This is a genomic window from Marinobacter orientalis, assembly GCF_004792665.1.
GTDB classification, from domain to species: Bacteria; Pseudomonadota; Gammaproteobacteria; order Pseudomonadales; family Oleiphilaceae; genus Marinobacter; species Marinobacter orientalis.
The window spans coordinates 280,737-338,407 of sequence record NZ_SRZX01000001.1; the positions used below are offsets into that span (position 1 = coordinate 280,737).

47 protein-coding genes (2 of these 47 cut by a window edge) are annotated in these 57,671 nt (G+C 57.8%); 20 read left to right on the plus strand and 27 right to left on the minus strand.

The window, feature by feature from the left end; translation table 11 throughout:
* Together DIT72_RS01430 and DIT72_RS01435 are read left to right on the plus strand one after the other, a co-directional pair.
* Nucleotides 1-306, plus strand: partial view of a TVP38/TMEM64 family protein gene (locus tag DIT72_RS01430; protein WP_135953420.1) — the final stretch only. It extends 447 nt beyond the left edge of the window; the window shows 306 of its 753 coding nt (coding positions 448-753); the start codon falls outside the window, past its left edge; the stop codon is at nucleotides 304-306.
* The gene (locus tag DIT72_RS01435) at nucleotides 303-2,534 is read left to right on the plus strand and encodes a hypothetical protein (protein WP_135953421.1); all 2,232 of its coding nucleotides are present in this window, start codon (nucleotides 303-305) and stop codon (nucleotides 2,532-2,534) included. The genes DIT72_RS01430 and DIT72_RS01435 overlap by 4 nt, the downstream gene beginning before the upstream one ends.
* A 178-nt stretch (nucleotides 2,535-2,712) precedes the next feature.
* On the opposite strand, the gene fba is transcribed toward DIT72_RS01435, so the two are convergent.
* The 4 genes from fba to tkt all read right to left on the minus strand — a co-directional run bounded on the left by fba (nucleotide 2,713) and on the right by tkt (nucleotide 8,295).
* A complete protein-coding gene (fba, locus tag DIT72_RS01440) occupies nucleotides 2,713-3,777 on the minus strand; it encodes a class II fructose-bisphosphate aldolase (protein ID WP_135953422.1) in 1,065 nt (354 codons plus the stop codon).
* Between the two features lie 183 nt (nucleotides 3,778-3,960).
* Nucleotides 3,961-5,121, minus strand: a complete 1,161-nt coding sequence (locus DIT72_RS01445) for a phosphoglycerate kinase (protein WP_135953423.1) — start codon at nucleotides 5,119-5,121, stop codon at nucleotides 3,961-3,963.
* A 139-nt stretch (nucleotides 5,122-5,260) separates the two neighbouring features.
* A complete protein-coding gene (gene gap / locus DIT72_RS01450; RefSeq protein ID WP_135953424.1) occupies nucleotides 5,261-6,295 on the minus strand; it encodes a type I glyceraldehyde-3-phosphate dehydrogenase in 1,035 nt (344 codons plus the stop codon).
* Nucleotides 6,295-8,295: a transketolase gene (gene tkt / locus DIT72_RS01455; protein ID WP_135953425.1), complete on the minus strand. Its 2,001-nt coding sequence runs from the start codon at nucleotides 8,293-8,295 to the stop codon at nucleotides 6,295-6,297. Before tkt ends, gap begins: the two co-directional genes overlap by 1 nt.
* A 235-nt stretch (nucleotides 8,296-8,530) precedes the next feature.
* Between tkt and DIT72_RS01460 the strand changes: the two genes are divergently transcribed.
* The 11 genes from DIT72_RS01460 (at nucleotide 8,531) to DIT72_RS01510 (ending at nucleotide 20,776) form a co-directional block, all read left to right on the plus strand.
* Nucleotides 8,531-9,532 carry an ArsR/SmtB family transcription factor gene (locus DIT72_RS01460; protein WP_135953426.1) on the plus strand — a complete coding sequence of 334 codons (1,002 nt, stop codon included), beginning with the start codon at nucleotides 8,531-8,533 and terminating at the stop codon, nucleotides 9,530-9,532.
* 149 nt (nucleotides 9,533-9,681) lie between these two features.
* A complete protein-coding gene (gene metK / locus DIT72_RS01465; RefSeq protein WP_135953427.1) occupies nucleotides 9,682-10,872 on the plus strand; it encodes a methionine adenosyltransferase in 1,191 nt (396 codons plus the stop codon).
* Between the two features lie 59 nt (nucleotides 10,873-10,931).
* Nucleotides 10,932-12,326 carry an adenosylhomocysteinase gene (ahcY, locus tag DIT72_RS01470; RefSeq protein ID WP_135953428.1) on the plus strand — a complete coding sequence of 465 codons (1,395 nt, stop codon included), beginning with the start codon at nucleotides 10,932-10,934 and terminating at the stop codon, nucleotides 12,324-12,326.
* Nucleotides 12,327-12,338: 12 nt separating this feature from the next.
* Nucleotides 12,339-13,208 carry a methylenetetrahydrofolate reductase [NAD(P)H] gene (metF, locus tag DIT72_RS01475; RefSeq protein WP_135953429.1) on the plus strand — a complete coding sequence of 290 codons (870 nt, stop codon included), beginning with the start codon at nucleotides 12,339-12,341 and terminating at the stop codon, nucleotides 13,206-13,208.
* Between the two features lie 413 nt (nucleotides 13,209-13,621).
* On the plus strand, nucleotides 13,622-14,380 hold the full coding sequence (locus tag DIT72_RS01480) for a transporter substrate-binding domain-containing protein (protein ID WP_135953430.1): 759 nt from the start codon (nucleotides 13,622-13,624) through the stop codon (nucleotides 14,378-14,380).
* Nucleotides 14,381-14,449: 69 nt separating this feature from the next.
* The gene (locus DIT72_RS01485; protein WP_135953431.1) at nucleotides 14,450-15,121 is read left to right on the plus strand and encodes an amino acid ABC transporter permease; all 672 of its coding nucleotides are present in this window, start codon (nucleotides 14,450-14,452) and stop codon (nucleotides 15,119-15,121) included.
* Nucleotides 15,122-15,134: 13 nt separating this feature from the next.
* Entirely contained in the window at nucleotides 15,135-15,881 is a 747-nt protein-coding gene (locus tag DIT72_RS01490; protein ID WP_135953432.1) for an amino acid ABC transporter ATP-binding protein, read from the plus strand.
* A 146-nt stretch (nucleotides 15,882-16,027) separates the two neighbouring features.
* Entirely contained in the window at nucleotides 16,028-17,380 is a 1,353-nt protein-coding gene (locus DIT72_RS01495) for an adenosylmethionine--8-amino-7-oxononanoate transaminase (protein WP_135953433.1), read from the plus strand.
* A 10-nt stretch (nucleotides 17,381-17,390) separates the two neighbouring features.
* Nucleotides 17,391-18,125 (plus strand): 16S rRNA (uracil(1498)-N(3))-methyltransferase, encoded by a 735-nt coding sequence (locus DIT72_RS01500; protein ID WP_135953434.1) that lies wholly within the window; start codon nucleotides 17,391-17,393, stop codon nucleotides 18,123-18,125.
* A gap of 256 nt (nucleotides 18,126-18,381) precedes the next feature.
* Nucleotides 18,382-19,611 carry a DUF445 domain-containing protein gene (locus DIT72_RS01505; RefSeq protein WP_135953435.1) on the plus strand — a complete coding sequence of 410 codons (1,230 nt, stop codon included), beginning with the start codon at nucleotides 18,382-18,384 and terminating at the stop codon, nucleotides 19,609-19,611.
* A gap of 124 nt (nucleotides 19,612-19,735) precedes the next feature.
* A complete protein-coding gene (locus DIT72_RS01510; RefSeq protein WP_135953436.1) occupies nucleotides 19,736-20,776 on the plus strand; it encodes an HDOD domain-containing protein in 1,041 nt (346 codons plus the stop codon).
* Here the strand turns inward: DIT72_RS01510 and DIT72_RS01515 are convergent.
* Both DIT72_RS01515 and DIT72_RS01520 read right to left on the minus strand, forming a co-directional pair.
* Nucleotides 20,773-22,095, minus strand: coding sequence for a YihY/virulence factor BrkB family protein (locus DIT72_RS01515; RefSeq protein ID WP_135953437.1), 1,323 nt, complete (start codon nucleotides 22,093-22,095; stop codon nucleotides 20,773-20,775). The two genes, DIT72_RS01510 and DIT72_RS01515, sit on opposite strands and share 4 nt — an antisense overlap.
* 60 nt (nucleotides 22,096-22,155) lie before the next feature.
* Complete coding sequence (locus DIT72_RS01520; RefSeq protein ID WP_135953438.1) at nucleotides 22,156-23,088, minus strand: D-2-hydroxyacid dehydrogenase; 933 nt, start codon at nucleotides 23,086-23,088, stop codon at nucleotides 22,156-22,158.
* 98 nt (nucleotides 23,089-23,186) lie between these two features.
* Here DIT72_RS01520 and tmpT point away from each other — a divergent pair, with 98 nt between their 5' ends.
* The 5 genes from tmpT (at nucleotide 23,187) to DIT72_RS01545 (ending at nucleotide 30,790) form a co-directional block, all read left to right on the plus strand.
* Nucleotides 23,187-23,840 carry a thiopurine S-methyltransferase gene (gene tmpT, locus DIT72_RS01525; protein WP_135953439.1) on the plus strand — a complete coding sequence of 218 codons (654 nt, stop codon included), beginning with the start codon at nucleotides 23,187-23,189 and terminating at the stop codon, nucleotides 23,838-23,840.
* 233 nt (nucleotides 23,841-24,073) lie between these two features.
* A complete protein-coding gene (locus tag DIT72_RS01530; protein ID WP_135953440.1) occupies nucleotides 24,074-25,996 on the plus strand; it encodes a PrkA family serine protein kinase in 1,923 nt (640 codons plus the stop codon).
* A gap of 39 nt (nucleotides 25,997-26,035) precedes the next feature.
* Nucleotides 26,036-27,325, plus strand: a complete 1,290-nt coding sequence (locus DIT72_RS01535; protein ID WP_206081061.1) for a YeaH/YhbH family protein — start codon at nucleotides 26,036-26,038, stop codon at nucleotides 27,323-27,325.
* Nucleotides 27,322-28,866, plus strand: a complete 1,545-nt coding sequence (locus DIT72_RS01540; protein WP_135953442.1) for a SpoVR family protein — start codon at nucleotides 27,322-27,324, stop codon at nucleotides 28,864-28,866. The genes DIT72_RS01535 and DIT72_RS01540 overlap by 4 nt, the downstream gene beginning before the upstream one ends.
* Nucleotides 28,808-30,790: an alkaline phosphatase D family protein gene (locus tag DIT72_RS01545; protein WP_228260706.1), complete on the plus strand. Its 1,983-nt coding sequence runs from the start codon at nucleotides 28,808-28,810 to the stop codon at nucleotides 30,788-30,790. Before DIT72_RS01540 ends, DIT72_RS01545 begins: the two co-directional genes overlap by 59 nt.
* Here the strand turns inward: DIT72_RS01545 and DIT72_RS01550 are convergent, their stop codons facing one another.
* From DIT72_RS01550 to DIT72_RS01570, 5 genes are all read right to left on the minus strand, one after another.
* Entirely contained in the window at nucleotides 30,791-32,149 is a 1,359-nt protein-coding gene (locus DIT72_RS01550) for a TrpB-like pyridoxal phosphate-dependent enzyme (protein WP_135953443.1), read from the minus strand.
* Between the two features lie 38 nt (nucleotides 32,150-32,187).
* Nucleotides 32,188-34,227: a TonB-dependent receptor family protein gene (locus DIT72_RS01555; RefSeq protein WP_135953444.1), complete on the minus strand. Its 2,040-nt coding sequence runs from the start codon at nucleotides 34,225-34,227 to the stop codon at nucleotides 32,188-32,190.
* 71 nt (nucleotides 34,228-34,298) lie between these two features.
* Nucleotides 34,299-35,024 carry an LrgB family protein gene (locus DIT72_RS01560; RefSeq protein ID WP_135953445.1) on the minus strand — a complete coding sequence of 242 codons (726 nt, stop codon included), beginning with the start codon at nucleotides 35,022-35,024 and terminating at the stop codon, nucleotides 34,299-34,301.
* On the minus strand, nucleotides 35,017-35,397 hold the full coding sequence (locus DIT72_RS01565) for a CidA/LrgA family protein (RefSeq protein ID WP_135953446.1): 381 nt from the start codon (nucleotides 35,395-35,397) through the stop codon (nucleotides 35,017-35,019). Before DIT72_RS01565 ends, DIT72_RS01560 begins: the two co-directional genes overlap by 8 nt.
* Nucleotides 35,394-36,281, minus strand: a complete 888-nt coding sequence (locus tag DIT72_RS01570; RefSeq protein WP_135953447.1) for a bile acid:sodium symporter family protein — start codon at nucleotides 36,279-36,281, stop codon at nucleotides 35,394-35,396. The genes DIT72_RS01565 and DIT72_RS01570 overlap by 4 nt, the downstream gene beginning before the upstream one ends.
* A gap of 199 nt (nucleotides 36,282-36,480) precedes the next feature.
* On the opposite strand from DIT72_RS01570, the gene DIT72_RS01575 reads away from it, so the two are divergent.
* Entirely contained in the window at nucleotides 36,481-37,965 is a 1,485-nt protein-coding gene (locus DIT72_RS01575; protein ID WP_135953448.1) for a WS/DGAT/MGAT family O-acyltransferase, read from the plus strand.
* Nucleotides 37,966-37,995: 30 nt separating this feature from the next.
* Here the strand turns inward: DIT72_RS01575 and DIT72_RS01580 are convergent, their stop codons facing one another.
* Genes DIT72_RS01580 through DIT72_RS01590 form a run of 3 tightly spaced genes read right to left on the minus strand, consistent with a single transcriptional unit; the run spans nucleotide 37,996 to nucleotide 39,099 of the window.
* Nucleotides 37,996-38,433 carry an RrF2 family transcriptional regulator gene (locus DIT72_RS01580; RefSeq protein ID WP_135953449.1) on the minus strand — a complete coding sequence of 146 codons (438 nt, stop codon included), beginning with the start codon at nucleotides 38,431-38,433 and terminating at the stop codon, nucleotides 37,996-37,998.
* Nucleotides 38,434-38,462: 29 nt separating this feature from the next.
* Complete coding sequence (locus DIT72_RS01585; RefSeq protein ID WP_135953450.1) at nucleotides 38,463-38,831, minus strand: YbaN family protein; 369 nt, start codon at nucleotides 38,829-38,831, stop codon at nucleotides 38,463-38,465.
* 52 nt (nucleotides 38,832-38,883) lie between these two features.
* On the minus strand, nucleotides 38,884-39,099 hold the full coding sequence (locus DIT72_RS01590) for a hypothetical protein (RefSeq protein WP_135953451.1): 216 nt from the start codon (nucleotides 39,097-39,099) through the stop codon (nucleotides 38,884-38,886).
* A 366-nt stretch (nucleotides 39,100-39,465) separates the two neighbouring features.
* Here DIT72_RS01590 and moaA point away from each other — a divergent pair, with 366 nt between their 5' ends.
* Nucleotides 39,466-40,458: a GTP 3',8-cyclase MoaA gene (gene moaA / locus DIT72_RS01595; protein WP_135953452.1), complete on the plus strand. Its 993-nt coding sequence runs from the start codon at nucleotides 39,466-39,468 to the stop codon at nucleotides 40,456-40,458.
* A 161-nt stretch (nucleotides 40,459-40,619) separates the two neighbouring features.
* Here the strand turns inward: moaA and DIT72_RS01600 are convergent, their stop codons facing one another.
* From DIT72_RS01600 to DIT72_RS01660, 13 genes are all read right to left on the minus strand, one after another.
* Complete coding sequence (locus DIT72_RS01600) at nucleotides 40,620-41,189, minus strand: nitrous oxide reductase accessory protein NosL (protein ID WP_135953453.1); 570 nt, start codon at nucleotides 41,187-41,189, stop codon at nucleotides 40,620-40,622.
* 13 nt (nucleotides 41,190-41,202) lie between these two features.
* Nucleotides 41,203-42,033, minus strand: coding sequence for an ABC transporter permease (locus DIT72_RS01605; protein ID WP_135953454.1), 831 nt, complete (start codon nucleotides 42,031-42,033; stop codon nucleotides 41,203-41,205).
* On the minus strand, nucleotides 42,030-42,962 hold the full coding sequence (locus DIT72_RS01610) for an ABC transporter ATP-binding protein (protein WP_135953455.1): 933 nt from the start codon (nucleotides 42,960-42,962) through the stop codon (nucleotides 42,030-42,032). The genes DIT72_RS01605 and DIT72_RS01610 overlap by 4 nt, the downstream gene beginning before the upstream one ends.
* On the minus strand, nucleotides 42,962-44,227 hold the full coding sequence (locus DIT72_RS01615; RefSeq protein ID WP_135953456.1) for a nitrous oxide reductase family maturation protein NosD: 1,266 nt from the start codon (nucleotides 44,225-44,227) through the stop codon (nucleotides 42,962-42,964). Before DIT72_RS01615 ends, DIT72_RS01610 begins: the two co-directional genes overlap by 1 nt.
* Nucleotides 44,228-44,459: 232 nt before the next feature.
* On the minus strand, nucleotides 44,460-46,349 hold the full coding sequence (nosZ, locus tag DIT72_RS01620; RefSeq protein WP_135953457.1) for a TAT-dependent nitrous-oxide reductase: 1,890 nt from the start codon (nucleotides 46,347-46,349) through the stop codon (nucleotides 44,460-44,462).
* 56 nt (nucleotides 46,350-46,405) lie between these two features.
* Nucleotides 46,406-48,511: a transcriptional regulator NosR gene (nosR, locus tag DIT72_RS01625; RefSeq protein ID WP_407657962.1), complete on the minus strand. Its 2,106-nt coding sequence runs from the start codon at nucleotides 48,509-48,511 to the stop codon at nucleotides 46,406-46,408.
* 212 nt (nucleotides 48,512-48,723) lie between these two features.
* On the minus strand, nucleotides 48,724-49,125 hold the full coding sequence (locus DIT72_RS01630; RefSeq protein ID WP_135953459.1) for a ribonucleotide reductase subunit alpha: 402 nt from the start codon (nucleotides 49,123-49,125) through the stop codon (nucleotides 48,724-48,726).
* Between the two features lie 22 nt (nucleotides 49,126-49,147).
* On the minus strand, nucleotides 49,148-49,897 hold the full coding sequence (locus tag DIT72_RS01635; RefSeq protein ID WP_135953460.1) for a Crp/Fnr family transcriptional regulator: 750 nt from the start codon (nucleotides 49,895-49,897) through the stop codon (nucleotides 49,148-49,150).
* A gap of 299 nt (nucleotides 49,898-50,196) precedes the next feature.
* Nucleotides 50,197-51,003, minus strand: coding sequence for a peptidylprolyl isomerase (locus DIT72_RS01640; protein WP_135953461.1), 807 nt, complete (start codon nucleotides 51,001-51,003; stop codon nucleotides 50,197-50,199).
* 189 nt (nucleotides 51,004-51,192) lie between these two features.
* Nucleotides 51,193-51,870 (minus strand): respiratory nitrate reductase subunit gamma, encoded by a 678-nt coding sequence (narI, locus tag DIT72_RS01645; protein WP_135954695.1) that lies wholly within the window; start codon nucleotides 51,868-51,870, stop codon nucleotides 51,193-51,195.
* A 23-nt stretch (nucleotides 51,871-51,893) separates the two neighbouring features.
* Entirely contained in the window at nucleotides 51,894-52,634 is a 741-nt protein-coding gene (gene narJ / locus DIT72_RS01650) for a nitrate reductase molybdenum cofactor assembly chaperone (protein ID WP_135953462.1), read from the minus strand.
* Nucleotides 52,635-52,644: 10 nt separating this feature from the next.
* The gene (narH, locus tag DIT72_RS01655) at nucleotides 52,645-54,213 is read right to left on the minus strand and encodes a nitrate reductase subunit beta (protein WP_135953463.1); all 1,569 of its coding nucleotides are present in this window, start codon (nucleotides 54,211-54,213) and stop codon (nucleotides 52,645-52,647) included.
* Nucleotides 54,210-57,671: the 3' portion of a nitrate reductase subunit alpha gene (locus DIT72_RS01660; protein WP_135953464.1), read on the minus strand. The gene runs 282 nt beyond the window's last position; only the last 3,462 of its 3,744 coding nucleotides appear in the window; the start codon falls outside the window, past its right edge; its stop codon occupies nucleotides 54,210-54,212. Before DIT72_RS01660 ends, narH begins: the two co-directional genes overlap by 4 nt.

The following is a 57,671-nucleotide window of genomic DNA, read 5'->3' on the forward strand; positions in this document are numbered from 1 at the left end:
CCGTTTTTTCCGGGCAAGCTTTCAAACTATTTCTTCGGCCTGACCCGGTTTTCGTTTCGTGGTTTTGTCGGGGGCTCCGTCATTGGTTTCATACCTTTCTCTCTCCACAACGTTTATCTGGGGTCTATCGCAGCCGACCTGACCGTTCTGGGTGTGCGCGAGACCGGCCGCTCCCCTCTGGAGTGGGCCATATACGGCGCCGGGTTTGCGGGTACCCTGGCCGCTGTCATTTACCTGAACATTCTCTCGCGCCGTGCCCTGGCCAAATACACAGACGAAGAACATACCCTGGAGATCAAACAGTGACCTGGATGAAATGGCTACCCTGGCGCTTTGTGATAAAAAGCGTCGCCCGTAAACACGGCTTTCTTGATCCTATTGCCCTGCTCTCCAAAGTCCATGGTTTCGCTCAGCCCTCGGAGGTTGGCGAGCCCATCGAGCTGCTGCGCGCCGGTGTGGTTTTCCATGCCCGGGGCCTGATCAACAGCCGGGTCATCCAGCACAACCTGGACTGGGTCTGGCCCTACTGGATCGAGCGGCAGTTTGACCCAAAGGATCCTTCGTTCATCCCCCGGGCCTTTTCCATTACCCACATCAACCTAAGCAACCGGAACTGGACCGCTGTGGGGCACCCTGACTGCGACGAACTGCCGATCGTGGACCCGAGGGGTCTGCTGACACCGTTTTTTGACAGTTGGTCACTGGACGGATGGCTGCTGGCGGAAGACGGCCGCTGCCTGCTGCCCTCGCGGATGAAAGATTCCCGCCAGTGGCAGGAACTCGGGGATGTGATCAGCGTGGATACGGAGTCATCCATGGAGGGCCTGGAGCTGAGCAGCCGCTCCTGGGTGGAGCTCGAAGATGGCATTCCGGTCTGCAAATTCCGGGTGCGCGCAAAGTCGGAAGTGGCAGGCTCATTGGTGCTTGCCCTGCGGCCCGCCAATCCGGAGGGGGTCAGCTTCATTAACAGCGTCAGCCTCTCCGACAAACGGGATGGCTGGACTGTAGACGGCAACCGTTCAGTGACCTTCAGTGCCCCTGCCGAGCGGCATCATATTTCGGATTACCGGAATGGCGATGTGCACATTCACCTGACTGATCGCGAGGATCAGAAAGAGGGTGTCTGTGACGTAGGCATGGTAACGGCGGCAGCGCTGTTTTCTGTCGAGGCCGGCAAGACCCGCGAGATCACCGCCAGCATTCCACTCAGCCAGAACCCAGCAGATCTGCCGGAGGCCGATGCCTGGCAGACGGAGCAGGAGGGCCATGCCCGGCTGGTGTGCCCGGAACCCCGGTACCAGTTTCTCTATGATGCGGCGGTGGCATCCCTGATTCTTCATTCGCCGGATGATGTCTATCCCGGCCCGTTCACCTACAAGCGTTTCTGGTTCCGCGACGCCGCCTTCATCATCAACGCATTGCTGAGCATCGGGCTGACAGCCCGGGCTGGAAGGGCGCTGTCGCGCTTTCCCCAGCGCCAGACCAAAGGCGGTTATTTCCGCTCACAGGAGGGTGAGTGGGACGCCAATGGTGAAGTGCTGTGGATACTCAAGCGCTTTTTCGACCTGACCGGCCGCCGCCCGGAAAAACACTGGCATGAGCCCATACGCCGTGGCGCCAGGTGGATCACTAACAAACGCCTGCGCAAGGAAACGGAAGCACCCCACGCCGGCCTGCTGCCGGCAGGTTTCAGCGCTGAACATCTGGGTCCCAATGACTACTATTACTGGGATGACTTCTGGGGAATCTCTGGGCTTCACTCTGCCGCGGACATGCTGGCGGTCGACAGCCCTGACGATAGCCGGACTTTCCGGAACGATGCCGTCGATTTCGCGAAAGCCGTCGATCGCAGCCTTGAGGGCTGCCAGCAGCGCCTGAAACGGCCAGGCATGCCAGCCTCCCCCTACCGTCGCCTGGATGCAGGCGCCATCGGTTCCCTGGCCGTGGGCTACCCGACCCAGCTCTGCGCTCCCGATGACCCGCGCCTGCTGGACTGCGTTGAATTTCTGCTGGAGCGGTGTTTTGTCGACGGAGCCTTTTACCAGGACATGATCCACTCCGGGTTGAACGCCTACCTGACCCTGCACGTGGCCCAGATACTTCTGCGGGCCGGTGACCCCCGCTACCTGCAGCTGATGGACTCCGTGGCCGAGCTGGCCTCCCCTACCGGCCAGTGGCCCGAAGCAATCCATCCCGGCACCGGAGGCGGTTGCATGGGAGACGGACACCACGTCTGGGCATCGGCCGAATGGGTGCTGATGGTCCGCAACTGCTTTGTGCGGGAGGAGGGCGAACGCCTGGTGCTCTGCGGTGGCATACCGGAACGCTGGCTGGAACAGGGCGAGACCATCAGCTTCGGGCCGGCACCAACCGCCTTTGGCACTGTCTTCGTGAGTGTAACGCCCGACTCGGAAGGTTCTCCAACAGTGGCGTGGACCGCCGACTGGCACACAGAAGAGCCACCCATTGATGTGAAGCTGCCAGGGTATGAGCCGGTAGTGGCGAACCCGGGAACAAACTCCACCAAACTGTAAAAACACAGGCGTTATCGAGAAGCTGAGACAAGCAGTGGCGGGGCTGCCTTCCGGGAACGTCAAAAACATGGATGTTTTTGTCGAGCGTACAGGGCCGTATTCACAGCGTGTCCCGGAAGGCAGCCCCGCCACTGCGAAGCCCCCATAACCAACAGGCTACAGAGGCAAACTCCGAAGCTTACTTAACCTTGGGATCCAGCTCCCCGGAAGCATAACGCTCAAACATGCGTTCAAGGTTAACCGGCTTGATCTTGCTGGCGTTGCCGGCAGTGCCGAAAGCCTCGTAGCGCGCCACGCAGACTTCCGTCATCGCCTTCATGGTTTCCTTGAGGAATTTGCGCGGGTCGAACTCGGCCGGATTCTGGGCCAGGAAGCGACGGACCGCGCCAGTACTGGCCAGGCGCAGATCGGTGTCGATGTTGACCTTGCGAACACCGTGCCTGATGCCTTCCACGATTTCCTCGACCGGCACGCCATAGGTTTCCGGAATCTCGCCACCGTATTCATTGATGATCTTCAGCCACTCCTGGGGTACGGAGCTGGAGCCGTGCATAACCAGGTGAGTGTCCGGAATGCGGGCGTGGATGGCCTTGATCTGGTCGATGGCCAGGATGTCACCGGTCGGTGGACGGGTAAACTTGTAGGCCCCGTGGCTGGTACCAATGGCAATGGCCAGGGCATCCACGTGTGTTCTCTGGACAAAGTCCGCCGCTTCTTCCGGGTCGGTCAGCATCTGGCTGTGATCCAGGGTGCCCTCAGCGCCGATACCATCTTCTTCACCGGCCTGGCCCGTTTCCAGAGAACCCAGACAGCCCAGCTCGCCTTCCACCGACACGCCACAGGCATGGGCCATTTCCACGGTGCGGCGGGTGACGTTGACGTTGTAGTCGAAGTCGGTGGGAGTTTTACCATCTTCACCCAGGGAACCATCCATCATCACCGAGCTGAAGCCCAGCTGGATGGAACGCTGGCACACAGCCGGGCTGGTGCCATGGTCCTGGTGCATCACCACCGGAATATGGGGAAACTCCTCAATGGCTGCCAGAATCAGATGGCGCAGGAAAGGCGCACCCGCGTATTTGCGGGCTCCGGCAGAAGCCTGAACGATCACCGGGGAGTCGGTCTTGTCAGCCGCTTCCATGATGGCACGCATCTGCTCCAGATTGTTCACGTTGTAAGCCGGCACTCCGTAACCATGCTCGGCGGCGTGGTCCAGCAGTTGCCGCATCGAAATCAGGGCCATTGGGTTTGTCTCCTTGGTTTATTAAATATCTTTGACAGACTTCCGGGTTTGGAGCCTGCTTCGGATGGCCGAGAAGCTCTTCCGGGACACGCCGTAAATACGTCCATGTAGGCTCGTAAAAACATCCCTGTTTTTTACGGTCCCGGAAGAGCTTCTCGGCCCTCCTCGCGATTTTACAATGTGCTATGCGCCGCGCTCTTCGAGTACGGCAACTGCCGGCAGCGTCTTTCCTTCCATGAACTCCAGGAATGCACCGCCGCCGGTGGAAATGTACGAGATTTTGTCGTTCACACCATACTTGTCGATGGCGGCGACAGTATCACCACCACCGGCCAGTGAGAAAGCATCGCTTGCGGCAATGGCTTTCGCCAGGGACTCGGTGCCTTTGCCGAACTGGTCATACTCGAATACGCCCACCGGGCCATTCCACAGAATAGTCCTGGAGGACTTCAGCAGGTCTTCAAATTTTGAGGCGGTTTCGGGGCCGACATCGAGGATCATGTCGTCGTCGGTTACGTCGTCGATTTTCTTGACCGTGGCTTCCGCCGTTTCCGACAGCTCGCTGGCAACCACAACATCCACCGGCAGCGGGATTTCAACGCGGGAGGCGATGTCCCGGGCGCTGTCGATCAGGTCATGCTCGCACAGGGACTTGCCTACGGGGTGGCCCGCGGCCGCCAGGAAGGTGTTGGCAATGCCTCCGCCAACGATAATCGAGTCACAGACCTTTTCCAGGGCGTTGAGCACGTCCAGCTTGGTCGAGACCTTGGAGCCGCCAACGATGGCTACTACCGGTTTGACGGGATTATCCAGGGCCTTGCCGAGTGCTTCCAGTTCCTTCGCCAGCAGCGGCCCGGCACACACCTCGGGGGCGAAGCGCGCAACACCATGGGTGGAGGCCTGGGCGCGGTGAGCAGTGCCGAAGGCGTCCATGACGTAAACGTCGCACAGGGCTGCATACTTTTTGGAGAGCACTTCGTCGTCTTTCTTTTCACCCTTGTTGAAGCGCACGTTTTCGAGCAACACGACTTCGCCTTCGTCTACTTCAACGCCGTCCAGGTAATCCGTGATCAGGCGAACTTCCTGGTCCAGCAGGTTCCCGAGATGCCGGGCCACCGGCTTCATCGAGGATGCCTCGTCGTAAACGCCCTCTTCCGGGCGGCCGAGATGGGACATCAGCATTACCCTGGCGCCGGCGTCCCGGGCAGCCTTGATGGTGGCCAGTGAGGCGCGGATGCGGGCGTCGCTGGATACTGCGCCATTCTTTACCGGTACGTTGAGATCTTCACGGATCAGCACCCGCTTGCCTGCCAGGTCCAGATCGCTCATTCTCTTGATAGCCATAACATTTCTCCCTAAATTTTCGTGAACATGGCATGGGCTTGGGGTCTGACCCCGTCCTAGATCGGGTATGGGTGTCGAATTACGGCTTCACCTAATCCGACCTACGGTAGGTCGGTTAGAGCGCAGCGAAAACCGACAATCAACCACTGGTTTTTTCCAACCAGCAATGGCTGACATCCAGCATCCGGTTTGCGAATCCCCACTCATTATCAAACCAGCACAACACCTTTACCATAGTGCCACTGGTTACACGAGTCTGTCCTCCGTCCACGATCCCGGAGTGGGCGTCGTGGTTGAAATCGGAACTGGCGAGAAGCTCGTCGGTGTAGCCCAGAATGCGTTTCAGCGGCCCGTGCGCGGCATTTTTTAACAGGGTATTTACCGCCGCAACCGACGTCTTCTCCCGAACGTTGACCACCATATCGATCGCCGACACATTCATCGTGGGCACGCGCATGGCCACTGAGCTGAACCTGCCCTCCATGTGGGGAAGCAGGCGCTCGATACCCCTGGCCAGCCCGGTGTTCACGGGAACAATGTTATGCAGGGCGCTGCGGGTACGGCGCAGGTCCTGGTGGTGGTAGGCATCGATCACCGGCTGGTCGTTCATGGCAGCGTGGATGGTAGTGGTGCTGCCTTGCTCGACACCGAAGGCGCCGTCCAGTATCTGGATGACGGGCACCAGGCAGTTGGTGGTACAGGAGGCTGCCGCCACGATGCGGTCGGCAGCAGTCAGCTCTTGATGATTCACCCCGTAAACCACCGTGCGGTCGACGTCCGACTCCGCCGGCTGCGAGAAAAGCAGGCGCTCGGCCCCGGCCTTCAGGTGCTGCTCCGCAGTGGCCCTGTCAGTGAAGGCACCGGAGCATTCAAGCACCAGCTCCACCCCCAGGTCGCTCCAGGGCAGCTCCGAGGCATCCGCATGGCGCACCACGCGGATCCGGTCACCGTTTACCAGCAATGAATCCCCCTCAACCGTTACTTCGCCCTGGAACCGCCCATGGGTGGAATCGTAACGGGTCAGGTGGGCAATGGTGTCGATATCCGCCAACTCGTTAATCGCCACTACCTGCAGGTAGTCGCGAAACCGATTTTCATAGAGCGCCCGCAGGACGCACTGGCCGATACGGCCGTATCCATTGATGGCGATGCGATACGGTGCAGAGGTGCTCATCAGGCTTCCAGCAACTCCCCGGCTACGGCGATGACGTTATCCACGGTAAAGCCGAACTCTTTGAACAGCTCACCCGCGGGTGCGGACTCACCGAAGGTGCTCATGCCCACCACGCGTCCATCCAGGCCAACGTACTTGTACCAGTAGTCTTCGATGCCGGCTTCGATGGCAACGCGATTGGTCACTTCCAGCGGCAGCACTTCCTGCCTGTAGGCAGCGCTCTGGGCATCGAAGGTATCCGTCGACGGCATGGACACCACGCGAACCCTGGAGCCTTTATCACGCAGTGCCGCGGCTGCATCCTGGGCCAGCCCCAGCTCGCCGCCGGTGGCAATCAGGATCAGATCCGGTGTGCCTTCGCTGTCAGACAGAATGTAGCCACCTTTGGCCACGTTCTGCAGTTGCGTTGCATCACGCTCCTGGTGTGGCAAAGCCTGACGGGAAAAGACCAGGGCGGTCGGGCCATCAGTGCGCTCCAGCGCCGCTTTCCAGGCAACCGCGGATTCCACCGTGTCGGCCGGGCGCCAGGTGCTCATGTTCGGTGTAGTGCGCAGGCTGGCCATCTGCTCCACCGGCTGATGGGTAGGGCCGTCTTCGCCCAGGCCGATGGAATCATGGGTGAACACATAGATCGTGCGCTGCTTCATCAGAGCCGCCATGCGCACGGCGTTACGGCAGTATTCCATGAAGATCAGGAAGGTGGCGCCGTAGGGCACAAAGCCACCGTGCAGGGCCACGCCGTTCATGATAGCGGCCATGCCGAATTCACGAACGCCGTAGTAAACGTAGTTACCGCCGGCATCCTCCCTGGTCAGCGGCTTGCTGCCATTCCAGATAGTGAGGTTGGAACCGGCCAGGTCGGCAGAGCCGCCCAGCAGTTCCGGCAGCAGCGGGCCATAGGCGTTCAGGGTGTTCTGGGAGGCCTTGCGGCTGGCGATGGTTTCGCCCCTGCTCTGGCACTCCTGGATATAGGCCTCGGCCTTTTCGGAGAAGTCTTGCGGCAGCTCGCCAGCCATGCGGCGCCTGAACTCTGCAGCCAGTTCCGGCTCGGCCTTCTCGTAGGCGGCAAAAGCCTGTTCCCACTCGGATTGCGCGGCTGCGCCCCTGTCGCGGGCATCCCAGCCGCTGTAGATTTCCGACGGGATCTCGAACGCGCCGTGGTTCCAGCCCAGTTTTTCCCGGGTCAGGGCGACTTCATCCTCACCCAGTGCAGCGCCGTGGCAGGCTTCGGTACCCTGCTTGTTGGGGGAACCGAAACCGATAATGGTCTTGCAGCAGATCAGCGTGGGCTGGGAGGTATTCGCCCGGGCTGATTCGATGGCACTGCGGATCGCTTCGGGATCATGCCCGTCGACCGCGGGAACAACCTGCCAGCCGTAGGCTTCGAAACGCTTCGGTGTATCGTCGGTGAACCAGCCTTCCACATCGCCGTCGATGGAAATGCCATTGTCATCATAGAACATGACCAGCTTGCCAAGCCCCAGTGTGCCGGCCAGCGAAGCCACTTCGTGGGAGATGCCTTCCATCAGGCAGCCATCGCCAAGAAATGCATAGGTGTGGTGATCCACGATGTTGTGGCCGGGGCGGTTGAACTGCTCCGCCAGGGTTTTCTCCGCCAGCGCGAAACCGACCGCATTGGCAACGCCCTGCCCCAGCGGGCCGGTCGTTGTCTCAACCCCTGGTGTATAACCGTATTCCGGATGCCCCGGCGTTTTGGAATGCAGTTGACGGAAGTTCTTGATGTCGTCGATGGAGACGTCATAGCCACTCAGGTGCAGCAGGGAGTACTGCAGCATGGAGCCATGGCCGTTGGACAGCACAAAACGGTCCCGGTTGGCCCACTGGGGGTTGGCCGGGTTGTGGCTGAGGAAATCATTCCAGAGTACCTCGGCGATGTCCGCCATACCCATGGGCGCGCCCGGGTGGCCGGATTTGGCTTTCTGAACCGCATCCATGCTCAGCGCGCGAATGGCGTTGGCGAGATCTGTGCGAGATGGCATTGACGTTTTCTCCAGTTTTGGTCGGCAAAAAGGTGAACTGATAAAAAGAAGGCGCGTATTTTCGCCGATTAGTGACCACCGGGGCAAATCGGCGTCACTCTTTTCCTGCCGCGATCCAACGATGGATTTTGTGCACTCGAACTTTGGCTGATATTTCAAACAGATCCATCTCTATATCAATTTATTTTGATATAGATATTGATTGACCAGCCAGAGACCCTTAAACTTCTTTCCCATGACTCCTCCAACGACACACGCAGATGAACAGTCTTCAGTCGACGCTCTGGCTCCGATCTTCAAAGCGAGCGGCGATCCGTTGCGCCTGGAAATTCTGCGAGTGTTGCGCCGGGATACCTTCGGCGTACTGGAGCTGAGCCAGCTGTTCGATATGCGCCAGTCCGGCATGAGCCACCACCTGAAAGTGATGCACAAGGCAGGGTTGCTGGAACCCCAGCGCGAGGGCAATGCCATTTTCTACCGGCGCCCCCTGAACCTGGAAAACGCCAGACTCACGGACCAGACCATTCGCCAGGTGTTTGAAACCGTGGACCGTATCCCTCTGCCCGGGCCTCTCCAGGTAAAAATAGAGGCCATCCGTAACCAGCGTGCTGACCAGTCCCAGGCCTTCTTCGCCCGTTACGCAGAAAAATTCCGCGAACAGCAGGAACTGATTGCTGCATTCGACCTGTACGCAGCACCGGTGGCAGACCTGATCCGCAACCGCTCCACCCGGCACGACTGGAACACCGCACTGGAAATCGGCCCCGGCGAAGGCGCATTCCTGCCGGTGCTGTCGAAACTCTGCGAGCACGTCGTGGCACTGGACAACTCCCGCGACATGCTGGCCAAGGCCAGCCGCACCTGCATTGACGAGCACCTGAACAACGTTGAGCTGATTGAAGGGGTGACTGACAACCTGCTGGCCCGGGGCGACGATTTCGACCTGGTGGTAGCCAACATGGTGCTGCACCATGTTCCCAGCCCCGCGGACATTTTTCTGGACGCTTCGGCACTGATGAAAACCGGCGGCTGCCTGGTGGTCAGCGACCTGTGCAGCCACGACCAGGACTGGGTCAAGGATAACTGTGGTGACCTCTGGCTGGGCTTTGAACCGGAAGAGCTCACCAGCTGGGCTGTCGATGCCGGCCTGGTCCCCGGCGAGTCTCTGTTTATAGGCCTGCGCAACGGATTTCAGGTGCAGGTGAGAGAATTCTGGAAAAATCCGGAGGCTGCCTGAGCTCAGAAACCAAACCTGTATCAATCTTTTTTGATATAGAATTATGCAGACTCTGAAAACTGATTTACGATACCGACATCAATACTATCGGCCGCAGCTCAAGATCCACCGCCGGCCAGAATATGCAACGTTCACAGTGGAGCAACCCTATGTCTGATTACAGCGTCTTTACCTCCGAATCGGTCTCTGAAGGCCATCCCGATAAACTGGCAGACCAGATTTCCGATGCCGTACTCGACGCCATCCTCGTGGACGACCCCCACGCCCGGGTAGCCTGTGAAACCATGGTAAAAACCGGCGTTGCCATTATCGGCGGGGAAATCACCACCAGTTCCTGGGTAGACCTCGAGGACCTGGTTCGGGAAGTTATCAAGGACATCGGCTACACCTCCTCCACCGTGGGCTTCGACGGCGACACCTGCGGCATCATTAACATCATCGGCAAGCAGTCTGTGGACATCGCCCAGGGTGTTGACCGCAAGAAACCGGAAGACCAGGGCGCCGGCGATCAGGGCCTGATGTTCGGCTACGCCAGCAACGAAACCGACGTTTTGATGCCTGCACCTATCACCTTCTCGCACCGCCTGGTACAGCGCCAGGCCGAAGCCCGCAAGAGTGGCCTGCTGCCATGGCTGCGTCCTGATGCAAAAAGCCAGGTCACCTGCCGCTACGAAAACGGCAGGGTAACCGGCATCGACGCTGTGGTGCTGTCAACCCAGCACGACGAAGACGTTTCCCAGGCGGATCTGAAAGAAGCCGTCATGGAGCTGATCGTCAAAAACGCGCTGCCAGCAGAACTGCTGCACAAAGACACACAGTTCCACATCAATCCCACCGGCAAGTTCGTGATCGGCGGCCCGGTAGGCGACTGTGGCCTGACCGGCCGCAAGATCATCGTAGACACGTACGGAGGCATGTCCCGCCATGGCGGCGGCGCCTTCTCCGGCAAGGACCCGTCCAAGGTTGACCGTTCCGCCGCTTACGCCGGCCGTTACGTCGCCAAGAACATCGTTGCTGCAGGCCTGGCGGAGAAGTGTGAGATCCAGGTGTCCTACGCCATCGGCGTGGCGCAGCCGACATCGATTTCCCTGAACACCTTCGACACCGGCAAGATCAGCGACGACAAGATCATTGAACTGATCCGCCAGAACTTCGACCTGCGTCCCTATGCGATCACCAACATGCTGGATCTGCTGCACCCGATGTACCGTGCAACAGCGGCCTACGGCCACTTCGGCCGCGAGCCTGTCGAGATGACGGTTGGTGGCAAGACGTTTACCTCCTTCCCATGGGAAAAGACCGATCGCGCGGACCTATTGAAGGACGCCGCTGGTATCTGATTTCAGAACTGGTCGTACAAAGACAGCGATCACCAGAATTTTAATGACAGGAGAACACCATGAGCACTCCAGCAGAGAAACTGAAGCAATTCGACGACTACAAAGTTCGCGATATTTCACTCGCGGCCTGGGGCCGTAAGGAAATCAACATCGCTGAAGGCGAAATGCCCGCGCTGATCAAGCTCCGTGAAAAGTACAAGGGCGAGCAGCCGCTGAAAGGCGCCAACGTCATGGGCTGTATCCACATGACCATCCAGACCGCCGTACTGATCGAAACACTGATCGAACTGGGCGCCAACGTACGCTGGTCATCGTGCAACATCTTCTCCACCCAGGACCAGGCTGCCGCCGCCATCGCCGCCGAGGGTATTCCGGTGTTTGCCTGGAAAGGCGAAACCGACGAAGAATATGAATGGTGTCTTGAGCGCACGGTCGGTGTCGATGTTGAAGGCTGGGAGCCGAACATGGTCCTGGACGACGGCGGCGACCTGACAGCGCTGCTGCACGAGAAGTATCCGGAGGTTCTGGCCAAGTGCCACGGTGTGACCGAGGAAACCACAACCGGTGTACACCGCCTGCAGGAAATGCTGCGCAACGGCACACTGAAGGTACCGGCCATCAACGTCAACGACTCGGTAACCAAGGCCAAAAACGACAACAAGTACGGCTGTCGCCACAGCCTCAACGACGCCATCAAACGCGCCACCGACCACCTGATGGCTGGCAAGAAGGCGCTGGTGATCGGTTACGGCGACGTGGGCAAGGGCTCTGCTGCTTCCCTGCGCCAGGAAGGCATGATTGTGAAAATCACCGAAGCCGACCCGATCTGTGCCATGCAGGCCTGCATGGACGGTTTTGAAGTGGTGTCTCCTTACCTTGACGGCGTTAACACCGGCACCGAGTCGGGGGTGGACAAGGCGCTGTTGCAGAACACCGACCTGCTGGTCACGTCCACCGGCAACATGAACGTGTGTGATGCCAACATGCTCAAGGCGCTGAAGACCGGCGCCGTGGTGTGCAACATCGGCCACTTTGACAACGAAATTGACACTGGCTACATGCGCAAGAACTGGGAGTGGGACGAGGTCAAACCGCAGGTGCATGTGGTGTATCGAGACAAGGCTACCAACGACCACCTGATCCTTCTGTCCGAAGGCCGCCTGGTGAATCTGGGCAACGCCACCGGCCACCCGTCGCGGATCATGGACGGCTCGTTCGCCAACCAGGTGCTGGCACAGATGTACCTGTTCGAGCGCAAGTTTGCCGATCTTCCGGAAGATGCCCGCGAAAAGGGTATCTATGTGCAGGTTCTGCCCAAACAGCTCGACGAGGAAGTGGCCCGTGCCATGGTGGAAGGCTTTGGTGGCGTGATCACCAGGATGACACCGGAGCAGGCGAATTACATTGGTGTACCGGTCGAGGGCCCGTACAAGCCGGAAAGTTACAGATACTGATCAGGTAGCAGCATGGAAACCCAGAAACAGTTCAGACGCCGTTTCAGCTTCGAGTTTTTCCCGCCCAAGACCGACAGGGGCTGGGAAAAGCTGCAGGGCGTGCGCAATACCCTGGCCGGGGTTGATCCGGATTTCTTCTCGGTCACCTTTGGCGCCGGCGGGTCCACCCGGGACCGCACTGTGCAGACAGTGCTGGATCTGCACAAGCGGGGCGTGTCCACTGCGCCGCACCTGTCCTGCGTGGGCGCCAGCCGGGGCAGCATTGCGGAACTGCTGGATGTCTACCGTGACAACGGTATCAACCGCATCGTCGCCCTGCGGGGCGACATGCCTTCGGGCATGGGCGCTGCCGGTGAACTGCGCCATGCCAATGAGCTGGTTAGTTTCATTCGCGAGCACAGCGGCGATACCTTCAACATCGAAGTGGCGGCCTACCCTGAGTTTCATCCCCAGGCCCGCACCGCGGAAGACGACCTGAAGAACTTCGCCCGCAAGGTTGAAGCCGGCGCCAACAGCGCCATTACCCAGTACTTCTTCAACGCGGACAGCTACTTCTACTTTATTGACCGGCTGGAAAGGATGGGCGTTACCATTCCGGTGGTTCCGGGCATCATGCCTATCGTCAACTTCTCCAACCTGACCCGCTTCTCCGACATGTGCGGCGCGGAAATCCCCCGCTGGATCCGCAAGCAGCTGGAAGCTTACGGCGACGACAGCGACAGCATCCGCCAATTCGGTGAGGAAATGGTTACCGGCATGTGCGAAAAACTGCTCGCCGCCGGGGCCCCGGGGTTGCACTTTTATACCCTGAACCAGGCTGAGCCGAGTCTTAGCATCTGGAAGAATCTGGGACTTGGGGAGCGGCAGAAAATTGCTTTTTGAGGAGCCGGCTTTGTCGGATTACGGCTTCGCCTGATCCGACCTACGCAAACCAGGGTTGTGGATTTTATTTTGGTGTCGGATTACGGCTTCGCCTAATCCGACCTACGCAAACCGGGGTGTGGATTCGATTCTGGTGTCGGATTACAGCTTCGCCTGATCCGACCTGCATTGATACGCCCATGGCGGCTACGGTAGGTCGGATTAGGCCCAACGGGCCGTAATCCGACAACTCCCTCTGAACTCTCTCCCCACACCCAACCACTTGATTTTCTGTACTTCTCCGCCCAATGGTCTAAAGTATAAAAGTTGCAGTTCCATTAACCGCCCCCGGAGAGAAACCAGGCTTGATCAGCCTTTATTTCCGGCGCATCCGACCAGGTGCGAGGGCGAACACAGAAGAAAAAGGAGATTGTATGAGCACAAAATGGCTTAAAACGGTTGGCGCAACCCTGGCATTCACCGTAGCAGCAGGAACCGCCAGCGCAGAGACCCTGCGTGTTGTTACCGACCCCAGCTTCGTGCCTTTCGAAATGATGGACCAGGAAACCGGTGAGATGATCGGGTTCGACATGGAGATCATCCGCGAAGTGGCAGACCGTGCCGGTTTTGAGATCGACCTGAACACCATGGACTTCAACGGCATCATCCCGGCGCTGCAGACGGGCAACGTGGATATCGCCATCGCCGGCATCACCATCACCGAGGCGCGTGAGGAGATCGTTGATTTCTCCGACCCGTATTACGATTCCGGTCTGCGCATCCTGGTGCGCGAGAGCAACGATGACGTGAAAGAGATCTCGGATCTCGAAGGCCTGAAAATCGGCACCAAAATCGGCAGCACCAGTTACGACTACCTGGTGGCAACCCTGGATGAGGACGACGGTGTCACCCCGTATCCGGGCAGTTCGGACATGTACATGGCGCTGATGTCAGGTGCTGTTGATGCGGTCTTCTACGATGCGCCCAATGTGGGCTACTTTGCCAGCACCAAGGGTGAAGGCAAGGTTAAAACCGTTGGCAAGCTGTACGAAGGCCAGCAATACGGCATTGCGCTGAAAGACGGCAGCGAGTGGGTGGATGACGTAAACGACGCCCTGGCGTCCATCAAGGAAGACGGCACCTACGAGGAAATCTACGAGAAGTGGTTCGGCCCCATGCCGGAAGACAAGTAAAACTGAAAACCACAGCCGCGGCGCAAAGCGCCCCGGCTGGCAACGCCCCACCCGACGGAGACACCCACTGTGGAATTCCAGTTTCAGTTTGACTGGCAGGCAGCCATAAACTCGATTCCCTACCTGCTCAAAGGCATTCCCTACACTCTTCTTATTTCCTTTGGCGGCCTTGCCATCGGTTTCATACTCGGCATCTTTTTTGGCTTGCTGAGCATCAATAAAAGGTGGTTTTTACGCTGGCCAGCCACGGCGTATATTGAAATTTTTCGCGGCACCCCGATTCTGGTACAGGTGCTGTTCATCTTCTATGGCTTGCCAGATCTGATTGGCGGCCCCATTGATCCGCTGACCGCCGGTATCGCAGCCATCGCCCTGAACTCCGGCGCCTATATCTCCGAAGTTGTCCGTGGCGGCGTGCAGTCGATCGACAAGGGCCAGACCGAAGCCGGCCTTTCCCTGGGCCTGTCACGGTCCCAGACCTTCTGGTCGATCATCTGGCCACAGGCCTTCCGCCGCATGATCCCGCCTCTGGGCAATCAGGCGATCGTGAGCATCAAGGACACCTCGCTGTTCTCGGTCATTGGTGTGGGTGAACTGGTCCGTCAGGGCCAGGTGTATATCGCCAATACCTTTACCGCCTTCGAGGTCTACTTCGTGGTGGCGCTCATGTACCTCGCGATTACCCTCTCCCTCTCTCTCGTGCTCCGCTACATAGAGCGGCGCGGACTGGTTTCTGTCTGAAGGATAGGTACTCATGACACAGATCGTGCAAATGCGGGGCATGAACAAGTACTTCGGTACCCTGCATGTCCTCAAGGAAATTGACCTGACCGTTGAAGCCGGCGAAGTGGTGGTGATCATCGGCGCCAGCGGTTCCGGCAAGTCCACTCTTATCCGTTGCGTCAATGGCCTGGAAGAATTCGAATCCGGCAAACTGGTAGTGGACGGCAACGAACTTGCCCCGAAAAGCGGGAACCAGAAAGCCCTGGCGAAAATCCGCAAGGAAGTGGGCATGGTGTTCCAGCAGTTCAATCTTTTCCCCCACCTCACGGTGAAGAAGAACATCATGCTTGCTCCCAGGAAGGTCAAGGAAGCGCCCGAGCCCATTGCCAGCGCCACCGCCGACCGGTTACTGAACCGCGTGGGCATTGCCAGCCAGGCGGACAAGTACCCCTCCCATCTGTCCGGAGGCCAGCAACAACGGGTAGCCATTGCCCGCGCCCTGGCCATGGAGCCAAAGCTGATGCTGTTCGACGAACCCACCTCGGCACTGGACCCGGAAATGATCGGTGAAGTGCTGGACGTAATGCGTGAACTGGCCAAAGAGGGTATGACCATGATGGTGGTAACCCACGAAATGGGCTTCGCCCGGGAAGTAGCCGACCGCGTGATTTACATCCACGAGGGCAGGATTGTCGAAGAAGGCAAGCCTGCGGACGTGTTCGACAACCCGCAGAATGAACGTACCCAGGCGTTCCTGAGCCGGGTGCTCGCGCACTGAACCACAGCGAAAGGGAGACAGCCGCCCTGCCCCCGGTGAGCGCGGGGCGGCTCAGCAGGCGGTGGTCAGCGGGCGCTGTTAACTGTAATATCCGCACAGGTTAACCGCCGAGAATCCTGAACCTGACCGTCTCATGGAGATTTATCATGCGCAACGCTGACCTCGTCGCCCGCGGCCTCAAATCCGTATGGCATCCCTGCACCCAGATGAAAGACCACGAAGGGGCTGTGCCGCTGGTTCCGATCAAGCGGGGTGAAGGCGTCTGGCTGGAGGATTTTGAGGGCAACCGCTTCATCGACGCCGTGAGTTCCTGGTGGGTCAACCTGTTCGGTCACGCCAACCCGAGAATCAACGCGGCGATCCAGGAACAGATTGGCCAGCTGGAGCATGTCATCCTGGCCGGATTCACCCACGAGCCTGTGGTTAACCTGTCCGAGCGACTTATCGAAGTCACCCCTGACGGCCTCAACAAGTGCTTTTACGCCGACAACGGTTCTTCGGCGATTGAAGCGGCACTCAAGATGAGTTTCCATTACTGGAAAAACCACGGCAAACCGGGCAAGAAAAACTTCGTCAACCTGGGCAACAGCTATCACGGAGAAACCCTGGGAGCCCTGGCTCTTGGCGATGTTGCCCTCTACAAGGACACCTATCAGCCACTATTGATGGAAGTGCTGACGGCGCCCTCTCCGGATGCCTTCAACAAAGAGCCCGGCGAAACCGATGAGGAATACGCCCTGCGCCAGTTCGAAGCCATGGACGCACTGCTGGCGGAAAAACACGACGAGATCTGTGCCGTGGTAGTAGAACCCCTGGTTCAGTGCGCCGGCGGCATGCGCATGCACCACCCGATCTACCACACCAGACTTCGTGAAGCCTGCGACAGATATGGCGTACACCTGATCGCCGACGAAATCGCTGTTGGCTTCGGCCGCACCGGCACCCTGTTTGCCTGCGAGCAGTCGGGCATCACCCCGGACTTCATGTGCCTGTCTAAAGGCCTGACCGCCGGCTACCTGCCACTGTCCGTGGTGCTCACCACCGATAATGTCTATAACGCCTTCTACGACGACTACGAAACCCTGAAGGCTTTCCTGCACAGTCACAGTTACACCGGCAACCCTATTGGTTGCGCCGTGGCACTGGCGACTCTGGACATCTTCCGCGATGACAAGGTGATCGAGAACAACAGACGTCTGAGCGCCTGCATGGCAGACTCCGTGGCCCACCTGGCGGACCACCCCAACGTTGGCGATATCCGCCAGCACGGCATGACCCTGGCGGTGGAACTGGTCAGGAACAAAGCCACCAAAGAGCCCTTCCCCTGGCAGGAACGCCGTGGCATCCGCGTATACCAGCACGCCCTTACCCGCCAGTCCCTGCTGCGCCCCCTGGGCAACGTGGTCTACTTCATGCCACCCTACGTGATTACTGAAGAGCAGATCCGCCACCTGGCCCAGGTAGCCACTGAAGGCATCGAAATCGCTGTACGGGACTGACGAAAACACCATGCGCACCCCTCGTATCTACACTGACTCTCCGCTGAGCGAGGGAGCCACCGCTGCACTGGACGACAACGCGGCGCAACACGTCGGCCGCGTATTGCGCATGCAGCCCGGGCAGGAACTGCTGCTGTTCAACGGCGATGGCAACGACTACCCCGCCACGATCAACGAATCCGGAAAAAAACGGGTGGAAGTGCAGGTTGGCAGCCCGGTGGCAAACACCAACGAATCCCCTCTGGACATCGTCCTCGGCCAGACCCTCTCCAAGGGCGACCGCATGGACTATGCTGTGCAGAAAGCCGTAGAAATGGGCGTCACCCGCATCGTTCCCCTGACCACCGAACGCTGCGACGTAAAACTCAAAGGCGACCGCGAAGACAAACGCCTGCGCCACTGGCAGTCCGTCGCCACCAGCGCCGCCGAACAATGCGGCCGCGCCCGGGTGCCGGAGATATTGCCGGTTATGGCGCTGACGGACTGGTTCGACCACACCAGCGACTGCGACCTGCGCCTGGTCCTCCACCACCGCACCGAACGGTCCCTGAACACGCTGGCAAAACCAGGTCGGGTGGCCCTGATGATCGGCCCGGAAGGCGGCCTCAGCCCGGACGAAATCACCGCCGCCGAAACCGCCGGCTTTCTCCCTGTAGCCCTCGGCCCCCGAGTCCTCAGAACCGAAACCGCCCCGGTCGCGGCCATAGCTCTGTGCCAATGGTTGTGGGGAGACATCGGAAGCTGACAGATTCCGACCGTGCCGCCGTCTCAGGCTGGCAGGCAAGTCATTGACAGCAGCGACGCCTAACAACATTATCCCTGTCGAGTAAAAAGCGTCGAGGGTAGCTCTCTAGCCGAGGCTGCATTACGGGGAGGCGTTTCCAAAACTGTGCGGAGCCATGGATGGCGGAGCTCAAGCGCCACATGGATGTGCTTGAGCGTGTTTTGCAAACGCCTCCCCGTCATGCAGCAAACTCCAGAAGAAAATAAGCGAACACCAGATGACAAGCCTGTTTAGCAACCCTGAATTCTGGCAATACCTCAGTATCCCGGTGATTGCTGCCCTGATCGGCTGGATCACCAACTGGCTGGCCATCAAAATGACCTTCTACCCGCTGGAATTCGTCGGCAAACCGCCATTGCTGGGCTGGCAGGGCATCATTCCCTCCAAGGCCCGGAAAATGGCCGCCATCAGCGTCGACGCTACCATTTCCAAGATCGGCACCGTGCGGGAAATCTTCCAGCAGATCGACCCCGAGGTCCTCGCCGCCCACATCATCTACACCGTCGAGCCCCGTATCGAAGAATACGTCGACGAACTGATGCTCAAGGAACACCCCACTTTCTGGGAAAACCTGCCGGCCTCTGCCAGGAGACTGGTCTATGAACGGGTACGAAAATCTGCCCCGCAACTGGTAGACAACCTGGTAGACGACGTATCGAACAATATCGAAGACCTGCTGGACATCAAAAGCATGGTCATCGAACGCCTGGCGAAGGACAAACTCCTGCTGAACCGGATATTCATCGAGTGTGGCGAGGCGGAATTCCGCTTCATCATCAACTCCGGATTCTATTTCGGCTTTCTGTTCGGCCTGATACAGATGACCGTCTGGTACTTCTACCAGAACTGGTGGGTACTACCCTTCTTCGGCTTGCTGGTGGGCTGGGCCACCAACTGGATTGCACTGAACGTGATCTTCCGCCCGCTGCACGAGAAAAAAATAGGGCCGCTGCGGCTGCAGGGGCTGTTTCTCAAGCGCCAACCCGAAGTGGCCGAATCTTTCTGCCACATCGTGACCCATGAAATCCTCACCGTCGGAAATATCGTTAACGCCATCATGGAGGGCCGGAAAAGCGACCGTGCCCGCAACATGGTCAGGAAGCACATCAAGCCCCTGGTGGATGAGACGGCCGGCATGGGCAAAGCCCTGACTCAGGTAGCCTTCGGACCAACAGGATTCGCCACCCTTAAAAACCAGGTGGGCCAGAAAGCCATCGACATTTCGCAAACCTCGTTCAACAACGCCATTTTCGAAACAGACCGGGCGCGGGCGGTAGAACGCATCATGGTTAAACGCATGACTGCCCTGTCCTCGGAGGAATTCCAGGACCTGCTGCGCCCCTGCTTCCAGGAAGACGAAATCAAGCTGATCATAGTCGGAGCCTTCCTGGGTTTCACCGCTGGCATCTGCCAACTGATCTTCGTGTTCGGTGGTTCGGTTCTGTGATTTTAATTCAGGGAAACCCGAGGTTATATGCCGGCTTACGCTGGGAATAATCGCTACCGGGCTCTATACTCGCGCAGTACGGGTGCGCATTTCCCGGCTACAATTTCTTTCCCGGAGGCATCGGATGCCAGGCTTTCTTTCCTGGATTTCAGGGTTATTTTCTTCCGACAAACCAGGAACCGTCTCAGCACCTGAGTCCCGCCTGCTTAACTCGGCGGTGGCAACAGAAAACAACTCGACCACTGATCCCGCGCTCATCGACCAGCTGGAAGAGCATCTGTTTAGCTGGCTTCTGGACTCACCGCCGACAGCGCTGCACTCAGAACCGGGGCAATGGGAACCTATACTGGAAAATCTGCGTGGGCGGATTGCCAGGCGGGAGCTGGACGAGTTACCACGCCAGCCAATGACGCTGCCGAAGTTGATGCGGGCGCTCTCGGATGACACATCGGACCGGAACCACCTGACCGAAATCATCCTCAATGACCCGGCACTGACCGAACAGTTGCTGCAGATTGCCAACAGCCCCTATTTCCGGCCCGGCGACCAGTCCATAGACTCGGTGGATCAGGCGGTTTTTGTGCTGGGTCTGGACGGTATTCGCAATGTAATTTCCGCTTCGATCATGCGCCCGATGATGGCCGCGCGAAACAGCCGCGAGGCCCTGTTTGCCCAGAGAGTATGGCGCTGGGGCCTTACCTGCGCCCGCAGTGCAGAGCTGATCGCGAAAATCCAGGGCCAGGATAGCAGCGTCTTCTTCATGACGGGGTTACTGCCTGCACTCTCCTATATCACCCTGAGGAGAGAACTGCAGCGAATCTGCCGGATGGAACCGGGGATGGCGGAGCCTTCCCCCTCGCTGATACACGACGCCCTCTCACGCTACCAGTGGGCAACTTCGCAATTGCTGGCCAATGAGTGGAATCTTCCGCCCAAATACCATGCCCAGCTGCTGGCGGCGGAGCGACCTGCTCCGGGGCAGAAGCTCTCCCCGCTTAATGACGGTATCATTGTCGGCACCCGGGAAGTCCTGCGCCATGCCCACCAGCGCAACATGCCGGAGGAAGACGTGCTCAGCATCATTCATATTTCCGGGGAACAGTTTACACGGGTGCGAAAAGTCATACTTGAGGTGTTGGAAGCCGGCTCCAAAGCCCGTGCCTAGGAGCGCTCCTTGCCGTCCTCTTCCTGCCTCAGCAATTCGGCGAAGGAGACTGACTCGTCTTCAGGAGCCCTGGCCAGAAGGCGTCGCGGCACTACGTAGGGCAGGCGGTCCACCACACGATCCTCATCGTGACGAATGGCCTGCAGCACACCTCCGATTGTAATCCGATCCAGAGACTGTCCGGGAACAAGACAATCCCCGTTACGCCCCGCCAACTCCAGCAGGCGTGCACGAATAAGCTTGTCGCTCACGCCACGGGTTATCTCGCCGGGCACTCGCAGCTTATGCTCGACTTCCTCCTGCTGGGGTGCCGGCCGACCTTCACTGAAGGGCTTTGCCACCAGCCACATCAATGCCAGAGCGGTATTTTCCTGCAGCTCCGGTGACAACCTTACCTCTCTGCGTTTGGCCACCGCGCCGGGATTCTGCAGATAGAACGCAATACTGGAGCCCAGCAAAAGGATTATCCAGTTCAGATAGAGCCAGATCAGCAGGATGATACCGATGGCGAAACTGGAATAAATGGCTGCGTATTTCGCCGAACCCGCCACAAAAGATGCAAACAGCATTCCCGCGAACTGCCAGGAGATACCTGCCACCAGGCCACCGACCAGGGCGTAACGAACCTTCACTCTGGTATTGGGAATAAACACATACACGAAGGTGAATGCCGAGACCACGAGCAAGAAGGGAGTGAAACGGGTGGCAAAAATAACCGCTGACCCCAACGGTTCAACTTCCATCAAAGCCTGGACAAACGCAGACGAGAAGATGGTGGCGCTGATACCAATGGCCGACACCATCAACAACGGACCAATCATGATAACACTGAGGTAGTTGCTGAAACGCTGGGCCATGGAACGCATATCCGGCACTCGCCAGATCATGTTGAAGGAGCGCTCGATTTTCTGCACCAGCGAAATCACCGTATAAACCAGCAAAGCCAGGCCCACCGAACCCAGCACACCGACCTTCATATTGTCCACGAACCCGAGAATCTGCTCGGCAAGCTGCACGCCCTGCGGCCCCATGGGCTCAAAGAACTGGAACAGGAACGGCTCCATACGCTCATGCACGCCCAGCGCCTTGAGCACCGAAAAGCTCAGCGCCAGCAGCGGCACAATGCTCAGCAGGGTGGTATACACCAGGCTCATGGCATGCAGGGTCAGGTTGCCGGCAGTGATGTCCCGCACCAGTGCATAGGCCGTACGCCCGGTTTTATACAGCCAGGTCCATGGCCAGCTTTGCGGTGGGTTGGGATTGGCCAGAATCCAGGTTTCAGCTTTCTGGAGCCTGTCTTTCAGTTGTAACGAAGCCACTCGACATCCTGCTTGAAAGTGTTTTTTTACAGATTATAATTCAGGAGAGTAACCGTTAAATCAGGCAGATGACAGATTACGCGCGGTAATCTCCACAATCCTCTGCCTCGCTTCCCGGCTTGCCCAGGCGGAATGGGGCGTCACAATCAGATTGGGGATGTCATCCGCCAGCAGCGGATTGCCATTGCGCGGCGGCTCTTCTGTCAGCACATCAAATCCGGCACCGCCAATGGTCCCGGCCCGCAGAGCATCGGCCAGCGCCTGCTCGTCCACCAGGCCGCCGCGGCTGGTATTGATCAGCAGTGCCTCCTTTTTCATCATCTTCAGCTCCCGGGAGCCGATCATGTTGCGGGTTTCGTCGGTCAGCAGGCAATGCAGCGAGAGTACGTCTGCCCGGGGCAATAACTCATCCATGGGAACCCTGGGGTAACCATCCACCTCGCCAGCGGCCTGACCCGGCCTCGCCCCCAGCAGAATATTCATACCGAACGCTTTCGCCCGCTCAATAACCCCCTGGCCGAGATCGCCATAACCAAAAATCCCCAGCGTGCGTCCTTCCAGCTCCATGATCGGGTGATCCATCAGGCAGAACATCGGGCTCTGCCCCCAGCGCCCGGCCCGCACGTCCCTGTCGTAATCCAGCAACCGCGTGGCCAGCGCAAGCATCAGCGCCATGGTGTGCTGCGCCACCGTGGAACGCCCATAGTTGGTCACATTCATCACCCTGACCCCGTGGGCCCGGGCCGCTTCCTGGTCAATATTGTTCAGCCCCGTGGCTACCACCGCAATGGTATTCAGTTCCGGGCACGCCTCAAAATGCTCCCGCGACAGCACCACCTTGTTCACCAGCACTGTATCGAAACCCCGGATACGTTCCTGTACCTCGTCCGGCGAGGTTTGCGGATACTTCACCAATTCTCCGGTCACTGCCTCAATCGGCGAGAGGTCCACGTCGTTACCCAGTGTGTCTGCATCCAGAAATACGGCTTTCATTTATAAATCCCTATTCGCGATGTTTTCGGTCAACCAACAGTCCCCAAGATTAAGTTAGACTGAACAAAACCTCCAACCGGTGAACAAGAGGACTGCACATGGAACACGAATTCTGGCATGAGCGCTGGGCCAACAACGAAATCGGCTTCCACGAAGGTACGGTCAACCAATACCTCTATGACCACTGGCCCGAACTTTCCGGCAATGCCACTGGCGCCGTCTTTGTTCCCCTGTGCGGCAAAGCCCACGATATGTGGTGGCTCCATGACCGTGGCCACCCCGTCATCGGCGTGGAACTGAGCGAAGTGGCCTGCAAAGACTTCTTCGAGGAAGGCGGCGAAAAAGCCAGTGTCCACCCCGGCGAGCCCTTCACCGTCTTCAAACATGACGACCTTGAGCTGTGGCGCGGCGATTTCTTCCAGTTGGTGCCGGACGACCTGAAACATGTGAAGCTGGTCTACGATCGCGCTGCCCTGATCGCGCTGCCACCCCACATGCGCAAGGACTACGTCGATCACCTGACAGCGGTCATCCCGGACGGCACGCGAATCCTGCTGATCACCCTGGACTACGATACCGAGATCAAGGGCCCGCCCTTCAATGTCAGCGATGACGAAGTCCGGGAACTGTACTCCGGAGATTACGAAATAGAACACATCCTGACCAACACCCTGGCGAAGGATCATCCGTTTACCAAGCGCAGGGGGCTCGACGGAGCTACGGAGAGTGTGTTCCGGCTCAGGAAACTCTGATACACAATTTAATGAACCTTAATCTTTATCCCCCTGTCCAACTCCCCAAGCTTGAACTAAGCTCAAAATAACCAGACCGAGATGACGCTCCAGCGTAAATCGGTCTGGTACTCCCTATACTTCCACCCATAACCATAGCAACCGTCCGGAGTGGCGGATCCAACAGCAACGGGGAAATTGCGTGAACTAAAAGCTGTCTATTAAACAGTAAGAGAGCAAGCGAGGGGCCATCTATGACCATCATGCAGCACTTCAAAGACCGGTATGAAGCGACTCAGGAGGAAGAATACACTCTTGAGGAATACCTGGAGATCTGCAAAAAGGACCCGGCGGCATACGCCACTGCCGCAGAGCGGATGTTAATGGCTATCGGCGAGCCGGAACTGATCGACACATCCCGCGATTCCAGACTGTCGCGCATCTTTTCCAACAAGGTAATCAAGCGCTATCCGGAGTTCGCCGAATTCTACGGCATGGAAGACGCGGTTGAAAATATCGTCTCCTTCTTCCGCCATGCTGCCCAGGGCCTGGAAGAGAAGAAACAGATCCTTTACCTGCTCGGCCCCGTCGGCGGCGGCAAATCCTCCCTGGCAGAAAAACTCAAGTCACTGATGCAGAAAGTCCCCTTCTATGCCATCAAGGGGTCACCAGTAAACGAGTCCCCGCTAGGCCTGTTCGATCCGGCAGAAGACGCCGCGATTCTGGAAGAGGAATACGGCATCCCGTCCCGCTATCTGAAATCGATCATGTCACCCTGGGCGGTAAAGCGTCTGCACGAATACGGGGGCGACATCAGCGAGTTCCGGGTAGTCAAGATGTACCCTTCGATTCTGGACCAGATCGGCGTTTCCAAGACCGAACCGGGTGACGACAACAACCAGGATATTTCGGCACTGGTGGGCAAAGTGAACATCCGCATGCTGGAAGACTATTCCCAGGATGATCCGGACGCCTACAGCTTCAGCGGGGGTCTTTGCAAGGCCAATCAGGGCCTGCTGGAATTCGTGGAGATGTTCAAGGCGCCCATCAAGGTTCTGCACCCGCTGCTGACCGCCACCCAGGAAGGCAATTACAACACCACCGAGGGTATGGGTTCCGTGCCCTTCGACGGCGTCATTCTGGCCCACTCCAACGAGTCTGAATGGCAGACCTTCCGCAACAACAAACACAACGAGGCCTTCCTTGACCGGGTTTACATCGTCAAGGTGCCCTACTGTGTACGTGTAACGGAAGAGATTGATATCTATCGCAAACTGTTGCGTGACAGCTCTCTGGCAGGCGCGCCCTGCGCACCTGACACCCTGGATATGCTGGCGCAGTTCTCCATCCTGTCGCGCACCAAGGAGCCGGAAAACTCCAGTATTTTCTCCAAGATGCGCGTCTACGACGGCCAGAACATCAAGGATACCGATCCCAAGGCCAAGTCGATCCAGGAGTACCGGGATGCGGCTGGGGTGAATGAGGGCATGGAGGGGCTGTCAACACGCTTTGCGTTCAAGATCCTGTCCAAGGTGTTCAACTTCGACACCACGGAAGTGGCCGCCAACCCGGTGCACCTGCTGTATGTGCTGGAAAAACAGATAGAGCAGGAACAGTTCCCGGCGGAAATCCAGGACCGCTACCTGCGGTTCATCAAGGAATTCCTGGCGCCCCATTACGTGGAATTTATCGGCAAGGAAATCCAGACAGCGTATCTGGAAAGCTACAGCGAGTACGGCCAGAACCTGTTTGACCGTTACGTGACCTATGCCGATTTCTGGATACAGGATCAGGAATACCGCGATCCGGAGACCGGGGAAATCCTCAATCGCTCGGCCATCAACGATGAACTGGAAAAAATCGAGAAACCGGCCGGTATCAGCAATCCGAAGGACTTCCGTAACGAAGTGGTCAACTTCGTGCTGCGGGCACGGGCGAACAACCAGGGGCGGAACCCGTCCTGGCTCAGCTATGAAAAGCTGCGCAGCGTGATCGAGAAGAAGATGTTCTCGAACACCGAGGACCTGCTGCCGGTTATTTCCTTCAATCCGAAGGCCAGCCAGGAAGATCAGAACAAACACAAGCAGTTCGTCGAGCGCATGGTCGATCGGGGCTACACGGAAAAACAGGTCCGTCTCCTTGCGGAATGGTACCTGCGGGTTCGTAAGTCTCAATAAGTCAGCCGTCTTGCGCTGAACTGGAGTGAAACTATGGGTATGACCCACGTAGTCGACCGGCGACTGAACGGTAAAAACAAGAGCGCGGTAAACCGGGAACGGTTCCTGCGCCGCTATCGCCACCACATCAAGAAAGCGGTTGCGGATGCGGTTCACCGTCGCTCTATCACAGATATTGAACGCGGTGAGAACGTCAGTATCCCTTCCCGGGATACTGACGAGCCGATCTTTCATCACGGCCAGGGTGGCAAACGCGAGGTAGTACACCCCGGTAACAAGGAGTTTGTGACGGGTGACACCGTGCCCAAGCCCCAGAGCGGTGGTGGAAAGGGCCAGGGTCAGGGCCAGGCCAGCCCGGATGGTGAAGGCATGGACGAATTTGCCTTTCAGATCACCCAGGAAGAATTCCTGGATTTTCTGTTCGATGACCTGGAATTGCCCAATCTGGCCCGCAAGAAGCTGAAAGATACCGAGGCGTTCAAGTACGTTCGCTCCGGTTTCTCCACCCAGGGCGTCCCCGCCAAGCTGGATGTAGTGCGCTCATTAAGAGGTGCCCATGCGCGGCGGCTCGGGCTCGGTGGTGCCCGCAAGAAGAAGATCCGTGAGATGGAGGCGCAGTTGGCGGCGCTGAAGAGTGCGCCCGAAGATCTGGATCCGGCCTTCAGCCACGAGGAACAGATCAAGGCACTGGAAGATGAGATAGCCGAGCTCAAGGCCAATGTCCGTCGCATCCCGTTTATCGACGAGATTGATCTGCGCTACCGCCAGCACCTGAAGCAGCCACAACCGGCCACCAGTGCGGTGATGTTCTGCCTGATGGACGTGTCCGGTTCCATGACCCAGATGCACAAGGACATTGCCAAACGCTTCTTTATTCTGCTGTACCTGTTCCTGAAGAAGAACTACAAGAAGATCGAAGTGGTCTTTATCCGCCACCACACCAGCGCCAAGGAAGTGGACGAGGAAGAATTCTTCTATTCAAGGGAGACTGGCGGCACCATCGTTTCCAGTGCTCTGAAACTGATGCACAAGATCATTGAGTCCCGCTACTCTCCCTCTGAATGGAATATCTACGCAGCCCAGGCATCGGACGGCGACAACTGGAACGATGATTCTCCCATCTGCAGCAAGTTGCTGGCCGACAGCATCCTGCCGCTGGTGCAGTATTACGCCTATGTGGAGATCACCCCCCAGGATCACCAGATGCTGTGGTACGAGTACGAGAAGATCCAGGAGCAATTCCCCCAGAGCTTTGCCCTGCAGCAGATCGCCGACCCCGGTGAAATCTATCCGGTCTTCCGTCAGTTGTTCGAGAGGAAAGCCGCATGACCGACACCATGGACAGACCCAACGAGCCCAAAACCCGGGAACCGATTTCCACCAGTTCCGAGTGGACTTTCCCGCTGCTTGAAAAATACGACGAGGAAATAGCCAGGTGTGCGGCAGAGTTCGGGCTGGACACCTATCCCAACCAGGTGGAAGTGATCAGTGCCGAGCAGATGATGGACGCCTACAGTTCCGTGGGGATGCCGGTGGGTTACCACCACTGGTCCTTCGGCAAGCAATTCCTGTCGACCTCCAAAGGCTACCAGCGGGGCCAGATGGGGCTGGCGTACGAGATTGTGATCAACTCCAACCCCTGCATCGCCTATCTGATGGAAGAAAACACGCTGCCCATGCAGGCACTGGTGATTGCCCATGCCTCTTATGGTCACAATTCTTTTTTCAAGGGTAATTACCTGTTCCGCACCTGGACAGATGCCAGTGCCATTATCGATTACCTGGTCTTCGCCCGTGATTTCGTAGCCGAGTGCGAGGAGCGTCATGGCGTGGATGCGGTCGAGCAGATTCTGGACTCCTGCCATGCGCTGATGAATTACGGTGTCGACCGTTACAAACGCCCCGCGCCCATTTCCGCTGCGGAAGAAGCGCGCCGGCAAAAAGAACGGGAAGAGTACCAGCAACGCCGGCTCAATGACCTGTGGCGAACCATTCCAAAAATGGAGGATGATGAAGACCCGATCAGGCGCAGGCAGCGTTACCCGGAAGAGCCCCAGGAGAACATTCTCTACTTCATTGAAAAAAATGCACCGCTACTGGAAACCTGGCAACGGGAACTGATTCGCATCGTGCGCAAGCTGGCGCAGTATTTCTACCCCCAGCGACAGACCCAGGTAATGAACGAAGGCTGGGCCACCTTCTGGCACTATACCCTTTTGCACCGCATGTACGACAAGGGCCTGGTGAACGACGGCTTCATGCTCGAGTTCCTGCAGAGCCATTCCGCGGTGGTCTATCAGCCACCATTTGACAGCCCCTGGTATTCAGGCATAAACCCCTACACTCTGGGCTTTTCCATCTTCACCGACCTGCGTCGCATCTGCGAGAACCCGACCGACGAGGACCGGGAATGGTTCCCGGACATTGCCGGTACGGACTGGGTGGAAACCCTGCATTTCGCCATGAAGAACTTCAAGGACGAAAGCTTCATCCAGCAGTTCCTGTCCCCCAAGGTCATGCGCGACCTGAAATTCTTTGCCATCCAGAACGATGATGAAGAAGATGTGTACCGCATCACTGCGATCCACGACGATCCGGGTTACCGGGCGCTCAGGGAGAAGCTGGCGCGGCAGTACAACCTCAGCTATCGCGAGCCCAACATCCAGGTATGGAATGTGGATGTACGTGGTGACCGTTCTCTCACCCTGCGGCACATTCCCGTGGACCGGGTACCGCTGGGTGAGGACACCGAAGAAGTCCTGCGCCATGTCCATCGGCTGTGGGGCTTTGATGTGCATCTGGAAAGTGTGGATGACGGAGCCGTTGTCGAAGCATGCCATTGCCCACCCAGAGAGTTCGAGGAGGACTGACCTGGAATCCGATGGCGTACCCGGGCCGGTTCTGGCCGGTCCGGTTTTGCGGCATGTCTCGCCTTCATCACTGGTTCTCTGGCTGGCGACCAGCGCGCCATTAGCGGTTTCTGTCCGGCTCTTCGATGGAGAGAAAGCTCTGCTGGACAGGACGGTGAACCCTCACGAGATTATCCGGCTCAGGATTGGTACCCGGGCGTGGCTGAATCTCCTGGCCATCGAACCCGACTCTCCGTTGCCCCGGGATACCCGGCTTGACTATGACCTCGGACTGGCCAGCGATGAGGTGCAATCCCCGACATGGATCCGGGACTGGGCTCCCCATCTCTGTCCAGAAGGCAGGACTCGTCCGGGTTTTACCCTGAAATCAAAACTGGACCGCATTCTCCATGGCTCCTGCCGAAGGCCCCACCATCCTGCCCGCGACGGACTGGTGCGGGTTGATGAGGAATTACACCAGGCAGAACAACTGGCAGACGTTCCGTCCCTGCTGCTGCTGACCGGCGATCAGGTCTATGCCGACGATGTCGCAGGCCCGATGCTACATGCCATTCAGTGCGTCATTCACCAGCTTGGCCTCTATCAGGAAACGCTGGAAGGCGCCTCTATCAGGCATAGCCGTGAACTGACGTCGATGGAGAAAGCCTACTATCACCGGCAGACCCTGCTACCGGAATCCGAATCCAATGAAGACCTGACCGAGCGTTTCTTTGGTGGCGTCCGCAAACCGGTATTTACCACCGCCAACGCCGGCAATCACCTGATCTCTTTCGCCGAGATGATGGCCATGTATCTGCTGGTCTGGTCACCGGAACCCTGGGCCCTGGTCACAAATTCTGAACCGGTCAATATGCCGGAGGAACTGGCCCTTTACCGTAAAGAACAGGTCGCCCTCGATGGCTTTCGCGACAGTCTTCCACAGGCCGCCCGGGCGCTTGCCAACCTGCCGGTGTATATGGTCTTTGATGATCACGACGTTACTGACGACTGGAACCTCTCCGCGCTATGGGAGACCACTGCCTACGCGCATCCTTTTTCCCGGCGCATCATCGGCAATGCGTTGCTGGCTTATCTTCTGTGCCAGGGGTGGGGCAATCAGCCTGCAACGTTCACAGACCTCATCGGCCAGTGCCAAGCGCTGTTTGATGCCGACAAAAAGCAGCACGAACTGGACAAGAAAACCCAGGACACTTTGATCGATCAGCTGCTCGATTTTGACCATTGGCACTACAGCCTGCCGACCTCACCCAAGCTTGTCGTGCTGGATACACGCACCCACAGGTGGCGAAGCGAGATTCGCCGGAGTCACCCTTCCGGACTGATGGACTGGGAATCACTGACCGATTTTCAACAGGAAATCATGGGGGAGGACGCCGTGGTTGTGGTCTCGCCACCACCGATGTTCGGTGTCAAGCTGATCGAGATGATCCAGAAGGTATTTACCTTCATTGGCAAGCCGCTGCTGGTGGACGCGGAAAACTGGATGGCACACCGGGGAGCAGCCAGCGTGCTGCTCAATATCTTTGGGCATACCAGAACCCCGCGCCACTTTGTGATCCTGTCCGGGGATGTACACTATTCCTTCGCCTACGACGTGAGGCTTCGCCACAAAAGCAACGGACCCCACGTCTGGCAGATCACCAGTAGCGGTATCAAGAACGAGTTTCCCACCTCCCTGCTGGAATGGCTGGACCGCCTCAATCGCTGGTTGTATGCGCCATGGTCTCCGCTGAACTGGTTCACCAAAAGGCGGCGGATGTGGGTTTCTCCCAGGCTGCCCGAGGGCCGGGACGCCGGCGAGCGACTCTGGAATCACTCGGGGATCGGAGATCTGAGACTTGATGATGAGGGTGCACCGACCGCCATCCGACAACTGAACGCCGGCGGCGGGGGTACCATATTCCAGCAGCGGAACGACGACTGATCAGGTATTGACCGACGGCAGGCCGGACAGCGCCATCGCCAGTTCCTGCTCATCGTATTCATAATCGCTCAGATCACCGGCAAAATACGACGTGTAGGCCGCCATATCAAAATGGCCGTGGCCACACAGGTTGAACAGGATTACCTCTTCCCTGCCTTCCCGCTTGCAGCGCAGGGCCTCATCAATGGCTCCCTTGACCGCGTGATTGGCTTCCGGTGCCGGCACAATGCCTTCGTTGCGGGCGAACAGCACGCCAGCCTCGAAGCATTCGCGCTGGGTGTAGGAAACGGCCTCAAACAGACCCAGTTCCATGGCGTGGGACACCATGGGGGCCATGCCGTGATAACGCAGGCCACCGGCATGGAATCCCGGCGGGGTGAAGTCGGATCCCAGGGTATGCATCTTGGTGAGCGGCGTCATGTGTGCGGTATCGCCGTAATCGTAGGCGTACTTGCCACGGGTCAGGGTCGGGCAGGCCGAGGGCTCTACCGCAACAATCCGGGATTTCTGTCCACCTCGCAGCGCGTGGCCCATGAACGGGAAGGCAATGCCCGCAAAGTTGGAACCACCGCCGGTGCAGCCCACGATAACATCGGGCCAGCAATCCGCCATCTCCATCTGCTGCATGGATTCCAGGCCAATGATGCTCTGGTGCAGCAGTACGTGGTTCAGCACCGAGCCGAGGGCATACTTGGTATCCGGATCCTGCACCGCCAGTTCCACCGCCTCGGAAATGGCAATGCCGAGGCTGCCGGTATGGTCCGGACTCGCCGCCAGAACTTTACGCCCGAATTCAGTCAGCTCCGATGGGGAAGCCACGCATTTTGCCCCATAGGTTTCCATCACTGCACGGCGGTAGGGCTTCTGGTTGTAGGAAACCCGTACCTGGAAAACCGTTACGTCCAGATCAAACAGGGAGCCTGCAAATGACAGCGAGGTGCCCCACTGGCCGGCGCCGGTTTCCGTGGTAAGAGTGCGAATGCCGGCTTCGCGGTTATAGAACGCCTGGGGGATCGCGGTATTGGGCTTGTGGCTGCCGGCAGGGCTTCCACCCTCGTACTTGTAGAAAATCTTTGCCGGCGTGCCAAGCGCCTTTTCGAGACGATGGGCCCGGTATAGCGGAGCCGGGCGCCACAGCTTGTAGACATCGCGCACTGGCTCCGGAATCTCGATTTCCCGCTCGGTGGACACTTCCTGTTCAATCAACGACATGGGAAACAGCGGTTCGAGGTCAGACGGCCCGACCGGCTGCTGGGTGCCGGGGTGAAGCACCGCCGGTAGCGGCTCCGGAAAATCCGCCTGCAGGTTGTACCAGTACTTCGGCATCTGGCTTTCTTCAAGAAGAAACTTTGTTTGCATGATTATGAATACCCTGGAGTTTGCGTTGTTATCGGCCTTCAGAATACCCATTCCAGGCCGGCATAAAAAGTTCTTCCTGGCGCCGGTTCGAAAAACGCTCCCCTGTTGGCGTTGATGCGGATATTGCTGAAATAGTCCTCATCCAGCAGATTGCGAACACCGCCATACAGGTTCAGGCTCTGGGCCCCGAAGCGGACCATATCGCCCGCCCGGACTCCGAATAACCAGTAATCAGGGACTTTGGTCTGGTTGGAGTTCTCAGCGTACAGGTCGCCAACGTATTGCCATTCCAGAGCAGCGAAACGCTGCCCTTGGCCTTTCCATTCCACTTCGGTCACCCACTGTTCACGGGGCAATCCGGGCAAACGGTTGCCATCGGCATCGTTGCCCTGCTCGTCTACGAAGTCCTCGAAGGTGTAATCCGCCAGGGTCAGAGCACTGGTTATCCGCCAGGCGTAGGAAATATCCCAGCTCAGGCCTAACTCAACACCGTTGCGCTGGGTGCGACCGGCATTCTCATAGAAAGTGCGGCTGGTGGTAACACCATCAATATTGACGTCCTCCTCAAACGGCAGGAGTTCGTCATCAACGCGTATCGAAAACAGCGCCAGATCATAACTGAACCCCTCTCCAAAGCCACCGCGGACCCCTATTTCCCGGTTAAGGGCCTGCTGCGGTTCAATATCCGGGTTAAAACCACCGCTGCCATCCGGGTTGGCAAATTCGGTGAAGGTGGGTGCCTCGAAAGCGGTACCAATAGTCGCATAAACCTGCTGGCGCGGGGCCATGCGGTAACTGACGCCGGCAAAGCCACTCAGCTCATCGAAAGTTCGGCTGCCGGAATCGTCCCCATCATCCAGAAAGTCGTCATCTATCGACAGTCTGAGGCGATCGAACCGGGTACCGAGGGAGAAATTGAAACGATCGGTTATCGCCAGGTCTCCCTGAGCAAATACGGCGGCGGTAGTACCGTTCTGGGTTTCTTCCTGAATCTGTTCAGCGACACCACCATCCGGTCGAATCCGGTATCGACGACGTTCATCAACCTGGCGATGGAGGTCGGCGCCTACCAGCCAGGTGAGCGGGAGACCAGCCACTTCACTGTGCTGTTGATAATCGGAACTGATGCCGTAAAACTGGCGGTCATAGGCGATCCCGCTAGGACCGGGAAACGGCAGCTGCTGGGCGAAGTCCCTACGGGTAAAGAAGGTGCTGACGGTCAGATCACCGGCACCAACCCCAGGGGTTTCATACAGCAGACCGAGCGTCTGCTGATCAACCTCCTGCCCCGAGTCCAGCCTCTCAGCGTTAGTGGTAGCCTGACGACGGTCTTCCTCCACTTGTGCCGCAGTGAGGCCTGCAGGATCCTCCGCTTTCGGCGTGTGCAGCGCATTGAAAGTCGCCGTTAACCGGTCCCCTTCTCCCCATTCATGGGAGAGACGGCTATTGAAAAGACCTTTTTCAACCTCGCTCTGATCCCGGTAACCGTTGTAGTTGAGCCACGACATGGTCGCGATACCGCTGGTACCCCCCTGGCTTCCGTTGGCCTGCACCGTCGTCTTGTAATAGTCGTCACTCCCCACATCCTGGCGCAGCCGTGTCCCTGGCGGCTGATCATCCCCTCGGGCGGTGGTGATATCGATCACGCCGCCGGAGGCGTTGCCATACTGGACTGATGATGGCCCTCGTATCACCTCGATGCGCTGCGCGGAATCCAGGTCCACCGCGTCGATCTGGGACTGGCCGTCGGGGAGCGTATAGGGAATACCGTCCACCTGAATACGGATACCGCGAATACCAAACGGCGCCCGGGCACCAAAGCCACGGGTGGACAGACGCAGGTTCTGGGCGAAGTTATAGCGGTTCTGGAAAAACAGGCCGGGAACGGTATCCAGAGACTCATCCAGCTGAAGTCGCTGCTGGCCCTGCTGAATATCCGGAGCGTTAATAACGGAAACGGCAGCAGGCGTGTCGTAGAGATCCCGCACCAGCCGAGGCGATGTCACCTCAATGACCGTTTCCGTTGATTCCGTGTTTTCCTGTGCAGCGGTAATGGTTGATGCAATGGCTATCGCCATTGCTGAACAGATACCTAAAGACGTCCTGATAACTATCACCTTACCCCCTCGACTCTATCCGGTTATTACCTTTAAATCCCGATCAGATCCACCAGCCATGGCACGATCAGGGCTGTTGCAAATGCCGACAGTGCCATCGCCAGTCCGGAGAAAGCACCCATCTGGGAGCTGACCTGAAACGCCCGGGCCGTGCCGATGCCATGAGCCGCCACACCCATGGCGATGCCTTTCACGCTGTCATCGGTGATGCGCATCCATTCGAAAAGTTTGGTGCCGAGCACCGCCCCGACAATACCGGTTGCCACCACCAATACGGCCGTCAGGGAGGGAATGCCACCGATGGTTTCCGAAATACCCATGGCGACGGGCGCCGTTGCGGATTTTGGCGCCAGTGACATCTGGATTTCGGTGGAGCCGCCAAGCAGCCAGGCCAGCCCGATTGAGCTGCCCGCTGCAATCACCACGCCGCAGACCAGGGAAATCGTCACTGGCAACCATAGCTGGCGTAGCCGCGAAAACTGGTCATACAGTGGCACCGCCAGCGCCACAGTAGCCGGCCCCAACAGGAAGTGAACAAACTGCCCGCCTTCAAAATATTCGCTGTAGGAGGTGCCGGTAACCATCAAAACGGCGATCAGCATCGCCACCGACGTCACCACCGGATTGACCAGCGGGCTGGAATTGGATTTCAGATACAGCCGATAGGCGAGGCCGTAGGCGACCAGCGTTATGGTCAGCCCAAGCAGTGGTGAGGTAGAAAGATAAACCCAGATATCGCGGATGGCTGGCTCATTCATCGGCCTGATCTCCCCCCTGTTGCCGCCGGGCAAACCAGCGTGTTGTCACCTGCATAATGCCTGCGGTGGCCACCATGGTAATGATGGTGGAGAAAAACAGCGCCAGGGTGATCGGCAGCCATTCATCCGCAATCCGGTCAAAATGGGCCATCATGCCGACACCAGCCGGTACAAACAGCAGGGAAAGATGGCTGAGCAGAGCCGTTGAGGCATTCTGCAGCGGCTCCGGAGTGCGGCCCCGGATCATCAGGGTCAGAAACAGCATCACCATGCCCAGCACCGGCCCGGGGATGGGAACCGCCAGAAGGCGAACGGTGACCTCACCTGCCAGTTGATAGACCAGCAGCAGAGTCATTCCGTTGAGAAAGTTCATGATGCAGGTTTCGCAATCATCGGAGCAGGAATGATCTTCCGGCCGTAGGCTGCCAGCACAAAGCCTATGGGGAACATCAGTACGCCATATACCGCCGCCGGGATCGACATGGCGCTGGATTCCAGCAGGGTCAGGGTCACCAGCAAGGCGATGGTACTGTTCTTGATGCCAAGCTCCACGGCAACAGCGATGGACTCACGCTGGGTCAGCCCGGCGGCCCGACCCGCCAGAAGCCCCAGAAAAATTCCGGCCAGGTTCAGCAACAGTGTTGCCGGCCCGGCCTGGCGGAGCAGATCCCAGATCTGGTCACGTACACCCCAGACCAGCCCCACCACCAACAGCGCAAGAACCACCCCACCGAACACACTCACCGCACTTTCTGCCCTTCGGGAAAGCGCTGGCGCGCGGGTGCGGAAAACCATGCCCACAGCAACCGGGAACAACACGATACCAATCAGCATGCCGACGGTGCGGCCCACCGGCAGAGCGATGGATTCTTCAGTGCCCGCGTATAACTGCAGAGCAAAATTGGTCAGCAACGGAAGGGTGACGATGGTAATGAGACTGGCGGTCACCGTCATCACAATCGACAGGGCGATATTCCCCCGTGCCAGCAACACAAACAGGTTGGAGGTGGTGCCACCGGGGCAGGCCGCGATAATCACAAGGCCCACTGCGATGGCGGGGGACAGATCAAGCATGGAAGCCAGCGCAAAAGCAATCAGCGGCATCAGCAGGATCTGGGCAAGCGTCCCCACAATCATGCCTTTTGGATAAACGGCCACCTGACGAAAATCCCTGACTGTCAGGGTCATTCCGATACCGATCATGATGATGAACAGGGCAATCGGCAGCCCTGCAGAAATCAGGGGACTGGACTCCACTGCGCCTCCACGGATTATTGTTTTAATGACGTTGGTCAGCTAAAGAAAATAGCACAGGCGAAACAAAAAAAGTGAAACCTTTCGCTTCGTTCGTCGTGTGATTATCCCTGTTGTTGCGTATACTTGCGAACAACAACTATGCGATTCCAAACGCAGTTTGACGTGCAGTCCGGCTGTTCAATATGCAAGAGGACAAGGAATGAAACGCCTGGGAACACTGGATGCATCCTGGCTGGCAGTAGAGTCGGAAGATACGCCAATGCACGTTGGCAACCTGCAGATTTTTTCGCTGCCGGAAGATGCGCCGGAAACCTTTCTGAGAGACATGCTCGCCCGCATGAAGGCTGACGCCGATATCGCACCACCCTGGTGTTACAAGCTGGCATTCTCAAGCTTTCTGGGCCGCTTGGTGGCGCCATCCTGGAAAGTCGACAAGAAGCTGGACCTGGATTACCACGTTCGCCATTCAGCTCTGCCCCGCCCTGGCAGTGAGCGCGAGCTGGGCATCCTGGTGTCCCGGCTGCACTCCAATCCGCTGGATTTTGCCCGCCCTCTGTGGGAATGCCACATCATTGAGGGCCTGGAGAATAATCGCTTTGCCCTGTACACCAAGATGCACCACTCGATGATTGATGGCATCAGCGGTGTCCGCTTGATGCAGCGGGTGCTGAGCACGGACCCGGGCGAAATCAATATGCTGCCTCCCTGGTCGGTGCGCCCTGAGCGTACCCGCGGCAGCAAAACCGACACCGAAGCCAGTGTCCCGGCCGCGGTCTCACAGGCGATGGACGCGCTGAAGCTGCAGGCCGACATGGCTCCGCGCCTTCTGGGCGCCATGAACCGCCTGCTCCATTCGGCACGGCACCCGGAAGATGGCCTCACAGCCCCCTTTGCCGGCCCGGTATCACCCCTCAACCACCGGGTGACCGGCCAGCGTCGTTTTGCCACGCAACACTACCAGCTTGAACGTATAAAGGCGGTTTCCCAGGCCACTAACGGCTCGCTGAATGATATCGTGCTTTACCTTTGCGGCACCGCCCTTCGACGTTTTCTCCTGGAGCAGGACGGCTTGCCGGACGCGCCACTGACGGCCGGCATCCCGGTTAATATCAGGCCGTCGGACGATCAGGGCACCGGCACCCAGATCAGCTTCATGATTGCGTCTCTGGCCACGGATGAAGCCGATCCGCTTACCCGGTTACAGAACATCAAGCAGTCCACGCGACGAGCCAAACAACATCTGCAGAAACTGCCCCGCAAGGCGCTGACCCAGTACACCATGCTGTTGATGTCACCTTACATTCTGCAGTTGATGTCAGGCCTGGGCGGGCGCATGCGACCGGTGTTCAATGTTACCATTTCCAATGTGCCTGGCCCGGAAGAAACACTGTATTACGAAGGAGCGCGACTGGAGGCTATGTATCCGGTGTCGCTGATTGCCCATGGTGGTGCACTTAACATCACCTGCCTGAGCTATGCCGGCTCGCTGAATTTTGGCTTCACAGGCTGTCGCGACACATTGCCAAGCATGCAGAAACTCGCGGTATACACCGGTGAGGCACTGGATGAGCTTGAGAGCCTGGTGTTGCTTCCGCCGGGCAAGTCCGGAACTGCGCCCGGAAAAGCGAAATCAGCCACCCGGGCCAGAAAAGCTCCGCGCAAAAAAGATACACCTGAAGCCTGACCAGCCATCTTTCTGGTGACTGGCAGGGTTTCATGCAATCTGTAACAGCCTGAGCAACTGAGGCCGATGCTGATCCTGGATTACATCTGCCAGGGTATACTTGTCCAGCGTTTCCAGGAAAGCGGTAAGCGCTTCGCCAAACATGGATTTCAAACCACACACAGGCGTTATCCGGCAGGCATTTCTGGATGAGAAACATTCAACGATGTTGAGATCCTGTTCGGTTTCCCGCACCAGAATACCAACGTTGATCTCAGCTGGCGCCATTCGCAACCGCATACCGCCCTTCTTGCCTCTGACCGTCTCGATGTAGCCCTTTTTGTTGAGCTGGTGAACGACTTTCATCAGGTGGTTCCTGGAGATGTCGTAGCTCTCTGCGATTTCCTGAATGGTTGCCAGTTCGTCACCCCGCACCGCCAGGTAGATCAGAACACGCATGGAATAATCGGTGTAGCGAGTGATATGCATTCATCAACTCCAATACTACAGATGCATCGTTAGCACGAAGCACGCGTTAAGAGATAACAGGCAAGGCCAAAAAACATCAGACCTGTCGTCGCCAGGACCATCGGGGCTGCGCTGCTGATAAACAGTACAGACCAGCTCACACATAGCATCAGACAGGCTAACCATTTTGCTTTCGCAGGAATCGCGCGCCTGAGACGCCAGTTTTCTATTGCCGGCCCGAAAGTCTCGTGATTTTCAAGCCAGGCAGCAAAAGCGGGCGAGCCCTTGCCTGCTGCCCAGGCAGCAAGCAAAACAAACGGTGTGGTCGGCAATAATGGCAGGACAACACCGATAGCAGCTAATGCGATACTTGTATACGCAAGGATTCTGAAACCGGTTCTTCCGGACACGGAAATCATTGGCATCTTCTCTCGAGAATGACGGCAACCTATGTCGTTATTCTACCTGTAATCAATGTACAGGTCTTCCCAACTGCTTCAGCGAGACCAGCCGGGCGACGTAAGAAACCTTGATCCCGGTTGCAAATAACAGGGTTCCGATGTGAGCCACAATCTGCCCTGCCATGGGTAAGACACTGGCAAACGGGTAGGCGAGCAGAATAGTGACCAGCAACCCGCCGGTTGAAGCAAGCAAAGCACTATTTGAAAACCCGAGCAGCTTTTCCATTGCCTCCTCCATTAAATTATTTAAAATACATCTTTAATATATTACCAACTGGCCGCAATTTCAACACGCGCAGAGAAATCCCGCATAGAGCGTTATCTGCGGTGAGAATGAGAGATATCACTCTATGGCCAGCTCCGGGGGAAGATGCAAAAACCAGCCAGCGGCCTCTTTTTGATTCTTTTCACATATATCTTAAAACCAGAGAAAAGCTGGCCCTGTCCAGCGCCGAGCGGGCGGTCCATTAGCGGAACCGCAGGGGAATACTCCCGCGGGGGTATCGGATTTGACAGGCTGATTTGCCATAATTGAGCTACGCTCTAAACTAAAAGCTCATACAGCTCATACAGCAAAGGACAGGAATAACCCATGCCCCACGCCAAGCTGACAGACCGTTTTGGCCGCACCGTCAACTATGTGCGCCTGTCCGTCACTGATCGCTGCGATTTCCGCTGCGTGTACTGTATGGCAGAGGATATGACCTTCCTTCCTCGCCAGCAGGTTCTGACCCTGGAAGAAATTGCCCGGGTTGCCCGTAATTTCGTGGATCTTGGCACTGAAAAGATTCGCCTTACCGGAGGGGAGCCGCTGGTTCGGAAGGACATTCTGGAGCTGGTCAACGAAATCGGCAGCTATGGGTTGGGGGACTTTGCCATGACCACCAATGGCAGCCAGTTGACCACCATGGCCGAACCCCTGCGCCGGGCCGGAATGCATCGCCTTAACATCAGTCTCGATTCTCTGGATGCTGAGAAATTCCAAGACATCACCCGTACGGGCAGGCTCAGCCAGGTGCTGGATGGCATTGATGCCGCCCGCGAGGCCGGCTTCCGCGGCATCAAACTCAATACTGTGGTGATGAAAGGGCGCAACGACGAGGAAATCCCCGAGCTGATTGAATTTGCCCGTAAAAAGCAGATAGATATCAGCTTTATCGAGGAAATGCCCCTGGGCGAGATTTCCGAGCACGATCGGGGGCTGGCTCTGTGTACCAGCGAAGAAGTGCGGGACATCATCCGCAGGCATCACGAACTGATTCCGGCCACCGAAGATTCCGGAGGCCCGGCCCGTTACTACCGGATGCCGGACAGCCCAACCAGGGTTGGCTTTATTTCTCCCCACTCCCACAATTTCTGTTCTACCTGCAACCGGGTACGGGTAACCGTCGAGGGCAGGCTCCTGCTATGCCTGGGTAACGAGCATTCCGTGGACCTTCGCCGTGTTCTGCGGGGTAACCCGGTAACAGACGACAAGCTCCGGGAGACCATTATCAATGCCATGGACCTGAAGCCGGAGAAGCATCACTTTTCCACTAACGGGGATGTTCAGATTCTCCGGTTTATGAATATGACTGGTGGCTGAGGGTCTGGGAGTCAACGCCTGGAACTTCCAGCTCGGAGTTAGTGCCCGGAGGTGGGTGAACCTTCCGGGATCGTCAAAATCATGGATGATTTTGTCGAGCGTACATGGACGTATTCACAGCGTATCCCGGAAGGTTCACCCACCTCCGGGCTTATGTAACTTCAGTGTTCGTGGCCACCTTCCTGTTTGGCCATCTCCATGTTCTGATGTGGCATATTCTGACTCATGTCCTGGGTCAGATGATCCATTGTCACATCTTTGAACGCGACAATTTCCCCTCCAAATTCATGTACGAAGTCTGTGGCCGATTCTTCACTGGCAAACGAAGCCAGAGTTGGCCCCATGGCTCCGGTGCGCTCGGACCCCACCACAAAGAAAGCCTCCCGGGCATCGATCAGGGCGGTGTCATCCGGGTGTTCCCAGTCGGTCTGTGCCATGTCGTGAACGTAGAGGGTGTGGTCCCGCCTGGCGTTTTCGGGCTGTAGTGCCCAGGAGAACATATCGCGGGTGGAGCAGAACTTGTGTACCTGCTGCTCGCGGGCGGTTATGGCTTCGCCCTTCGGGCCGGGGAAGCGGGTTATGGCCATGCCGCACACGTGACACTCATCGCCGGATTCGATATGGACCGGGTCCGGCTTTTCGGTGAGTTGTTCTTCGGTTTCGGAGCAACCGGCCAGTAACAACGCAAACATCACCGCTGCGGACAAAACCTTGAAATTGACTGTAGCCATGAAAATCTCCATGTCAGATTCGGCGGCTGCGGAACAGGGCCCAGGCAGCGGCGAGGGGGATAACAAACCAGAGCACGAGGGCAAACCACAGCCCATTGGCGCCAATGGGAAGGTCTGCGCCGAGGCTCAGTACGCCGCTTAGCTGGGCGCCCTCGCCGAAGGCGACGATGTTGAGCAGGCGGTAAATGTCGGTGGGGTTGAGCATGAGCAGCCAGGGCAGCAGTTCGGGGCTGAGCTTGCCTTCACTCGCCACCAGAATGCCCAGCAGCATCAGATCGAAGATCAGCACGAAGAAGAACCAGATGCCGAGGGCCATGCCGGCGGCTACGGGCTTTTCGCTGACTCGCACGCTGATCATGTAAGCCAGTGCAATAAAGCCCCAGCCCAGCAGGATGGTGGAGACGATAAACCGGAACATGGCGGCGGCCAGGGCACCAACGGCCACATCCTCGACCAGCAGGGCGATGGCGATGCCGGCGACGCCAAAACCGAGCAGCGTGGCAAACGCCAACGTCAGGCCATGGCCGAGAAATTTGCCGAACAGCAACTGCCCACGGCTGAGGGGATAGGTCATCAGCAGAAGCAGTGTGCCCCCTTCTTCTTCTCCCACAATGGCGTCATAGGCGAGCAGAAGCGCGATCAGGGGTATCAGGAAAATGCCCAGACTGGCCAGACTGGCGATGGTGGCGGGTGTGGAAGCATAACCCACCTGCCCTGAAGCGGCCGCGCCAAACCAGGCGATGCCCAGTGCCAGCACGGCAAACACCAGGGCAATGGCAATCAGCCAGCGATTGCGCAGGCTGTCACTGAGTTCCTTGCGAGCGATGGTCCAGATGCTGTTCATTGGCCACCTCCACGGTGGGCCAGACCACCGGCGCCGATAAAGTGCACGTATACGTCCTCCAGAGTGGGCTGGTAAATGCCCAGGTCCTGAACCTCCCCGGAATTCAGCAGGGACTGAATCAGCGCCATTTTCTCCGACGGGCGTACGTCCACTTGCAGGCGGCCATCGTCCTTCTTGATGATCAGGCCGCTACCGGCAGAGGCGCCGGCAATGGCTTTTTCCAACGCCGATGTACCATTGGCCGGCTCGATGGAAAGGGTCACCGGCATATTTGCCTGCCGACGCAGTGAGGCCAGATCGCCTACCGCCTTCACCGCGCCATCGGTAAGAATCGCCGCGCGATCAATGTAGGGCTCTACTCCCGGAAGCACATGGGAACACAGCACAATACCGGTGCCTTCGTTACGCAGTCTGCGCAACAACCGGTACAGATCCGCGGTTGCCACCGGGTCGAGTCCCACCGTAGGTTCGTCCAGCATCAGCAGTTTCGGTTTGCCAAGCAGTGCCTGGGCCAGCCCCAGACGCTGGCGCATGCCCTTGGAGTAGGTTTTCACCCGTGCATTCATGGCATCACCAAGGCCTACCTGTTCCAGCAACTGCGGGACCTGGCTCAGGGGCGCCCCCTTGAGCCGGGCAAAGTGATTGAGGATTTCCCGACCGGTCAGCTGCGGGTAGAACATCACGTTTTCCGGCAGGTAGCCGATGTGCTGGCTGATGTGGGAATTACCCGCCTCACCGTCGAGCACCGACACCCTGCCCTGGGTCGGTGTCATCAAACCCAGGATCAGCTTGATGCTGGTGGTTTTGCCAGCGCCATTGTGACCAAACAGCCCGAGAATCTCCCCGGGTTCCAGGCGCAGATCAACGCCGTTCAGTACCAGTGCCTTGTCGTACCGGTAACTCACATTCTCAAGTCGGAAACAGCTCATCAGGACTCCGGTTGCAGGGATTCGGGCCGGCTCATCAGCGGGTGGGAATCGCTGACACCGGCGGCTTTGACCACGGGAAACGCATCCTGCACCCAGCGCAGGGTATCTACAGCCGGGCTGAACATCAGCACCTTGGCTTCCGGGTAGGTCCACAGCAGGCGATCGACATTGTCGTTGGGCTCGTAGGGCACATCACCGATACCATCCTGATTGCGATCCCACCCCAGATAATCACTCCAGTAGTTACCCTGCCCTTCCTTCGACCATTCCTGGGTACGGGTGGCCACATACTTCACCTGGCGCTGGTTATCCACAAAGGCATTACTGAACACCTCGTTTTCTTCCGAACCCGCGGTCAGATGAATACCGATATTGCTGTCGCGGAACACATTGTTCTCGAAGGTGTTGTACAGCGAGTTATAGATAAACACCGCCTTACCCTCGGCCCCGGAAATAGAAATTCCCGCCGTCTGGCCCTGAGAAACACCCGTTACCACATTACCCCGCAACTCGGAGTTGGTAATGAAATTCATCAGAATGCCGTAATTCTCATCATTCTCGGACCGGTTGTTGATCACCGTGAGATACTTGCTCTGCATCAATGCATACCCGGTCCGCGTGCCACGGGTGACATTGCCCTCCAGAAGATTGTGCATCGAATACATGTAATGAATGCCATAGCGCAGATCCGTCATCAGATTGTTACGGATCTCGTTGTTATTGGCAGTCTCAATATAAATCGCATCCCGGGTCTGACTTATGTCATTTCCCTCAACCAACGCCCCGGTGGTATTGAACAGATGGATCCCGTTTCCCCGATCCTGCGACCGGGTACCAGCATCCCCACGGATGTGGTTATTACGAACCGTCACATCCCTGGTCCCGTCCAACCACACCCCGAACGCCGCCCCCTGCAAGCGGTTATCCTCAACCACCGCCCCCCGGGCCTCCGGCGCCACAAAAATCCCCGCATCCAGCTCATTCAGATCATCCCCCCAGTTGCGCACCTCACAACCGGAAAACGTCACCTCCGCCGCCAGAATATCGATAGCGTTACCCTCACCACCGCCATCGATTACGGTGTCAGCATGACAGGACACCGTCACACCCGGCACGCGGATATCCAGCGGCGAGAGTTTCTCGGGGGGAAGCTCAAAGACAGCACCGGGCTCCAGTGCATCAAGCTGTTTTTGCAGATCCGCGTGGGCGGTCAGCGATAACAGAGCGACTGTCAGGGCCACTCCATAACGCAAAATTTGAATCATCAACTTCTCTCTAGGGAAGAAACATTAATAGGCCAGCACCAAAAGTGCGGCAATCCAAGTGGAGAGACCTTTCCAAAACTGTGCGGAGCCATGGATGGCGTAGCCCAAGCGTCACATGGATGTGCCGCAAGGAGCGTGTTTTGGAAAGGTCTCTCCACTTGGGTTGCTACTCCCAACCCCAAGGCCGGGGCCTCAACCAAGAAGCCCCAGCCCAGGATCAGTCAGCAGAAAATCAGGCCTTTTCTACCAGCATGCGACCACCCATCTCCATGTGCAACGCATGACAGAACCAGTTGCAGTAGTACCAGTAAACCCCCGGCTTACCTGCCGTAAAGGTCACCGACGCAGTCTGCTGCGGGCTGATCTCCATGCTCACACCGTGGTTCACCATACAGAAGCCGTGCGTCACATCCTCAATCATGTCCAGATTGGTCACATACACCGTAACCTCATCCCCTTCCCTGACTTTGAACTCCGTCAGCCCGAACTGCGGCGCCACGGAGGTCATGTAAACGCGCACCTTGTTGCCATCGCGGACCACCTCATTGGCAGACTCAAGCGTCAGGCCATCCTTCTCCGCCTGCGCCTTGGCCTTGTCAAAGAGCGGATCATCGCGGTCGTAGATCTTCTTTGTCCTGATCTGATCACGGCGCACCAGAATACAGTCATGCGGTTCCGCAAACGCCGGGCCGTCATGAACCAGTTTCATCTCTTCGCCGGAAATATCAACCAGCTGATCATTCTCGGGATGCAGCGGGCCTACCGGCAGGAAGCGGTCCTTGGAAAACTTCGACAGGACTACCAGCCACTTGCCATCTGCATCCCGCGACTCGGTCAGTGAGGCGTGGTTGTGACCGGGCTGGTAATGCACGTCCAGCTTCTGGCGGATGTAGTTAACGTCTTCACCGTTATAATGCCTGATGGCGTCAGCGACGTTCCACTTCACCACCTGACTGTCAATAAACAGCGTGGTGTAGGCGTTGCCACGACCATCATAGGTGGTGTGCAGCGGCCCAAGGCCCAGCTCCGGCTCTGCAACGATGGTGTCGCGCAGCTCGATGTTGTCATCGAACAGGTCATCCAGCTTGTCGATCTGGATAACGGAGCAGGTCGGCGACAGCTTGCCGTTGGCAATAAAGTATTTGCCGTCCGGAGACGTATTGAGACCGTGTGGATTCTTTGGAACCGGGATGTAACGGGTAAATTCAGACTTGCCACGGCCATCGACTACCGGCACTTTGGAATCACCAACGGTCTTGTGATTACCGGCGATAACGGCCCTTTCGATACGTTCAACATTGAACACCACAACCCAGTCGCGGTCGTTGCGCATGGTGCCAGCAAGCTCCGCCGCCTTTTCCGAGTTATAGCAGGTGGACGCGGCGTATTTGCCGGTGTAATCGGCGTCGGTGTTATCCAGGTTGCCGTCCACAATCACCTGCCAGGCCACTTCCATGGAGTCCGCATCAACGGCGGTGAACATGGTGTAGCTGTTTTCCAGGCTGAAATCACTGCCGTCATTGGGGTGTGGAATGACAAATTCCGCGTTACAGAACACGTACTTGGTACGGGGTACTTTCTGCAGCCGCAGCCCGTGAATCGCCTGTACGTTCGGGATGTGTGTAATTCTGTCCGTCTTCATGATATCCAGACGGATGCGGGCAATACGGCTGTTGGCCTTGTCGTTGATAAACAGGTATTTGCCGTCGTAACGCCCGTCTTCCATGGAGATGTGGGGATGGTGACAGTCACCGTTGAGGTACTGCCGGTCGCCCCCGAGAATCTCCTTGCTTTCATTGGTGATACCCCAGCCGGTGGCGGAATCCACATTGAAAACCGGGATGCGCATCAGTTCACGCATGGATGGCACGCCAAGAACACGGACCTCACCCTGATGGCCACCACTCCAGAACCCGTAATATTCGTCCAGCTCGCCGGGGGCAACGTGGTACTTGTTCTTGGCATCCTTGACCGCAGCGGCCCATGACTCCCGCGTCATCACTGCGCCACCGAGGCCCGTAGCGCCTACGGCGCCTGCCAGCGCAGTTGCACCCAGGAATTTACGTCGGCTCAGGCCGCTCTCGTCCGGTGCATTGTTATCAAGTTCTTCTTTCTTTTTCATAGCGTCCAACTCCGTTGTTGGTAATGGCGGTATTGCATTTCTTTTTACTGCTTTTCTTATGTCACCTGGGTGACCGGAATCTTTTCCGGATGACCCGGTGCATTATGACCACGGCGCTTACCGCGTCGCTTCACAATCAATGGCGGGCATTTATGGTCGTCGAAATAGGTCATCTGGCAGTCCAGGCAGTAGTGGCATTCCTGGTAATTGATGGTGCCGTCCGGATGGATCGCCTGAACCTCGCATTCGTGATCACACAACCGGCAGGGATTTCCACACTCCTTGCGACGCTTCAGCCAGTCAAACACTCTCAACTTGGTTGGCAGCGCAAGTGCCGCGCCCAGAGGGCACATATAACGGCAGAAAACCTTGCGGGTGAACAGATTCACTACGATCAACAGCAGGGCGTAAGTAACGAATGGCCAGCTGCGGTCAAAGCGCAAGGTGATGGCGGTCTTGAAGGGCTCTATTTCGGCCATTTTTTCTGCAGTGGCGAGGGAATCCAGCGAGACTCCGAACAGCACCAGCAGAACGATGTACTTGATGGCCCAGAGGCGTTCGTGAATGGCGAACGGAACGGTGTACTGGGGCACCTTGAGCTTGCGGGCAATTTCATTCACCAGCTCCTGCAGCGCACCGAAGGGACAGAGCCAGCCACAGTAAACAGCCCGGCCCCAAAGCAGAACAATACCCGCGACCGTTGCCCAGAGAATGAATATCACCGGGTCAACAAGGAATGTCTCCCACCGGAACCCGCTGATAAGACTGTTCACGAATGTCAGCACGTTGACGATCGACAGCTGCCCCAGGGCGTACCAGCCAATAAAGAACAGGGTATAGGTCAGAAATGCATGGCGTATCCAGCGGGTTACCCTGGGCTTTTTGACCAGCCAGTCCTGGAAGAACAGGATAAACATCAGAACACCAATTCCGATACCCAGGACAACGATCTGGAACTGGCGCTGATACCACAGCTGCACCCACATGGGCTGGGTTTCCAGCCACTCTTCCTCGGTCAGCTGGGGCTCGGGCCGGGTGTAATACTGGTCCGGCAGCTGATACTCCAGCGGGAATAGCGCAAACTCGCTGTCCAGGGGGCCGGTCTGGCGCCTGATGGAAAGTTCCAGCGACCAGGGCGCACCGGGGTCAAAGTTGTACTGCTGGCGAATGACGAAGATCGCCATTTCGGAGAAATCCGGCATACCCCCGGCATAAACGTCGCTCAGGCGATAGAAGTCCAGATCGCGGAAATTGAAGGTATCGCCGAACTGGCGAATCTGGATGCGATCGAAAATACCACCACGTACGTAGCCAGAGCCCTTGAAGGAGTAGTCTCCGCTCGCCATTACCGCGATGGCGTGTTCACCCTCTTCCAACTCGGACATTAACCACTCGTACTGGCTTTCACCCAACAGGTTCTTACCGATGGTGGGCACATTCAGATAGCCGGTGTAAAGATCGATCAGTGCCTCGTCGCGCTCACCCGGCGCGGCTTCTTCGATGCCTTCCGCTTCCGTTCCCTCGAAGGCATCGTCCACTTGTCCCCGGGTCACCAGTAACCGGCGTATCGAGCCGTCCCCGGTCAGCTCTTCCCAGCTCTTGTCCTGGAATTCACCGGTCCGGAGTTCCGCCATCGGTGGCCGGGAATCGCTGCCACCTTTGACCATCCCGAGCTCGGCACCGACCCGGTGAGCTGTTTTCATGATGACCTCGTTGATCACCATCACCGTCACCGTGGCACCCGAAAGCCCATCCACCGCAGTACGGCGCTCGGTTGATTTACCGCCCACCGTGACTCTCTGGTCTGCCTTGAGGCCGACGTACTGGTCGGTGAATTCATGCATCTTGATTTCGGGAATGCCGATCAGAAGAATCGGCTCATCGTGGTGTATCACCCGCGCGCCGTGGATTTCGCCCTCGGTGTCGAGTACAACCACGGCGTTCAGGGGTTTGCCGGAATAGGCAGGCGTCTGCACAAAGTCCAGGGTCTGATAGGCGTAACCCAGAAGCTCATCTCCGCTGCGGAGTTCCTGGATTGCGCGGTTGTCCTCCCGCGCAGAGATGTCGTCCACAGAGGGGAAGGCCTTCTGGATCACCTGACGGGCGGCAAGAGGCTCGTATTCCTGAGGAGCTGCTGCCACGGCTGACGTCCAGGGAACCACTGCGAAACAGAACAGACCGATAATCGATATGGCAGCACGCTGGATAAAACTCACGACACCCCCTGGGGATAACTGCATGAAAAAGAAGACTGGCGCTGCGGAAATACTATTAGCCTGGCGCTCCGGGATATTTGATATTTCTCACTGGTGGCGGGCTGCCATGCGAAAAACTGTCTATATAACAAAAACTTCAGATGAATTCTTGAGATCGATCAACCCAGATCGACAGCCTGGCCATTCCTGTTCAAGGGCAGATAATTTCCAAGGTGGCCCAGCCGGATAGACTCCACCATCATGGTGAGCGGTTGTTGTGCTTCGTCAGAGGAAGGCTTCATACCACCACGGCCGGACATGGCGGCAACAAAGACCATATCCCAGTCCTGGCCTGTCTGGCGCGACTCTTCAACAAGCGCACTGAAGTCGCTGACCTCATCAGGTGACTTGTCCACGCAAATCACTGGGGTCAGGGCGCCCCCTTCTCCGTTGGCAAAGGCAGCCTTTTCGGCCTCCGACGCATCGTCCGGTAATTCGGCGCGGCAGAATACGAACAGCAGGCGCTGTGGTGCGGGCTCGGCATCAGCGGCTTTGAGCAAATCGGTGTAGCTTGAGATCATCAGAATTTCCTGTCTTGAATACTTACTGGCTGAGCTGGATCAGCCGAGCGGGGTCGGAAATGAACAAGCGGCTGCGGTTAACCCGCACAAGCCCGTTTGATTTCAGGTCCGCCAGGATTCGTGAAAAGGTTTCCGGCTGCATGGCAAGTCGCGAAGCCACAAGACACTTGGGCAGTGGCAGTTCCACTTCCCCACCTTCTTCGGCGCCACTCGGCAGAAGATCGATCAGGTAACGGATCAGGCGATCACGGGCGCTCTGGATGGTCATGATCTCCAGGTCGTGGAAGCGTGCCACGGCACGCTTGGCATAATGGCGCAATGCGGCCTGGGTGTATTCGGGCCTTTTTTCCAGCAAATCCTGGTAGACCTTCACCGGGATCATCAATACTTCGCTGGACTTCAGTGCCTCGGCGTAACAGGCGTATCTGGCCGGGTCTGCGTAGATCATGACCTCGGCGAAGCAGTCACCGGGGGCAATACTGTCCAGTGTGCGGTCTATTCCGGAGGCATCGAGGCGGTACAGGCGGAGCCGGCCGGATATCACGAAAAAGAAGTGGTGGGCAGGCATGTCCTGCCGATAGAGCAGCTGGTGATGGCCAAGACGCAGGCGCCTGGACTGTTGCACCAGATCCGTCAGGTCGGCGTCGGTCAATGATGAAAAGAGCGGATGCTGGCGCATTGAAGCCAGCTGGTCATCCTCTTCGATCGGTTTGTTGACGGCCACCAGTACCGGTTTGCTGTAGCGTGTTTCGGCGGTTTGTAAAAGTACCATTTTTTGCCCCCCTGCATTATTAATGCATTTCATATCTGGTTTTATATTAAGGGGGCTCGAGGAGAAAATCGCTCCCCCGATGGGGGTAGTTGGGGGGTTATTACTGAGTAATTGACTTAGCTCAAAGAAGGATATGGGTAGCGCGATAATCGCATTTTTTACGGGGGAGCACGGTCCGGTGGCTGACCTCCTTCCCAAAACACGCTGTGAATACGTCCATGTACGCTTGGGCTCCGCCATCCATGGCTCCGCACAGTTTTGGGAAGGAGGTCAGCCACCGGACCGCCGCAGTTTGGGAGCTACTGCATCAGGGGTGAATCAGGTATTTCCATGTCTACACCCTCCACACCGGTTTCCGCAGCCAACACCTGCAGATACTGACGAAGCGCCCGCCTGGTTACGCTTTCGCTCAGGTACTGACGGATCTGGGGCTTTACGTGTTCGTAAGGCAGTTGTTCGCCGTCGATGCGCTGGTCAACACGTACAAGGTGCCAGCCGTAACGGGTTTCGATGAGTTCGGGGTTCAGGCCTTCCTGGAGGGTCAGGACCGGGCGCTCGAATTCCTCTACTGTCTGGCCTTTGCTGATCTGGCCGAGGCTGCCGCCCTGGTGGCGGGATTCGCAGGCTGAGTATTGTTTGGCCAGTTGCGCGAACTGGGCACGACCGTCAAGGAGCGAGGACAGGAGCTGTCTTCCTGCCTCTTCCTGACGGAGGCGCTCCTGGACGTCGTCCGGGGCGGCTGCCAGGAGAATGTGGCTGACGGCCATCAGAGTCGGGCTGTGGAAGCGGCCGGGGTTGGCGGCGTAGAAGCGTTCGCAGTCCTGCTCGCTGGGGTCGGGTACGTTGAGTTCCTGTTCCAGTACACTGGCGATGCGGTCTTCTTCGTCGGCAATGTCGTCCAGTTGCAGGCGGGTGGCCTGTTGCAGAAGGAGTTCGCGGATGACAAGGCTCTTGGCGGCATCGTGCCAGGCTTCGGCGACTTCCTCGGCCGGGTGGTGCTGCATTTCCCGCGCGATGTCGTCTTCGCCGATGAGGGTGTCACCCACGTAGACCGGGGGAAACTGGTTTCTGGGTTTTTCGGCTTCGCCTGTTGGGATGAGTTGCATGGCTGTTTTCCTTTGAGCTGGTTGTCGGATTACGACTTTGTCTAATCCGACCTACATGTGCCGGGCTTTGTCGGATTACGACTTCGTCTAATCCGACCTACGGCTGGAGCTTCGGGTTCGGGTAGGTCGGATTAGCGTGGCCCCGCCACGCGTAATCCGACACATTTACCGTCACCCCAGTTCACACCATCACGCCCGCTTGCGCACCACCTGATACTTCCGCCCGAAATACTCCACCGGCACGCTCAACATGTGCACCAGGCGGGTGAACGGGAACAGTACGAAGATGGTCAGGCCCAGGAAGATGTGGGTCTTGTAGATCCAGTTTACGTCGGCAATGTAGCCTGCCGCGCCGCCCTGCAGGGTGACGATGCTCTGGGCCCAGGCGGAGAACTTGAGCATGGTGCTGCCATCCAGGTGGCCCATGGTGGGCAGGATGGTGAGCATGCCAAGCACCAGTTGCACTACCAGGATCACGATGATCATGTTGTCCGCAAAGGTGCTGCTGGCCTTGATGCGGGGGTCGGTCAGCCGGCGCCAGGCCAGCATCCCGCCACCAATGATGGCCATTACTCCGGCAATACCACCAACCACAATCGCCAGGACCTGTTTGGTTCCCGGGGTCATGAACGGCTCATAGAGCGCATGAGGAGTCAGCAGGCCAACCAGGTGGCCAAAGAAGATCACCAGTACCCCCACATGGAACAGCACGCTGGCCATGACCATGTTTTTCTTGCGTAGCATCTGGCTGGAGTGGGCTTTCCAGGTGAACTGACCATGGTCGTAGCGCGCCCAGGTGCCAACGATCAGCACGACCAGGGCGATGTACGGGTAAACCCCGAAAAACAGTGTATTGAGATAGGACATCATTTCAGTTTCCTCCCGCGCCCTCAGGCGCCTCCTGCCTGACGGGGCATTGCATCCGTCATCAACTGATCACTCAGATGGATGGTCTGGGTCTGCTCCAGTTCGCGGCGGCGCTGGCCTACAACGCCACCGGTATTGCAGGAACTTCCCTGATCGTCCACAAATTTAACCATTTCCTCTTCCCAGACCTTATCCAGCGCTTCCGGCGTGTCGTCCCGCTCTTCCGAGGCCACGATCTGCGCCAGCTCCTGGCGATTGGCCTCACGGCCAGACAACACCAGCAGCGAATCCATCAGCACGTGGTAAAGGCTCTCCCGCTGGTAAAGCCTTTCGCCCAGGAGCCCAAGGATATGGTGAATATCTTCCAGCCAGTTTTTGATCTCTTCCCATGGCCGTGTGGAGAGATACTCCAGGAACAGCGGCAGGTAATCCGGCAACTCCCTGGCATCGATCTCTAGGCCATTGGCACGGTACTGCTCCATCAGATCCACCATGGCCTGGCCACGGTCGCGGGATTCACCGTGCACATGCTCGAACAGCAGCAGGGACGTCGCCCTGCCCTTGTCGAAAGTGCCCACGTAGTTTTCCTGCATGTCCAGAAGGTTGCCATCGCACACCAGATCGACGCACCGCAGCAGCTGTTCCTTGTTCTGCCGTGGCAGCCGGCTGTCTTCGAGCACAGCCGCCACCAGTACGTCCTTGGAGGCCTGGAGTTCTTCGTTGGGGTACTCAAGCACCCGCGCTATTACTTTTAAAAGTTGCATCTCGGCCTCCTTATTCCTGCAGCTGTTTCGGGTCAACCTGTTTCACGGTGGACAGTTTCTGCACCATGCTTGAGGTCTGCTTACGGCCACCAAACATGTTGAACTTGCTGTCGCCGTTGCAACCGTCGCCGAAGCTGAAGCCGCAACCACCGCGCTCGCCGTGGGCGTCAGGGAAGGCTTCCTTGGCCAGTTCGCGGTGACTGGTGGGGATTACGAAGCGATCCTCATAGTCAGCTATGGCCAGGTAGCGGTACATCTCATCGGCCTGTGCTTTGGTCAGACCAGCTTCCTGCAACGCCCGCAGGTCTTCCCTGCCTTCCACGGTTTCTGCCCGCTTGTACAGGCGCATGGCCATGATCCGCTTGAGCGCCAGAACGATAGGCTTCTCGTCACCGGCAGTGAGCAGGTTAGCCAGGTACTTGACCGGGATCCGCAGGCTTTCGATCTTCGGCAGCACACCGTCGAACTCGACCTTGCCGGCTTCCGCCGCAGACTGGATCGGGCTCAGTGGCGGCACGTACCAGACCATGGGCAGAGTGCGGTATTCCGGATGCAGCGGCAGGGCCAGTTTCCAGTCCACCGCCATCTTGTAGACCGGGCTGCGCTGGGCCGCCTCAATCACATTCATGGGAACGCCGTCCTTCTTCGCCTGCTCGATCACCTTGGGATCGTTCGGATCCAGGAAGATTTCCAGTTGTTTCTCGTACAGCTCATGCTCGCCCGGGGTGCTGGCCACTTCTTCAATGCGGTCAGCATCGTAAAGCAGCACGCCCAGGTAACGGATGCGGCCGACACAGGTCTCGGAGCATACTGTGGGCAGGCCTGCTTCAATCCGCGGATAGCAGAAGATGCACTTTTCCGACTTGCCGGTTTTCCAGTTGAAGTAAATCTTCTTGTACGGGCATCCGGAGACACACATCCGCCAGCCACGGCACTTGTCCTGGTCGATCAGTACAATGCCGTCCTCTTCCCGCTTGTAGATAGCGCCGCTGGGGCAACTGGCCACACAGGTGGGGTTCAGGCAGTGCTCGCACAGACGCGGCAGATACATCATGAAGGTATTTTCGAACTGGCCGTAGATGTCTGCCTGGACCTGGTCGAAGTTCTTGTCCTTGCGGCGCTTGGCGAACTCGGTACCGAGAATTTCTTCCCAGTTCGGGCCCCATTCGATTTTCTGCATGCGCTGGCCGGAGATCAGCGACCGCGGCCTCGCCACCGGCTGGTGCTTGCTGTCACCTGCGGTATGCAGATGCTGGTAATCGAAATCAAACGGCTCGTAGTAGTCATCAATTTGCGGCAGGTCCGGGTTGGCGAAGATGTTCGCCAGAATCCGGAAGCGGCCACCGATCTTGGGGCGGATCTTGCCGGAGCTGTCGCGCATCCAGCCACCCTTCCACTTGTCCTGGTTCTCCCACTCTTTGGGGTAACCGATACCGGGTTTGGTCTCGACGTTGTTGAACCAGGCGTACTCCATGCCTTCACGGCTGGTCCATACGTTTTTGCAGGTGACGGAACAGGTATGGCAACCGATGCACTTGTCCAGGTTCAGTACCATGCCGACTTGGGAACGGATTTTCATTTCATAACCTCCTGAACAGTGTCATTGCCCTCACCATCGAGCCAGTCGATGTTGTGCATCTTACGCACCACCACGAATTCATCGCGGTTGGAGCCTACGGTGCCGTAGTAGTTGAAGCCATAGGAATACTGGGCGTAGCCACCGATCATGTGGGTCGGTTTCGGGCATACCCGCGTGACCGAGTTGTGGATACCGCCACGGGTTCCGGTGATCTCGGAGCCGGGGATATTCACAATCCGCTCCTGGGCGTGATACATCATTACCATGCCCGGCATGACCCTCTGGCTGACCACCGCCCGGGCCGCTATGGCGCCGTTGGCGTTGAACAGTTCGATCCAGTCGTTGTCCTCAATCTCCATTTCCTTCGCGTCATCCTCACTCAGCCACACAATGGGGCCGCCGCGGGAAAGGGTCAGCATCAGCAGGTTGTCGCTGTAGGTGCTGTGAATACCCCACTTCTGGTGCGGTGTTATCCAGTTCAGCGCCTTCTCTGGATGACCATTGCTGCGCTGGTTCAGCATGCTGCTGACCGTTTTGGTGTTGATGGGCGGACGGTAGACCAGCAGGCTCTCACCAAAGGCGCGCATCCACTCATGGTCCTGGTAGAACTGCTGACGACCGGTCAGGGTGCGCCAGGGGATCAGCTCGTGCACGTTGGTATAACCGGCGTTGTAGGACACATGCTCGTCTTCAAGGCCGGACCAGGTAGGACTGGAGATGATCTTGCGCGGCTGCGCCACGATATCCCGGAAGCGGATCTTTTCCTCTTCCTTGTTCTTCGCCAGATGGGTGTGATCCAGGCCGGTCATTTCTGACAGCGCAGCCCAGGCCTTTACCGCTACCTGACCATTGGTTTCCGGTGCCAGGGTCAGAATCACTTCTGCCGCATCAATAGCACTTTCAATTTTGGGACGGCCGGCGTTGGCACCGTCGATATGCTTGTAGTTCAGGTCGCCAAGGAACGTCACTTCCTTCTCGGTGTTCCAGCTGATGCCTTTGCCGCCATTACCCAGCTTGTCCATCAGCGGCCCAAGGGAGGTAAAGCGTGCGTAGGTGTTCGGGTAGTCCCGCTCAACGGTAATGAAGTTGGGCGCGGTCTTGCCCGGGATCAGGTCACATTCGCCTTTCTTCCAGTCCTTCACATCGAAAGGCTGGCCCAGCTCGGCCGGCGCATCGTGCAGCAGCGGCAGGGTGACAACGTCTTTCTCGACGCCCAGGTGACCCTCGGTCGCCCTGGAGAATGCCCTGGCAATGCCCTTGTAGATTTCCCAGTCACTACGGGCTTCCCAGGCCGGGTCAGTGGCGGCGGTCAACGGGTGAATGAACGGATGCATGTCTGACGTGTTCAGGTCGTTCTTCTCGTACCAGGTTGCGGTCGGCAGAACGATGTCCGAATACATGCAGGTGGTGGACATGCGGAAGTCGAGGGTCACCAGCAGGTCGAGCTTGCCTTCCGGCGCCTCATCATGCCATTTGACTTCCTCGGGCTTGGCGCCGCCTTCGTGGCCCAGATCTTTGCCTTGCAGACCACTCTTGGTGCCCAGCAGGTACTTGAGCATGTACTCATGGCCTTTACCGGAAGAACCAAGCAGATTGGAACGCCAGATAAACATATTTCTGGGGTGGTTCTGGGGCGCTTCCGGGTCCTCGGCGGCGAAGGCCAATGAACCATCCTTCATGGACTGGGCCACATAGTCGGGCACTTCCATGCCAGCCTTTTCCGCTTCCGCGGCAATGCCCAGGGGGTTACGGTTCAGCTGCGGCGCAGACGGTAACCAGCCCATGCGTTCGGCACGAACGTTGTAGTCAATCAGGCTGCCACCGAATCTGGACTTGTCCGCCAGCGGTGACAGAATCTCGTCCACGCCCAGTTTCTCGTAGCGCCACTGGCCGGAGTGAGCATAAAAGAAGGACGTGGAGTTCATGTGGCGCGGCGGGCGCTGCCAGTCCAGACCAAACGCCAGCGGCTGCCAGCCGGTCTGCGGGCGCAGTTTTTCCTGTCCCACATAGTGGGCCCAGCCACCACCGCTCTGGCCGACACAGCCGCACATGATCAGCATATTGATCAGACCGCGGTAGTTCATGTCCATGTGATACCAGTGGTTCATGCCGGCACCGACGATGACCATGGAGCGGCCCCTGGTCTTGTCTGCGTTATCCGCAAACTCGCGGGCAATGCGGATCACTTTGTGGGCGGGAACACCGGTGATCTTTTCCTGCCAGGCCGGAGTGTAGGGCTTCACTTCGTCATAGGACGTAGCGCCATCATCGTCGCCCAGGCCACGGCTGATACCGTAGTTAGCCACCATCAGGTCATAGACAGTGACCACCCGACCCTCGTTGCCGTCAGCCAGTTGCACTTTGCGGCTGCCAAGCTTGTGGGTCAGGGTGTCGGAAACCTCCACGTGCTTGAAGTGGTCATGTTCGATACCGCCGAAGTACGGGAACGCAACATCCACCACGTCATCGTGCTTCTCGACCATCGACAGCTGCAGTTCCACATCGTTGGTGCCCGCAGTCTGCTTGAGGTTCCAGTTGCCCTTTTCACCCCAGCGATAACCGATGGAGCCGTTGGGAGCGGTCAACTGGTTGGTTTTCTCGTCGATAGCAATGGTTTTCCACTCGGGATTGTTCTCTTCCCCGAGGCCATCGACCAGATCACTGGCGCGCAGGAAGCGGCCCGGCACGTAGCGGCCGTCCTCACGCTTCTCCAGCATCACCAGGTAAGGCATGTCAGTGTAGCGGCGCACGTAGTCAGTGAAGTATTCACTGGGGTTGTCGACGTGGAATTCTTTCAGAATCACGTGACCCATGGCCATGCCCAGGGCGGCATCAGTGCCCTGCTTCGGGTTCAGCCATTCATCAGAGAGCTTGGACACTTCTGCGTAGTCCGGGGTAATGGCAACCGTTTTGGTGCCCTTGTAACGGACTTCCGTGAAGAAGTGGGCATCCGGGCTGCGGGTCTGGGGTACGTTGGAGCCCCAGGCAATGATGTAGCCGGAGTTGTACCAGTCGGCGGATTCCGGCACGTCGGTCTGCTCGCCCCAGGTCTGTGGCGAGGCCGGCGGCAGGTCGCAGTACCAGTCATAGAAACTCATGCACACGCCACCGATCAGGGACAGGTAACGGCTGCCGGCTGCGTAGGACACCATGGACATGGCCGGAATCGGCGAGAAGCCCAGAATCCGGTCCGGACCGTGCTTCTTGGCAGTGTAGACGTTGGAAGCGCCGATCAGCTCGTTGACTTCATCCCAGCTTGAACGCACAAATCCGCCCATGCCGCGACGGGGCTTGTATTCGGCCGTCTTCTTGGGATCCTCGACAATGGATGCCCAGGCTTCGACAGGATCGTTGTACTGGATCCTGGCTGCCCGCCAGAGTTGCATCAGATGCTTGCGCATCAGCGGGTACTTCAGGCGATTGGCGCTGTACATGTACCACGAATAGCTGGCACCACG

Coding starts and splice junctions, on each gene's coding strand:
- fba (WP_135953422.1), bottom strand. CDS start 3,777: ATGGCCCTGATTTCGATGCGGCAACTGCTGGACCACGCCGCCGAGCAT.
- DIT72_RS01445 (WP_135953423.1), bottom strand. CDS start 5,121: ATGGCTATCAAGAGAATGAGCGATCTGGACCTGGCAGGCAAGCGGGTG.
- gap (WP_135953424.1), bottom strand. CDS start 6,295: ATGAGCACCTCTGCACCGTATCGCATCGCCATCAATGGATACGGCCGT.
- tkt (WP_135953425.1), bottom strand. CDS start 8,295: ATGCCATCTCGCACAGATCTCGCCAACGCCATTCGCGCGCTGAGCATG.
- DIT72_RS01460 (WP_135953426.1), top strand. CDS start 8,531: ATGACTCCTCCAACGACACACGCAGATGAACAGTCTTCAGTCGACGCT.
- metK (WP_135953427.1), top strand. CDS start 9,682: ATGTCTGATTACAGCGTCTTTACCTCCGAATCGGTCTCTGAAGGCCAT.
- ahcY (WP_135953428.1), top strand. CDS start 10,932: ATGAGCACTCCAGCAGAGAAACTGAAGCAATTCGACGACTACAAAGTT.
- metF (WP_135953429.1), top strand. CDS start 12,339: ATGGAAACCCAGAAACAGTTCAGACGCCGTTTCAGCTTCGAGTTTTTC.
- DIT72_RS01480 (WP_135953430.1), top strand. CDS start 13,622: ATGAGCACAAAATGGCTTAAAACGGTTGGCGCAACCCTGGCATTCACC.
- DIT72_RS01490 (WP_135953432.1), top strand. CDS start 15,135: ATGACACAGATCGTGCAAATGCGGGGCATGAACAAGTACTTCGGTACC.
- DIT72_RS01495 (WP_135953433.1), top strand. CDS start 16,028: ATGCGCAACGCTGACCTCGTCGCCCGCGGCCTCAAATCCGTATGGCAT.
- DIT72_RS01500 (WP_135953434.1), top strand. CDS start 17,391: ATGCGCACCCCTCGTATCTACACTGACTCTCCGCTGAGCGAGGGAGCC.
- DIT72_RS01505 (WP_135953435.1), top strand. CDS start 18,382: ATGACAAGCCTGTTTAGCAACCCTGAATTCTGGCAATACCTCAGTATC.
- DIT72_RS01510 (WP_135953436.1), top strand. CDS start 19,736: ATGCCAGGCTTTCTTTCCTGGATTTCAGGGTTATTTTCTTCCGACAAA.
- DIT72_RS01520 (WP_135953438.1), bottom strand. CDS start 23,088: ATGAAAGCCGTATTTCTGGATGCAGACACACTGGGTAACGACGTGGAC.
- tmpT (WP_135953439.1), top strand. CDS start 23,187: ATGGAACACGAATTCTGGCATGAGCGCTGGGCCAACAACGAAATCGGC.
- DIT72_RS01530 (WP_135953440.1), top strand. CDS start 24,074: ATGACCATCATGCAGCACTTCAAAGACCGGTATGAAGCGACTCAGGAG.
- DIT72_RS01535 (WP_206081061.1), top strand. CDS start 26,036: ATGACCCACGTAGTCGACCGGCGACTGAACGGTAAAAACAAGAGCGCG.
- DIT72_RS01540 (WP_135953442.1), top strand. CDS start 27,322: ATGACCGACACCATGGACAGACCCAACGAGCCCAAAACCCGGGAACCG.
- DIT72_RS01545 (WP_228260706.1), top strand. CDS start 28,808: ATGACGGAGCCGTTGTCGAAGCATGCCATTGCCCACCCAGAGAGTTCG.
- DIT72_RS01550 (WP_135953443.1), bottom strand. CDS start 32,149: ATGCAAACAAAGTTTCTTCTTGAAGAAAGCCAGATGCCGAAGTACTGG.
- DIT72_RS01555 (WP_135953444.1), bottom strand. CDS start 34,227: ATGGCGATAGCCATTGCATCAACCATTACCGCTGCACAGGAAAACACG.
- DIT72_RS01560 (WP_135953445.1), bottom strand. CDS start 35,024: ATGAATGAGCCAGCCATCCGCGATATCTGGGTTTATCTTTCTACCTCA.
- DIT72_RS01565 (WP_135953446.1), bottom strand. CDS start 35,397: ATGAACTTTCTCAACGGAATGACTCTGCTGCTGGTCTATCAACTGGCA.
- DIT72_RS01575 (WP_135953448.1), top strand. CDS start 36,481: ATGAAACGCCTGGGAACACTGGATGCATCCTGGCTGGCAGTAGAGTCG.
- DIT72_RS01580 (WP_135953449.1), bottom strand. CDS start 38,433: ATGCATATCACTCGCTACACCGATTATTCCATGCGTGTTCTGATCTAC.
- DIT72_RS01585 (WP_135953450.1), bottom strand. CDS start 38,831: ATGATTTCCGTGTCCGGAAGAACCGGTTTCAGAATCCTTGCGTATACA.
- DIT72_RS01590 (WP_135953451.1), bottom strand. CDS start 39,099: ATGGAAAAGCTGCTCGGGTTTTCAAATAGTGCTTTGCTTGCTTCAACC.
- moaA (WP_135953452.1), top strand. CDS start 39,466: ATGCCCCACGCCAAGCTGACAGACCGTTTTGGCCGCACCGTCAACTAT.
- DIT72_RS01600 (WP_135953453.1), bottom strand. CDS start 41,189: ATGGCTACAGTCAATTTCAAGGTTTTGTCCGCAGCGGTGATGTTTGCG.
- DIT72_RS01605 (WP_135953454.1), bottom strand. CDS start 42,033: ATGAACAGCATCTGGACCATCGCTCGCAAGGAACTCAGTGACAGCCTG.
- DIT72_RS01610 (WP_135953455.1), bottom strand. CDS start 42,962: ATGAGCTGTTTCCGACTTGAGAATGTGAGTTACCGGTACGACAAGGCA.
- DIT72_RS01615 (WP_135953456.1), bottom strand. CDS start 44,227: ATGATTCAAATTTTGCGTTATGGAGTGGCCCTGACAGTCGCTCTGTTA.
- nosZ (WP_135953457.1), bottom strand. CDS start 46,349: ATGAAAAAGAAAGAAGAACTTGATAACAATGCACCGGACGAGAGCGGC.
- DIT72_RS01630 (WP_135953459.1), bottom strand. CDS start 49,125: ATGATCTCAAGCTACACCGATTTGCTCAAAGCCGCTGATGCCGAGCCC.
- DIT72_RS01635 (WP_135953460.1), bottom strand. CDS start 49,897: ATGGTACTTTTACAAACCGCCGAAACACGCTACAGCAAACCGGTACTG.
- DIT72_RS01640 (WP_135953461.1), bottom strand. CDS start 51,003: ATGCAACTCATCCCAACAGGCGAAGCCGAAAAACCCAGAAACCAGTTT.
- narI (WP_135954695.1), bottom strand. CDS start 51,870: ATGTCCTATCTCAATACACTGTTTTTCGGGGTTTACCCGTACATCGCC.
- narJ (WP_135953462.1), bottom strand. CDS start 52,634: ATGCAACTTTTAAAAGTAATAGCGCGGGTGCTTGAGTACCCCAACGAA.
- narH (WP_135953463.1), bottom strand. CDS start 54,213: ATGAAAATCCGTTCCCAAGTCGGCATGGTACTGAACCTGGACAAGTGC.